The organism is Streptomyces sp. NTD107 (genome assembly GCF_059510435.1).
In genome coordinates this window covers 113,289-170,959 of the sequence record NZ_JCAJZV010000012.1, presented here as the reverse complement: position 1 = coordinate 170,959, position 57,671 = coordinate 113,289, and the positions used below count along the sequence as shown (strand labels likewise).

Genomic DNA, 57,671 nt, shown 5'->3' with positions numbered 1-57,671 from the left:
ATGAACGGCACGCTGCGGAGTTTCGCGGACGAGGTGACGCGGGCGGCCTCCGAGATCGGTACGGAGGGCCGGCTGGACGCGCAGTCACGGGTGCACGGGGTGGCCGGTACCTGGAAGGAGCTGAACGACACCGTCAATGACGCGTTCCGCAATCTGACGGCGCAGGTGCGGGACATCGCCGAGGTGACGACCTCGGTGGCGAACGGTGATCTGTCGAAGAAGGTGACCGTGGATGTCTCCGGCGAGATGCTGGAGCTGAAGACGACGGTCAACACGATGGTCGACCAGTTGTCGTCGTTCCAGTCCGAGGTGACCCGGGTGGCGCGGGAGATCGGGCACGAGGGGGCGCTGGGCGGTCAGGCGTCGGTGCTGGGGGTGGCCGGGGCGTGGAAGGACCTGACGGATTCGGTCAATACGGCGTTCCGGAATCTGACGGGGCAGGTCCGTGACATCTCGCAGGTGACGAAGGCGGTCGCCAATGGTGATCTGTCGCAGAAGGTCACGGTGGATGTCTCGGGTGAGATGGCCGAGCTGAAGAACACCGTCAACACGATGGTGGATCAGCTGTCGTCGTTCGCGGAGCAGGTGACGCGGGTGGCGACCGAGGTGGGGATCGAGGGCCGGCTGGGTGGTCAGGCGCGGGTGGACGGGGTGTCCGGCACCTGGCGGCAGCTGACGGACTCCGTCAATGAGATGGCCACCAATCTGACGGATCAGGTGCGGGGCATCGCGCAGGTGACGATGGCGGTGGCCGGGGGCGACCTGTCGCGGAAGATCACCGTGGGTGCCCGCGGTGAGATCCTCGAACTGAAGAACAGCATGAACACGATGGTGGATCAGCTGTCGATGTTCGCGGCCCAGGTGACGCGGGTGGCCCGGGACGTGGGTACGGAGGGCCGGCTGGGCGGCCAGGCGGTGGTGGCCGGGGTCGGCGGGGTGTGGCGTGATCTGACGGACTCCGTCAATGACATGGCGACCAACCTGACCATCCAGGTGCGGGGCATCTCGGAGGTGGCCAGGGCGGTGGCCCGCGGTGATCTGTCGCGGAAGATCACGGTGGACGCGCAGGGCGAGATCCTTGAGCTCAAGGACACCCTGAACCAGATGGTGGACCAGCTGTCGTCGTTCGCCGATCAGGTGACGCGGGTGGCCCAGGAGGTGGGCACCGAGGGCCGGCTGGGGGGCCAGGCCCAGGTGGACGGGGTGTCCGGCACCTGGAAGGACCTCACCCAGTCCGTCAACAGCATGGCGAACAATCTGACGGATCAGGTGCGGGGTATCGCCGGGGTGATGAAGGCGGTCGCGGACGGTGATCTGACCAAGAAGATCCTGGTGGATGCCCGGGGCGAGATCCTGGAGCTGGTCACCACGGTCAACACGATGGTCGACCAGTTGTCCTCGTTCGCCGACCAGGTGAGCGGGGTCGCGCGTGAGGTGGGTACGGAGGGCCAGCTCGGTGGCCAGGCGCGGGTGCGCGGGGTGTCGGGCACCTGGAAGGACCTGACCGACAACGTCAATGTGATGGCCAGCAATCTGACCATGCAGGTGCGCGGGATCTCGGACGTGGCCACGGCGGTGGCGAACGGCGATCTGTCGAAGAAGGTGACGATCGAGGCCAGCGGTGAGGTGGCGCAGCTCGCCGACACCGTCAACAAGATGGTGACCACGCTGTCGTCGTTCGCGGACGAGGTCACCCGGGTGGCGCGCGAGGTGGGCACCGAGGGGCAGCTGGGTGGTCAGGCCAATGTGCCGGGGGTGTCGGGGACCTGGCGCGATCTGACCGAGTCGGTGAACCAGATGGCCACCAATCTGACGCTTCAGGTGCGCAACATCGCCGAGGTGACGACGGCGATCGCGCGCGGTGATCTGACGAAGAAGATCGACATCAATGCCCAGGGCGAGATCCTGGAGCTGAAGAGCACGATCAACACGATGGTGGATCAGCTGTCGATGTTCGCCGATCAGGTGATCCGGGTGGCCCGCGAGGTGGGGACGGACGGGCAGTTGGGCGGCCAGGCCGTGGTCCGTGATGTGGACGGGTCCTGGAAGGACCTGACCGACAACGTCAATGTGATGGCCGGCAATCTGACCATGCAGGTGCGGGAGATCGCCCGGGTGGCCACGGCGGTGACCCGCGGGGATCACACGGTGAAGATCGACACCGACGCGGAGGGCGAGATCCTGGCGCTCCAGGAGAGCGTCAACACCATGATCACCAATCTGCGGGACACCACCAAGGCCAATGACGAGCAGAACTGGCTCAAGAGCAATCTGGCCCGGATCTCGGCGCTCATGCAGGGCCGTCGCGATCTGAAGGACGTGGCGGGGCTGATCATGAGCGAGCTGGCGCCGGCGGTGTCCGCGCAGCACGGCGCGTTCTTCCTGTCGATGCCGGCCGACGCGGAGTCGCCGGTGGTGGCGGGGCCCGATGACGGGGACGGGTTCGAGCTGCGGCTGATCGGCAGTTACGGGTACGCGGCGGGGGCGCATCCCACCTCGTTCCGGCCGGGTGACTCGCTGATCGGTACGGCGGCGGCGGAGCGCCGGACGATCATGTTCGGGCCGACGCCGGAGGGTTATCTGGCGATCTCCTCAGGGCTGGGGCAGGCGCCGCCGGCGCAGGTGATCGTGCTGCCGGTGGTGTTCGAGGACCGGGTGCTGGGGGTGCTGGAGCTGGCGACCTTCGGTGAGTTCACGGTCATCGAGCGGGACTTCCTGAACCAGATGGCGGAGATGATCGCCGGCAGTGTGAACACGATCAGCGTCAACACCCGTACCAAGATGCTGCTCGATCAGACGCAGGAGACCGCGGACAAGCTGCGGGCGACCCGTAACGAGCTGGAGGGGCAGCAGAAGGCGCTGAAGAACTCGAACGAGGAACTGGTGCGCAAGGCGGATCAGCTGGCGCGCACCAACCGGGACATCGAGGTGAAGAACTCGGAGATCGAGGACGCCCGGCAGGTGCTGGAGGAGCGGGCCGAGCAGCTGGCGCTGTCGATGAAGTACAAGTCGGAGTTCCTGGCGAACATGTCGCACGAGCTGCGCACCCCGCTGAACTCGCTGCTGATTCTGGCGAAGCTGCTGGCGGACAACGCGGAGGGCAATCTGTCGCGCAAGCAGGTGGAGTTCGCGGAGACGATCCACGGCGCGGGTTCGGATCTGCTCCAGCTGATCAATGACATCCTCGATCTGTCGAAGGTCGAGGCGGGCAAGATGGATGTCTCGCCGGCCCGGATCGCGCTGGTGCAGCTGGTGGACTATGTGGAAGCGTCCTTCCGGCCGTTGACGGCGGAGAAGAATCTGGAGCTGTCGGTGCGGGTCTCGCCCGAGCTGCCGGCCACGCTGCACACCGATGAGCAGCGGCTGTTGCAGGTGCTGCGGAATCTGCTGTCGAACGCGGTGAAGTTCACCGACACCGGTTCGGTGGAGCTGGTGATCCGGGCGGCCGGCGCGGAGGTGCCGTACGAGATCCGCGAGCAGATGCTGGCCAACGGCTCGATCGAGAACGCGGACGCGCAGCTGGTGGCGTTCTCCGTCTCGGACACCGGGATCGGGATCGCGGCGAGCAAGATGCGGGTGATCTTCGAGGCGTTCAAGCAGGCGGACGGCACCACCAGCCGCAAGTACGGGGGGACCGGGCTCGGGCTGTCGATCAGCCGGGAGATCGCCCGGCTGCTGGGCGGGGAGATCCACGCGGCGAGCGAGCCGGGGCGCGGGTCGACGTTCACGCTGTTCCTGCCGCTGCACCCCACCGAGCTGCCGCCGCCCGGCTACCGGCAGTTGACGGAGGGCGCGCCGGTGCTGGACAGCGCGCAGACCCGGGAGGCGATCGCCCGCAAGGCGGCGGAGCGGCGCGCCCTGGAGGCGGCGCGGTCCCCGGAGCCGGACGGTGCGGTGGCGGCGGGTGCGGTACGGCCCGGGGCCGAGCCCGTACCGGCGCCCGCGGCCGGCGTCCCGGCGGCGGCGGTGCCGGCGCTGCCGAGGGCGCGGGCGAGCGCGGACCGTCCGCGGGGCGGCCCGGAGACGCGCAAGGCGGTGTCGGCGGCGGAGCGGGCGGCGGCGACCATGACGCGACGGTTCCGGGAGCCGGCGGTGCCGGACGGCGCGGCGGCGGGTGCCCGTAGCGGTGAGTCGGCGCGGGAGGGGGAGCCGGGCAAGGACGCGGTGCGCAGGCGCCGGGAGTTCCACGACTTCCGGGGCCGCAAGGTGCTGATCGTCGACGACGATGTCCGCAATGTGTTCGCGCTGACCAGCGTGCTGGAGCAGCACGGTCTTTCGGTGCTCTACGCGGAGAACGGGCGTGAGGGCATCGAGGTGCTGGAGTCCAACGAGGATGTGGTGCTCGTGCTGATGGACATCATGATGCCGGAGATGGACGGGTACGCGACCACCGCCGCGATCCGCCGGATGCCGCAGTTCGCCGGGCTGCCGATCATCGCGCTGACCGCGAAGGCGATGCAGGGCGACCGGGAGAAGAGCATCGAGTCGGGCGCCTCGGACTATGTGACCAAGCCGGTGGACACCGACCACCTGGTGGCCGTGATGGAGGAGTGGATCGAGAGGAAGTGACCTTTCCCACGGCCGGGTTGGCGGAACCATCGGGGGCTTGCGGGCGTTGACCCAGTGCGGTTCACTCTGTTCGCCGCTCCAGTGCGCCCATGGTATGGTGACGCAGCGCAATGTGCTGATCACCGGGCGCCTTGTGTGGTCGGTTGCTGACACGGCGGGCAGGGCGATCGCCCGTGGAGCGGGGAGGTGGCCGGAGCGTTTTCGGCTTCCCGTGATGAAGCGGGCCCACCGAAGGCCGCCGCCCCCGGGCCGGTGACCGGGATCGCTGGCGGTCCCGCGCGCGTGGGTGCCAACATGTCCGGCACAGGAGTGGGCGGCGTGCACAACAGCCGTCCTGGACAGCGGCGCGCCACGGCGGCGCCGCGAGGGGCGAGGAGGACGGGCCATGGTGCAGAAGGCCAAGATCCTCCTGGTCGATGACCGACCCGAGAATCTGCTGGCGCTGGAGGCAATCCTCTCCGCGCTCGATCAGACGCTGGTCCGGGCATCGTCAGGGGAGGAAGCGCTCAAAGCGCTGCTCACAGACGATTTCGCAGTGATTTTGCTGGACGTCCAGATGCCGGGGATGGACGGCTTCGAGACCGCCGCGCACATCAAGCGGCGGGAACGCACCCGGGACATCCCCATCATCTTCCTCACCGCGATCAATCACGGCCCGCACCACACCTTCCGGGGCTATGCGGCGGGCGCGGTGGACTACATCTCCAAGCCCTTCGACCCGTGGGTGCTGCGGGCGAAGGTCTCGGTGTTCGTCGAGTTGCACATGAAGAACGTGCAACTGCGGGAGCAGGCCGCGCTGCTGCGCCGTGAGCTGGAGGGCGGCGCCGCACCGGCCGAGGGCGAGCGGAGCCCGGGCGGGCTGCTGCCGGAGCTGTCGGCGCGGCTGGCGGCCGTGGAGGAGCAGGCCGAGGCGCTGTCCAAGGAGCTCGCCGAGTCGGGCGGCTCGGCGGCGGTGTCCACGGCGGCGCACCTGGAGCGGAAGCTGTCCGGGCTGCGCAGGGCGCTGGACGCGCTGGAGCCCGGCTCCGGCGACCCCGGCCCGGTGGAGGACTCCCCCTGACGGGACCGGGCGGGCTTGACCGGACCCGGTGACGGGATGGGTGCCGGGTCCGGGGGCCGGCACCCCGGCGGGGCGCAGCATTGGGGTAACGCTCGGGAGCGGTATCCGTGCTCCGGCGTGAAGTCCCCGGTAATCTGCCCCTCATGGCTTCAGGTACGTCCGGCAGGGGTTCCAGCGGCGCAGGCGCCGGGCGCGGCGGCGGGGGAGCCGGGAAGACGGCGCCCGCCAGGAGAGCGCCCGCGAAGAAGACGGCGGCCCGCAAGCCGCCGGCCAGGAAGAAGGCCGCGCCCAAACGCAACATCGTGGTGCGCGTCGCCCGCCGGCTGTGGCTGGGCATCGCGCACTCGGTGGGTGCGGTCATGCGCGGAATACGGCGTGGCACCAAAGGACTCGACCCCGATTTGCGGCAGGACGGCCTCGCCCTGCTGCTGCTGGGCCTCGCGCTGGTGGTGATGGCCGGCACCTGGGCCAACCTCCAGGGCCCGGTCGGCGATCTCATCACCCTGGTCATCACCGGGGCGCTGGGCCGCCTCGACCTGGTGTTCCCGCTGCTGCTCGGCTTCATGGCGGTACGGCTCTTCGCCCACCCCGAAAAGCGTGAGGCGAACGGCCGGATCGTGGTCGGACTGACCGCGCTGGTGATCGGTGTGCTGGGTCTGGTGCACATCGCCACCGGGGCCCCCGGCCGCAGCGACGGCGCCCAGGCGCTGCGCGACACCGGCGGCTACCTCGGCTGGGCCGCCTCCCGTCCGCTGATTCTGACACTCGGTGAGATGCTGGCCGTGGCGCTGCTGGTGCTGCTGACCGTCTTCGGACTGCTGGTGGTGACCGCCACCCCGGTCAACGCCATCCCGCGCCGGGTGCGGCAGGCCGCCGTCCGGCTGCGGGTGTACACGGAGGACGGCGCGGACGGCGAGCCGTACCCGCCCGATGGCGGGTACGAGGGCGAGCGACGCCCGGTGCGTCCGCGCCGGCCGCGCCGTGCCGAAGGCCCGCCGGCCGACGACGCCGAGGCGCTGGAGACCGAGGCGCTGGAACGCCGCGGGGCGCCGCGTGGCCGCAAGGGGGCGCGCGAGCGGGACGGCGACCCGATCGATGTGGCCGCCGCGACCGCCGCCGCGCTGGACGGGGCGGTGCTGCACGGGGTGCAGCCCTCGCCGCTGGTCGCCGATCTGAGCAGCCGGGTGGCCACCGGCCGCTCCCGTACCGCCGCTTCCGCCGGCAGCGGTGCCGCCGCGCCGCCCGCGCAGCGTGGCACGGGCGCGGGCGGCGGGGTGCCGGATCTGACGAAGAGCGCCCCCGAACTGGTGGAGGTGCTGCCGCCGCGCGCCGAACAGCTCCAGCTGGCCGGGGACATCACCTACGCGCTGCCCTCCCTCGATCTGCTGGAACGGGGCGGCCCCGGACGGACCCGCAGCGCCGCCAATGACGCGGTGGTGGAGTCGCTGACCAATGTGTTCACCGAGTTCAAGGTGGACGCGGCCGTCACCGGCTTCACCCGGGGGCCGACCGTCACTCGCTACGAGGTGGAGCTGGGCCCTGCGGTCAAGGTGGAGAAGATCACCGCGCTGACCAAGAACATCGCGTACGCGGTGGCCAGCCCCGATGTACGGATCATCAGCCCGATCCCGGGCAAGTCCGCGGTCGGGATCGAGATTCCCAACAGCGACCGGGAGATGGTCAACCTCGGGGATGTGCTGCGTACCGCCGACTCGGTGGGCGACACCCATCCGCTGCTGGTGGGCCTCGGCAAGGACGTCGAGGGCGGCTATGTGGCGGCCAATCTGGCGAAGATGCCGCATCTGCTGGTGGCCGGCGCCACCGGCTCCGGCAAGTCCTCGTGCATCAACTGCCTGATCACCTCGGTGATGTTGCGGGCCACGCCGGAGGAGGTCCGGCTGGTGCTGGTGGACCCCAAGCGGGTGGAGCTGACCGCGTACGAGGGCATCCCGCATCTGATCACCCCGATCATCACCAACCCCAAGCGGGCCGCGGAAGCGCTCCAGTGGGTGGTGCGCGAAATGGATCTGCGGTACGACGATCTGGCCGCGTTCGGGTTCCGGCACATCGACGACTTCAACGCGGCGGTGAAGGCGGGGAAGGTCACCGTGCCGCCGGGCAGCGAGCGTGAGCCGACCCCGTACCCGTATCTGCTGGTGATCGTGGACGAGCTGGCCGACCTGATGATGGTGGCGCCGCGCGATGTGGAGGACGCGATCGTCCGCATCACGCAGCTGGCGCGGGCGGCCGGGATCCATCTGGTGCTGGCCACCCAGCGGCCGAGCGTGGATGTGGTCACCGGTCTGATCAAGGCGAATGTGCCCTCGCGGCTGGCGTTCGCGACCTCCTCGCTGGCGGACAGCCGGGTGATCCTGGACCAGGCGGGCGCGGAGAAGCTGATCGGCAAGGGGGACGGGCTCTTCCTGCCGATGGGCGACAGCAAGGCCACCCGGATGCAGGGCGCCTTCATCACCGAGGCCGAGGTGGCCGCCGTGGTGCGGCACTGCAAGGAGCAGATGGCCCCGGTCTTCCGCGACGACGTCACGGTCGGCGGCGGCGGGCGGAAGAAGGAGATCGACGAGGAGATCGGCGACGATCTGGATCTGCTGTGCCAGGCGGCGGAACTGGTGGTCACCACCCAGTTCGGCTCGACCTCGATGCTCCAGCGCAAGCTGCGGGTCGGCTTCGCCAAGGCCGGGCGGCTGATGGATCTGATGGAGTCGCGGGGTGTGGTGGGGCCGAGCGAGGGATCCAAGGCGCGGGATGTGCTGGTGAAACCGGACGAACTGGCCGGGGTACTGGCGGTGATCCGGGGTGAGCCTCACCCGTAAGGCGTAATCGGGTGCGGTGAGCGGGACGGGGCGGCGGCGCGGGCGGGACCATTCGGTTGGCGGACAAAGTTCACCGGCCCGGTTGCTCGTTCCTTCGGCCTCCCCCCTAGACTTGTGCGCACAGCACGCGGTTCACGCTCGAAAGGCCCGCCCGTGTCCAACGGCAATTCCCTCGCCAAGGACCGGCCTTCCGTCGGTCGCACTCTTCAGCAGGCCCGGATCGATGCGCGGCTGACCGTTGATGAGGTCAGTACCGCCACTCGGGTGCGGGCTCCGATCATCCATGCCATCGAAGCGGACGATTTCTCCCGCTGCGGCGGTGACGTCTACGCGCGCGGGCACATCCGGATGATCGCGCGGGCGGTCGGGCTCGACCCGGCCGAGGTGATCGCGCTGTACTCGGAGCAGGAGGGCAGCGCGCCGCTGCCCGCGCCGACCGCGCCGGTCTTCGAGGCGGAGCGCATCCGGCCCGAGCCGCGGCGCCCCAACTGGACGGCCGCCATGGTCGCCGCGATCGTCGCGGTGATCGCCTTCGTCGGCTTCACCTTCCTCAGCGGCGGCGGCACCTCGCCGGGCGGCCCGGTGGCGAAGGAGAGCCCGTCGCCCTCGCCGACCGCCGAGGGCGAGGCGGAGGGCGCGGAGCAGGGGCACGAGCCGGATCCGCCCGTCGAGCCGGAGCCGGATCCGTCCGACGAGGCGGTGGCCGGGGTGCCGGCCGACAAGGTCACGGTGATGGCCAGCGTGGAGGGCGGGTCGAGCTGGATCTCCGCGAAGGACAGCAGCGGCCGGCTGCTGTTCGAGGGGGTGCTGAACGACGGCGACTCCCAGACCTTCGTGGACGACGACCAGATCGATCTGGTGCTGGGCAACGCCGGCGCCGTGCGGCTGCATGTGAACGGCAAGCCCCTCGACAGCGTCGGGGACATGGGCCAGGTGCAGCGGCTCACGTACACCAAGGGCGACCCCGAAGAAGGCTGAGCGACCCCTCGCGCGGTCGCACGACCGTGCGGCGGGGGCTGTTGCCGGGCCGGGGGCGGGTGGCCCGGTGGGGACGAAGTAGGCTGAGGCCATGCCCGATCGCCGTACCGTTGCCCTGGTCACCCTTGGATGCGCCCGTAATGAGGTGGATTCCGAAGAGCTGGCGGGGCGGCTGGCCGCAGACGGCTGGGACCTGGTCGAGGACGCGGCGGACGCGGATGTGGCCGTGGTCAACACCTGCGGATTCGTCGAGGCCGCCAAGAAGGACTCGGTGGACGCCCTGCTGGAGGCCAGCGATCTGAAGGCGTCGGCCGGCGAGGGGCGGGGCCGTACTCAGGCGGTGGTCGCGGTCGGCTGCATGGCCGAGCGGTACGGCAAGGAACTGGCCGAGGCCCTTCCCGAGGCGGACGGGGTGCTCGGCTTCGACGACTACGCGGACATCTCCGAACGGCTGGGCTCCATCCTGTCCGGCGGCGGCCATGTGGCGCACGCCCCCCGGGACCGGCGCAAGCTGCTGCCGATCAGCCCGGTGGAGCGGCAGGGCGCCGAGGTGGCGCTGCCCGGACACGGGGAGAGCGTTCCGGCGGACCTGCCGGCGGGGGTGGCGCCGGCCTCCGGGCCGCGGGCGCCGCTGCGCCGCCGGCTGGGAGACGGCCCGGTGGCCTCGGTCAAGCTGGCCTCCGGGTGCGACCGGCGGTGCTCGTTCTGCGCGATTCCGTCCTTCCGGGGCTCGTTCATCTCCCGGCGGCCCTCCGATGTGCTCGGCGAGGCGCGCTGGCTGGCCGGGGAGGGCGTCAAGGAGATCATGCTGGTCTCCGAGAACAACACCTCCTACGGCAAGGACCTCGGTGACATCCGGCTGCTGGAGACCCTGCTGCCCGAACTCGCCGCCGTGGACGGTCTGGAGCGGATCCGGGTCAGCTATCTCCAGCCCGCCGAGATGCGGCCCGGGCTGATCGACGTGCTGACCGGCACCGAGAAGGTCGCCCCGTACTTCGATCTGTCCTTCCAGCACTCGGCGCCCGCGGTGCTGCGCGCGATGCGGCGGTTCGGGGACACCGACCGTTTCCTGGAGCTGCTGGCCACCATCCGGGGCAAGGCGCCGCTGGCCGGGGTGCGCTCGAACTTCATCGTGGGCTTCCCCGGTGAGACGGAAGCCGACCTGGCCGAGCTTGAACGCTTCCTGATCGGCGCGGATCTGGACGCGATCGGTGTCTTTGGCTATTCGGACGAGGACGGCACCGAGGCCGCCACGTACGAGCACAAGAACGCTCCGGAAGTGATCGCCGAGCGGCTGGAGCGCATCACCCAGCTGGCCGAACAGCTGACCGCGCAGCGCGCCGAGGACCGGATCGGGGAGCCGGCCCGGGTGCTGATCGAGTCGGTCGCGGCCGAGGACGGCGCCGAGGACGGGGTGATCGCGATCGGCCGCGCCGCCCACCAGGCGCCCGAGACCGATGGACAGATGCTGATCACCGGGGGCCCCCACGCCGTGGTGCCGGTGGTCGGGGAGTTCATCGACACCGAGATCACCGGCGCCGAGGGAGTGGATCTGCTGGCCGAGCCGCGTACCGCCGCCGTCGCGGCGCGGGCCGGGGCGGACAGATGACCAATGTGCCGGCCGCGGCGGCCGGCAAGGGAGGACCGGCGGGCGGGCGGGCCGCGGCCGGGGCGACGGCGGCCGGGCCCGGGCTGTGGAACATCGCCAATGTGCTGACCATGATCCGGCTGCTGCTGGTACCCGGTTTCGTGCTGCTCATGCTGGTCGACGGCGGTCACGACCCGGTCTGGCGGGCCTGGGCCTGGGCGGCGTTCACCATCGCCATGATCACCGACCTGTTCGACGGGGAGCTGGCCCGGCGGTACAACCTGGTCACCGACTTCGGCAAGATCGCCGACCCGATCGCCGACAAGGCGATCATGGGCGCCGCGCTGATCTGCCTGTCGCTGCTGGCCGAGCTGCCCTGGTGGGTGACCGCGGTGATCCTCGCCCGCGAGCTGGGCATCACCGCGCTGCGGTTCTGGGTCATCCGGCACGGAGTGATCCCCGCCAGCCGGGGCGGAAAGCTGAAAACCCTCGCCCAGGGGGTCGCGGTGGGCATGTACATCCTGGTGCTGCCCGGGCTGCTGGCCACCGCTCGCTGGTGGGTGATGGCGGCGGCGGTGCTGCTCACCGTCGGCACCGGGCTCGACTACATACGGCAGGCGATCGTGCTGCGCCGGGCCGGGCTGGCCCGGGAGCGGCGGACACGGCGGACAGCGGCAGCGGCAGCGGCGGCGGAGCGGGAGGAGAGCGAGCGGTGAGTGACGACGGCACGGCGGGGAACCCCGCGGCCCAGGTACTGACCCTGCTGGCCGCGCGCGGAGCGACCCTGGCGGTGGCCGAGTCGCTCACCGGCGGTCTGGTGGCCGCGGCCCTCACCGACATCCCCGGGGCCTCCAGGGTCTTCCGGGGTTCGGTCACCGCGTACGCGACCGACGTGAAGCGCGAGGTGCTGGGGGTGGACGGCGCGCTGCTGGCGGAGCGCGGCGCCGTGGACGCGGAGGTCGCCCGGCAGCTGGCCACCGGGGTGCGCGAGCGGCTCGGCGCCGACTGGGGCGTGGCCACTACGGGGGTGGCGGGGCCGGAGCCGCAGGACGGTCAGCCGGTGGGCACCGTCTATGTCGCGGTTTCGGCGCCCGGATCCGGGGGAGTCGTCGCTCAGCGGATCCGGCTGAGCGGGGACCGCGCCACGATCCGGGCCGGCAGCGTACGCGCGGTGCTCGCTCTGCTGCGGGAAGAACTCGTCCATACCGCCCCGAGAGCGGGGCAGAATACGGAACAGAACGGAGAGGATGGATGTTTGCAGCCCTGAGTGAACAAGACATCGCTCCCCGCACGGGTGGAGTCCGAGGCGGTACGGTGGGGCATGAAGCAAGCGAGGCCAACGGTCCGAGGAGGGAGCCACCGATGATTCTGCTCCGTCGCCTACTGGGTGACGTGCTGCGTCGGCAGCGCCAACGACAGGGCCGCACTCTGCGCGAAGTGTCCTCGTCAGCCCGGGTCTCGCTCGGATATCTCTCCGAGGTGGAGCGCGGGCAGAAGGAAGCGTCCTCGGAGCTGCTGGCCGCCATCTGCGACGCTCTTGAGCTGCGGATGTCGGAGCTGATGCGGGAGGTCAGCGACGAGCTGGCGCTCGCCGAGCTGGCCGCGTCCGCCGCGAGCGACGCGGTGCCGGCCCCGATGCGCCCGATGCTCAACCCGGTCCGCGTGACCTCGGTCACGCACCGTCCGGAGGAGCATGTGACGATCAAGGCGTCGGCCGAGGCCGTGGACGTCGTAGCGGCCTGAGCACACAGGCACCACACCGCCGGGGAGAGCCGTCAGGGCCCTTCCCGGTCGGTCTTTGCGGGCCGGAGCGCAGGGAGTACGGTCCCTGGCGATCCGCGATCCGCGATCCGCGATCCGCGATCAGCCGCGCAGCCGCAGTCCGCGCGGGGTCGCGTGGAAGCCCGCCTCCTCCAGCAGCCGCACCCATTCGGGGTCCGACAGCGCGGCCGTGCCATTGATCCGCTCCACCGTGATGGTGCCCAGCGAGCCCCGCCCGGCCGCCGCCGCCAGCGCCCCGGCCGCCGTCCGCAGCGGCTCCGTACCCGCCCCGTCCTGCCAGGCGAGCAGGCTGCGCCCGCCGCGCTCCAGGTAGCACACCAGGGCACCGTCGACCACTACCACCAGCGCCCCCGCCTTGCGGCCCGGTTTGTGGCCGGCGCCCTGGGGCGGCTCGGGCCAGGGCAGCGCCGCGCCGTACGCGTTCGCCGGATCGGCGGCGGCCAGCACCACCGCCCGGGCCGCTGCGTCCGGGCCGGTGCGCTGCTCTGCGGACGCGGCGATCGCCCGCAGCCGGTCCACGGCGCCCTCCATCGCGAACTGCGCGGCGCCCAGCCCCTCCACCACATAGCCACGCCGCGCCTGGCCGCTCTCCTCGAACACCGACAGCACCCGGTAGGCGGCGGCGAAACCGCCCGTCACCCCCTCGGCGGCGACCGCGCCCCGGGTCACCACCCCGTGCCGGTCCAGCAGCGTACGGGCCAGGGCGTGGGCGCGCACCGTCGGATCGCTCTCCGGGTGCGGCAGCAGCGACCAGCGGCCCGCCACCGTGGGCGGCCCCCCGCGGGAGGCCGGCGCCCGGCGACCGCCGGGACCCGCGGCCGGGGCCAGCGAGCCGTACCGGCCGCGCGGGGTGCCGCGCCGGGCCCGGTGCGCGGTGGACCCGGCGGTGCGGCCGGAGCCCAGCAGCGCCCGCAGCGGGGCGAGCGAGTCGTTCGTCAGCCGGCCGGACCAGGCCAGCTCCCACACGGCCTCGGCCAGCGCCGCCTCGGGTACGTCGGGCCGCTGGGCGTGCACCCGGTCGGCGATCTGCCGGAAGAACAGCCCGTAGCCGCCCTCCAGGGCCGCCAGCACCGCCTGGTGCACGGGTGTCAGCTCCAGCGGATGCGCGGGCGGCAGCAGCAGCGGGGCGCTGTCGGCCGGATACAGCGCCACCCAGCCGTCCTTGCCGGGCAGCGCCCCGGCGCCCGCCCAGAGCACCTCGCCCGAGGTGGTCAGCTCATCGAGCAGCTGCGGGCCGTACCCGGGCACCCGGGACGGCAGCACCAGCCGTTCCAGCGCGGAGGCCGGCACCGGCGCGCCCTGCAACTGCTCCACGGCGCGCAGCACTCCGTCGATGCCGCGCAGCCCGCCGCTGCCGCCGCCGGCCGGGTCGCCGACGTGCTGCCAGCGGGGCAGGAACGCGGCCAGCGCGGTGGGCGGCACCGGCTCCAGCTCCTGGCGCAGGACGGCCAGCGAGCGGCGCCGCAGCCGGCGCAGCACGCCGGCGTCGCACCACTCCTGGCCGCGGCCCTGCGGATGGAACTCGCCCTGCACCAGCCTGCCCTCGGCCGCCAGCCGGTGCAGCGCGCCGTCGGCGACCGCCGTGCCGAGCCCGAACCGTTCTGCGGCGTGCGCGGAGGTGAAGGGGCCGTGGGTACGGGCGTGCCGGGCCAGCAGATCCCCCAGCGGATCGGTCACCGGCTCGGTGAACGCCTCGGGCACCCCCACCGGCAGCGCCGCCCCCAGAGCGTCCCGCAGCCGCCCGGCGTCCTCGACCGCCACCCAGTGCTCCCGGCCGCCGATCCGCACCCGCAGGGCGCGGCGGGCGCGCTCCAACTGCTCGGCCCAGTCGGTTTCCGCGCCGCGCTCGGTCAACTCGGCGCCGGTCAGCGGGCCCAGTACGCGCAGTGCGTCGGCGACGGCCTCGGCGTCCTTCAGCCGTCGCTGCGGGGTCAGCCAGCGCAGCTCGCGCTCCAGCTCGGCCAGCACATTGGGATCGATCAGCTCGCGCAGCTCCGCCTTGCCGAGCAGTTCGGACAGCAGCCGTGAGTCCAGCGACAGGGCGGCGGCGCGGCGCTCGGCCAGCGGGGAGTCGCCCTCGTACAGATACTGCGCCACATAGCCGAACAGCAGCGAGCGGGCGAAGGGGGACGGTTCGCGGGTGGTGACCTCCACCAGCCGCACCCGGCGGCCGGCGATGTCGCGCATGAGTTCGGCGAGCCCGGGAACGTCGAACACGTCCTGGAGGCATTCCCTTACCGCTTCGAGGACGATCGGGAACGAGCCGAACTCACTGGCCACCGACAGCAGATGGGCGGCCCGCTGGCGCTGCTGCCACAGTGGGGTGCGGCGTCCCGGGTCGCGGCGCGGCAGCAGCAGCGCGCGGGCCGCGCACTCGCGGAACCGGGCGGCGAACAGCGCCGAGCCGCCGACCTGTTCGGTGACGAGGTCGTCGATCTCGCCGGCCTCGAAGAGCACATCGGCGGCGGTCACCGGCGGGGACTGGTCGTCGCCGGCGTAGCGCGCCGGGTCCAGGCCGGGGTCGGGCGCCTCGCCGGTGGGGTCGAAGCCCAGCAGGTCGATGTCGGGCAGCCGCAGCACGATGCCGTCGTCCGCGTGCAGTACCTGGGCGTCCAGGCCGAAGCGTTCGGTGAGCCGGGCACCGAGCGCGAGGGCCCAGGGGGCGTGCACCTGGGCGCCGAACGGGGAGTGCACCACCACCCGCCAGTCGCCCAGCTCGTCGCGGAACCGCTCCACCACGATGGTGCGATCGTCCGGGACGTGCCCGCAGGCGGTGCGCTGTTCGTCGAGGTAGCCGAGGAGGTTGTCCACCGCCCAGGTGTCGAGACCGGCCGCCGCCAGCCGCTCCCGGGCGGCGGGCGGCTCCAGCGCGCCGACCTCGCGGACGAACGCGCCCAGCGCCCGGCCCAGCTCCAGCGGGCGGCCCAGCTGGTCGCCCTTCCAGAACGGCAGCCGGCCCGGCACCCCGGGCGCCGGGGTGACCAGCACCCGGTCCCGGGTGATGTCCTCGATCCGCCAGGAGGTGGTGCCGAGGGTGAAGACATCGCCGACCCGCGACTCGTACACCATCTCCTCGTCCAGCTCGCCGACCCGGCCGCCGCCCTTGCGCGGATCGGAGCCGGCCAGGAACACCCCGAACAGGCCGCGGTCGGGGATGGTGCCGCCGGAGGTGACCGCGAGCCGCTGGGCGCCGGGACGGCCGGTCACGGTGTGCGCCACCCGGTCCCACACCAGGCGGGGGCGCAGCTCGGCGAAGGCGTCCGAGGGGTAGCGGCCGGCCAGCATGTCGAGCACCGCGTGGAAGGCCGATTCGGGCAGCGCGGCGAACGGGGCCGCGCCGCGCACGAGGGTCAGCAGTTCGTCCACGTCCCAGGTGTCCAGAGCGGTCATCGCCACCAACTGCTGGGCCAGTACGTCGAGCGGGTTGGCGGGGATGCGCAGCGCCTCGATGGCGCCGGCCCGCATCCGCTCGGTGACCACCGCGGATTGCAGGAGATCGCCCCGGTACTTGGGGAAGACCACGCCCGAGGAGACCGCGCCCACCTGGTGCCCGGCGCGGCCCACCCGTTGCAGACCGGAGGCCACCGAGGGCGGGGACTCCACCTGGATGACCAGGTCGACGGCGCCCATGTCGATGCCCAGCTCCAGGGAGGAGGTGGCCACCACGGCGGGCAGCCGGCCGGCCTTGAGGTCCTCCTCGATGCGGGCGCGCTGCTCCTTGGAGACCGAGCCGTGGTGCGCCCGGGCCAGCACGGCGGGTGCGCCCTTCGCGGCGCCGGAGCCGCCCATCAGGTCGGCGGGGGAGTGCTCCTCGGGGAGCGCGGTGCCGGTGTCGCGCTCGTGGGCGATCTCGTTCATCCGGTTGCACAGCCGCTCGGCCAGCCGCCGGGAGTTGGCGAAGACGATGGTGGAACGGTGCTCCCGCACCAGGTCGACGATCCGCTCCTCGACGGAGGGCCAGATGGAGGGCTTCTCGCCGGAGCCGGGGGCGTCGGGGACCGGGGAGCCGCCCAGCTCGCCCAGGTCGGGGACGGGCACCACCACGGACAGCTCGAACCGCTTGCCGCTGGGCGGCTGGACGACGGTGGCGCGGCGGCGCGGGGACAGGAAGCGGGCCACCTCGTCGACGGGGCGGACGGTGGCGGACAGGCCGATGCGGCGGGCCGGGCGGTCCAGCAGGGCGTCCAGCCGTTCCAGGGAGAGCGCGAGGTGGGCGCCGCGCTTGGTGCCGGCCACGGCGTGCACCTCGTCCAGGATCACCGTCTCCACGCCGGTGAGCGCCTCGCGGGTGGCGGAGGTGAGCATCAGGAACAGCGACTCGGGGGTGGTGATCAGGATGTCGGGCGGGCGGCGGGTCAGCGCGCGGCGTTCGGTGGCGGGGGTGTCGCCGGAGCGGATGCCGACCTTGATCTCCGGCTCGGGCAGGCCCAGACGGGCGGATTCCTGCCGGATGCCGGTCAGCGGGCTGCGCAGATTCCGCTCGACGTCGACGGCCAGGGCCTTGAGCGGGGAGATGTACAGCACCCGGCAGCGCTTGAGGGGGTCGGCGGGTGGCGGGGTGGCGGCCAGCCGGTCGAGGGAGGCGAGGAACGCGGCCAGGGTCTTGCCGGAGCCGGTGGGGGCGACCACCAGCGCGTCGGACTCCTCGGCGATCGCCCGCCAGGCTCCTTCCTGGGCGGCGGTGGGTGCGGAGAAGGCCCCGGTGAACCACGCGCGGGTGGCCGGGGAGAATCCGCGCAGGGCGCTGGAGGTGCTCACCCGACCATCGTGCACCGGGGCACTGACAAACGGCGGGGAGCGGGCCATGGGTGGGTCCGCCGGGCGGGGCGGGATACTGGAACCATGCGTTTGACGGAATTCTGGACGCGGATGCGGGAGAGCTTCGGGCCCGCCTACGCGGAGTCCTTCGCCCGGGACCATGTGATGGCCGAGCTGGGCGGGCGGACGGTGCACGAGGCACTGGACGCCGGCTGGGCGGCCAAAGATGTCTGGCGGGGGGTCTGCACGGCGGTCGAGGTGCCCGCACACCTGCGCTGAACTGCGGAAATGAGAGCTGCCCACAGGCTGGGCCAGGCGCTTGACACAAAAATCGAACATCCATTCTTATGGGGGTGCGGAGCGGTGCCCCGGCAGGTGCCGGCGCCGATTGTCAGTGGCAGGCGCTAGCGTCCGTGAGTGTGAAGCGATCGAATCAGACGGACCGGGTGGCTCCCATGGCAGGTACGGACCGCGAGAAGGCGCTCGACGCCGCTCTCGCACAGATTGAACGGCAGTTCGGCAAGGGCGCGGTGATGCGCCTGGGGGAGCGCCCTGACGAGCCCATCGAGATCATCCCCACCGGCTCCACGGCCCTGGACGTGGCCCTGGGCGTCGGCGGTCTCCCGCGCGGCCGGGTGGTGGAGGTCTACGGCCCCGAGTCGTCCGGCAAGACCACTCTTACGCTGCACGCGGTGGCCAATGCCCAGAAGGCGGGCGGCACCGTCGCCTTCGTGGACGCCGAGCACGCGCTTGACCCGGAGTACGCCAAGCGGCTCGGCGTGGATGTGGATCAGCTGATCCTCTCCCAGCCGGACAACGGCGAGCAGGCGCTGGAGATCGTGGACATGCTGATCCGCTCCGGTGCGCTGGACCTGATCGTCATCGACTCGGTGGCCGCCCTGGTGCCGCGCGCCGAGATCGAGGGTGAGATGGGTGACTCGCACGTGGGTCTCCAGGCCCGGCTGATGAGCCAGGCGCTGCGGAAGATCACCGGTGCGCTCCACCAGTCCAAGACCACCGCGATCTTCATCAACCAGCTCCGGGAGAAGGTCGGGGTGATGTTCGGCTCGCCGGAGACCACCACCGGTGGCCGGGCGCTGAAGTTCTACGCCTCGGTGCGGCTGGACATCCGGCGGATCGAGACGCTCAAGGACGGCACCGACGCGGTGGGCAACCGCACCCGCGTCAAGGTGGTCAAGAACAAGGTGGCCCCGCCGTTCAAGCAGGCCGAGTTCGACATCCTGTACGGCATGGGCATCAGCCGCGAGGGCGGGCTGCTCGACATGGGCGTGGAGCACGGCATCGTCCGCAAGTCCGGTGCCTGGTACACCTACGAGGGCGACCAGCTGGGGCAGGGCAAGGAGAACTCCCGGAACTTCCTGCGCGACAACCCCGATCTCGCCAATGAGATCGAGCGGCGGATCAAGGAGAAGCTGGGCATCGGGCCGAAGAGCGCCGCACCGGAGGGCGAGTCGGGCAAGGACGAGGCGAAGGCGGGGGCGGCGGCCGGGACGGCCACCGCCGGCACCGGCGCGGCGGCGAAGACCGTGCCCGCACCGGCAGCCAAGGCCACCAGGACGGCCAAGACCGCGGCTGCCGCGGCGCCGGCCAAGAGCTGACGGTGACCCGGCGTACCGAAGACAGCGATGCCCCCGCCTCGTCGAGGGCCGGGGCGGGGGCATCGCAAGACACCGGGGACCCGGTGGAGCGGGCGCGGGCGATCTGCCTGCGGCTGCTCACCGGGGCCCCGCGCACCCGGCAGCAGTTGGCGGACGCGCTGCGCAAGCGGGAGATCCCCGAACCGGTGATCGGCGAGGTGCTGGACCGCTTCGAGGAGCTGCGGTTCATCGACGACGCCGCGTTCGCCGGCGCCTGGGTGGAGTCCCGGCACCACGGCCGCGGCCTGGCCCGCCGGGCACTGGCCCGCGAGCTGCGCACCAAAGGGGTCGACGCGGCCGTCATCGAGGAGGCCGTGGGCACCCTGGACAGCGAACGGGAGGAAGCCACCGCCCGGGAGCTGGTGGCCCGCAAACTGCGGGCCACCCGGGGCCTGGACCGGGACAAGCGGCTGCGCCGGCTGGCCGGGATGCTGGCCCGCAAGGGCTACCCGGAGGGCATGGCCCTGCGGGTGGTGCGGCAGGCCCTGGAAGCCGAGGCCGAAGGGGAGAGCGGACCGGAGGCGGAGGAGTGGGACGCCCCCGGCCACTGGCCGCCGCCCGGCGCGGACGACTGACGGGATCGGGGCCCGAGCCGGGCCGACGCGGATCGGACCCGGCCGCGTCGGTGAGGGCCTTGGCTGTCCGAGAGCCGGCGGGCGCGTGGAACGACCCGGCGCGGGCCGGCCCCCGGGGGCCGGCGCTGGGGGTGGTGGGCCTCAGGGCGCCGTGGCGTCGGTGGGGGTTTGGGTGTCCGTGTGCCAGAGCGCTATGAAGCTCCGCAACTCCTCCCGGTCCGCGCCCGGCAGGGTCCCCGCGAGATGCCCGTCGGGGCGGATCACCAGCAGGGTGTGCGCCGCGGCGCCCGGATACCCCTCGGTGACCAGCAGTTCGGTGGGCAGCGGCAGCGCCCTGGCCGCCACGGCCAGCTGCGGCATCAGGCCCGCCGACAGCCAGTGCTTGGCGTCCCACACCCGCGAACCCGGGGCGGTCAGCATCAGCAGCAGCGGGCCACCCAGACAGTGCCGCAGCCGGGTGCGGGTGCCGTCCAGCGCGGTCACCGGCACATCGAGCACCGCCGCGCCGGGCGGGGTGGCGCTGGTGGCCCGGCGGGAGACCACGGTCAGCGGCGAGTCCGGATAGCGGCCGGGGGAGCCCAGTGCGCCATGGCCGGTGTGACCGTCGGTCAGCAGTCGCAGCCGACCCCTGCCCCGGCCGCGCACCAGCCGGGCCAGCAGACCACGCCGGCCCCGTACCAGGGGCAGCGCCTGGTCCACCGCCCGCAGCCGGTCGGCGACGGCTGTGCGACGTTCGCTCTCATAGCTGTCCAGCAGGCCCTCGGCCGACGCGCGATGACAGGCGGCGGCCAGTTTCCACGACAGATTCTCGACATCCCGCAGCCCCTCGGCGATCTGCTGGGTGCCCAGCGCACCGAGGAGATGGGCGGCGTCGCCGGCGAGAAAGACCCGGCCGGACCGCCAGCGCAGCGCCAGCCGCTGATGGCAGACCTGGACACCGGCGTCCAGCAACTCGTACGGGGGCAACTCGCCCCGGTGCCAGCCGCCGAGGGTGGAGTGCACCCGCTCCAGCATGGCGTCCGGGGTGATCAGGCCGTCCTCGTCGGGCAGCGGCCAATCCAGCCGCCAGCGGTCACCCGGCAGCGGCCGTACCGTCACCTCGCCGCCGGGACCCCCCCGGTGCAGCCCGGCCTCGCCGGGCCACGGCAGCTCGGCGCGCAGCGCGGCCACCGCGTAGCGCTCGACGGCGGTGCGGCCGGGGAAGCTGATGCCCAGCAGCTTGCGCACGGTGGAACGTGCGCCGTCGCAGCCGACCAGATAACTGCCGCGCAGCGTCTGCTCGGTCAGCTCGGTACTGCGGACGACGACCTCGGTGTCGCTCTGTTCCACCGCCGTGACCCGGGTGCTGGGCAGCACCCGGATCAGCTCCTGGCCGGCGACGGCCGCGCGCAGTGCCCCTTCCAGGGCGTGCTGCGGCACATGGAACGGCGCCTGTCCGGCGGTGAAGGGCGTCTGCCCCACCGTGCGGCCTCGCTGCCGGGTGTGCCAGCCGGTCCAGACGGCCGTCTCCCGGCGCAGACCCGGCAGCCGGGCCCAGTGGGCGAGGTCGGGGAAGAGGACACAGGTACGGGCGAGGCGTGGCGGCGGGGGGCCGTCGGCACCATCGAGGACGATGGTGGGGACACGGTGCCCGGCCAGGGCAAGCGCCAGCGCGAGCCCGATCGGGCCCGCGCCGGCAATGATCACGGGCAGCACATCATGTATGCAACCCAGCGGTTGTTCTTGCGTCAAGTCGGCCTGGAGCCAAGCCAGTCAGCCGGGGGCCGAATCAGGCGATCCGATTCCCGCCGTCCTCGGGTTCGGACTGCTTCACCCGGACGAGCGTGCCCCCGTCGCCGAACTGGGCGCCCTGGTCGACGGTGACGGTGCCCCCGGAGCTGCTGCGCTTGCCGCGCCGCAGCTTGGCCTCCAGCCAGCTCGCGAAGCTGGTGATCAGGAAGTTCACCAGGATGTAGATCAGCGCGATGACGATGAAGCTGGCGATGATGTTGCCGTAGTTGGCGCTGAGCAGGCCAACACTGCGCATGAGTTCGCTGTAGCCGAGCAGCGCGCCACCGAGCGCGGTGTCCTTGACGATGACGACGAGCTGGCTGACGATTGCCGGCAGCATCACGGTGACGGCCTGCGGCAGCAGCACGTAGCTCATGGCCTGGCTCTTGCGCATGCCGATGGCCTGAGCGGCGTCCCGTTGCCCACGGGGCAGGGACAGGATGCCGGCCCTGACGACCTCGGCCAGTACGGAGGCGTTGTAGAGCACCAGGCCGGTGACCACCGCGTACATGGGCCGGTCCGCGCGGTCCACGTTCGTCCACAGGGCGTATGCCTCGTTGGCGAACAGCATCAGCAGCAAGACCGGGATGGCGCGGAAGAACTCCACGATGACGCCGGCCGGTTTGCTGATCCACCAGTGGTCGGAGAGCCGGCCGATGCCCAGGATGGCGCCCAGCGGAAGGGCGATGACCATGGCGAGGGCGGCTGCGGTCAAGGTGGCCTGGAGGCCGGGGAGGATGTAGGTGGTCCACGCCTGGGAGCCGGTGAAGGGCGTCCACTTGGCGGACTCCAGCTCGCCGTTGTCGTCGAGCGCCCGCCACACCCACCAGGCGCCGAGGGCGAGCAGGGCGAGGAAGAGGACCGCCAGGAGAGTGTTCCGCCGGCGGGCGCGGGGGCCCGGGGCATCGTAGAGAACGGAAAGATTGGTCATCGTTTCACCGCCACGCGCTTGCTCAGCCAGCCCAGGAACAGGCCCATCGGAAGTACGAGAACGACGAACCCGAAGGCGAAGATCGCCGCGATGGGGAGCAGTTGGGCCTCGTTCTCGATCATCACCTTCATCAGGGCGGCGGCTTCGGCCACGCCGATGGCGGAGGCGATGGTGGTGTTCTTGGTCAGGGCGATCAACACATTGGCCAGCGGGGCGACCACGGAGCGGAATGCCTGGGGCAGGATGACGAGGCGCAGGACCTGGGTGAAGCTCAGTCCCAGGGCGCGGGCCGCCTCGGCCTGTCCGACGGGCACGGTGTTGATGCCGGAGCGCAGCGCTTCGCAGACGAAGGTGGCGGTGTAGGCAGTGAAGCCGAGCACGGCGAGCCGGAAGCCGAGTGGCTCGGGGTCACCGCCGGTCCCCATGTCGAACTTGAGGGTGAAGTACAGGCCCTGGGAGCACGCCAGGATGATCAGAGTCAGCGGGGTGTTGCGGAACAGGTGCACATACGCGGTGCCGAACGCACGCATGATCGGGACCGGGCTGACGCGCATCGCGGCCAGCACTGTCCCCCAGATCAAGGACCCGAGGGCTGAGCAGAAGGTGAGTTGCACCGTCACCCAGAAGGCCCCGAACAGGTCATACCGTTCGAGATCAAGGAATTCGAACACGGAAACTCGCAGTCTCGGCGGAGTCTAGGAGGGAAGAAGGTGGGGCGGTGCGCCGCCACCCTTCGCCGGTGGCGGCGCACCCTTCCGTTGGCCGTGGGCCTGTGGCCCGAGGGCTCAGTTGGTCTCCGTGATCTCCGGGGCGGCCTCGGCCTCGTAACCGGCAGGACCGAGGTTCTTCTCGATGGCCGCGTTCCAGGCGCCCTCGTCGACCATCTTCTGGATGGCGGCGTTGATGTCGTCGCGCAGTTCGGAGCCCTTCTGGACGCCGACGCCGTAGTACTCGTCGCTCAGGTTCAGGCCGGCCAGCTTGAACTTGCCGACGTTCTGCTCCTGCGCCGCGTAACCGGCCAGGATGGAGTCATCCGTGGTCAGCGCGTCGATGGTGCCGTTCTCCAGGCCGGTCAGGCACTCGGAGTAGGTGTTGAACGGGTGCAGTCGCGCGTCCGGCGCGATGCGGTCCTTGACGTTCTGTGCCGAGGTGGAGCCGGTGACCGAACACAGCGTGAGTTCGTTGATGTCCGACTCGCTGGTGACCTCTTCGTCGGACCGGATCAGCAGGTCCTGGTGGGCAACGAAGTACGGCCCGGCGAAGTCGACGGTCTCTTTGCGGGTGTCCGTGATGGAGTAGGTGGCCACGATGAAGTCGACGTCACCGCGCTTGAGCAGGTTCTCGCGCTCGGGGCTGGGAGACTCCTCGAAGACGATGTCCTCCGGCGCGTACCCGAGCTCACCCGCGATGTACGTGGCCACGTCCACGTCGAAGCCGGCGAAGGTGCCGTCCGGCGTCTTCAGGCCCAGGCCAGGCTGGTCGAACTTGATGCCGATGGTGATCTTGTCGCTCTTGCCCCCACCGCTGCCACTACCAGTGCCGCCGCTGCCGTTGTCGTCGTCGTTGGAGCCGCAGGCGGTCGCGGCGAGGGTCAGGGCGAGAACGGAGGCGGCCAGGGCGCTTGCCTTGCGGAGCTTCATGCTTGTACTTCCCTCGGTGTCGAACGTGCTGTGCGTATCAGTTGCGTGCGGGCGCCGGGCTCAGTGGGCGAGGATCTTCGACAGGAAGTCCTTGGCCCGGTCGCTGCGCGGGTTGTCGAAGAACTGGTGGGGGTCGGCCTCTTCGACGATCCGGCCGTCCGCCATGAACACCACGCGGTTGGCGGCGGAGCGGGCGAAGCCCATCTCATGGGTGACGACGACCATGGTCATGCCCTCGGCAGCCAGCTGCTGCATGACTTCGAGGACTTCGTTGATCATCTCGGGGTCCAGGGCGGAGGTGGGCTCGTCGAAGAGCATCACCTTCGGCTGCATCGCCAGGGCCCGCGCGATGGCCACGCGCTGCTGCTGGCCGCCGGAGAGCTGCGCCGGGTACTTGTCGGCCTGGTTGCCGACGCCCACCCGGTCCAGCAGGGCCCGCGCCCGGGTCTCGACCTCGGCCTTGTTCTGCTTGCGGACCTTGATCGGGCCGAGCATCACGTTCTGCAGCACGGTCTTGTGCGCGAACAGATTGAAGGACTGGAAGACCATGCCCACGTCGGCGCGCAGTCGGGCCAGGTCGCGGCCCTCCTCCGGAAGGGGGTCGCCGTCGATGGTGATCGTGCCGGCGTCGATCGTCTCCAGCCGGTTGATCGAGCGGCACAGCGTGGACTTGCCGGAACCGGAGGGACCGATGACGACGACGACCTCGCCGCGCTTGATGGTCAGGTTGATGTCCTGAAGCACATGCAGCGCGCCGAAGTGCTTGTTCACGCTGTCCAGGACGACCAGGTCTCCCGTCGCGGGCGACGTGTCCTCGGGTTCCTTGGTCAGCGACGTCTCGCTCATCGTGGGGTTGCTCCGTCCTCGTCGGTTGCAGGGACACTAGCCATCGGGGGTGGCAGCGTCAGCAGAGTTGAGCGGAAATTGAGCATCACGATCCGATCGCGTGAAATGCGTACTGTGACGCCTGGTTGCTCTCGGTATTCGTTCCCCGTTTTCCGGATAACGGAACAGTGCAGCTCTTCCCAAGGCCCTTGACTCGGAGTCCGCGCGCGTGATGGATGCAGGTAGGGGTTAAGGGCAACGGAACCGGGACAGGAGGCGGCGGAAACAGGATGAGACTCCTCCTGGTCGAGGACGACGAGCATGTCGCCGCCGCCCTCATCGCGGTGCTGGGCCGGCACGGCATCTCGGTGGCGCACGCCCGGGCCGGTGAGGACGCCCTGACCCGGCTGCGGAACGGCACCTTCGACGTCGTCCTGCTCGATCTGACCCTGCCCGACGTGGACGGCTTCGAGGTGTGCGGCCGGATCCGCCGGCTGACCTCCGTCCCCGTGATCATGGTGACCGCGCGCGCCGACGTACGCTCCCGGATCCACGGCCTCAACATCGGCGCCGACGACTACGTGGTCAAGCCGTACGACACCGGGGAACTGCTGGCCCGCATCCACGCGGTCAGCCGGCGCAAGGCCGCCGAGGAGCCCGAGCGCGTCGAGGGCCCCACGGGCGTGCTGTCCCTGGGGCCGGTCACCCTGGAGCACGCCAGCCGCCAGGTCACCGTGGACGGCGAGCGGATCGCCCTCACCCGCAAGGAGTTCGACCTGCTGGCACTGCTGGCCCACCGGCCCGGGGTGGTCTTCCGCCGGGAACAGATCATCTCCGACGTGTGGCAGACCAGCTGGGAGGGCACCGGCCGCACCCTGGAGGTGCACATCGCCTCCCTGCGCTCCAAGCTGCGCCGCCCCGAACTCGTCGAGACGGTGCGCGGCGTCGGCTACCGGCTGGCCCTGCCATCCCGCTGACCCCCACCCCCCGCCCCCCATCCCCTACCCCTCACCTCCCTCATGCGCTCGCGACTTCTGCTGCTGCTCACCGTGCTGCTGGCCACTGTGCTGCTCGCACTGGGTGTTCCGCTCGCCACCAGCCAGGCCAGCACCGAGCAGCAGCGCGTCGTCGTCGACCGGATCGATGACACCGCCCGCTTCGCCTCGCTCGCCCAGTTCGCGGCCGGCCAGGCCCCCGAGGGCGCGGCGGCGGCCGATCCGCTGGGCACCTTGCAGGAGGAGTTGCAGCGCTACCACGAGGTGTACGGGATCAAGGCCGGCGTCTTCCAGCGGGACGCGGAGCCCATGGCGGTGGCCCCGGCCGGCTGGGCGGCGCCGCGCGCGGAGGGCGACGACGACGCGTTCGCCGAGGCGCTGGCCGGCCGCCGCAGCCGCGGCCCCGGGCAGGTGTGGCCCTGGGACAGCGACCGCACCCTGGTGGTGGCCTCGCCGGTGATCCGGGACGGGGACGTCATCGCGGTGGTGGTCACCGAGTCACCGACCGGGCCGCTGCGCTCGCGGATTCTGTCCGGCTGGCTGCCCATCGGGTACGGGCTGGCCGCCGCCCTGCTGCTGGCGGTGGCCGCCGCGTACCGGCTCACCGGCTGGATCCTGCGCCCGGTGCGGGTGCTGGACCGGGCCACCCACGAGATCGCCACCGGCCGGATGACCGCCCGGGTGGCGCCCGGCGGCGGGCCGCCCGAACTCAAGCGGCTGGCGCGTTCCTTCAACGAGATGGCCGACCACGTCGAGGAGATCCTGGAACAGCAGCGGGCGTTCGTCGCCGATGCCTCTCACCAACTGCGCAATCCGCTGGCCGCGCTGCTGCTGCGGATCGAGCTGATGGGCCTGGAGCTTCCGGAGGGCAGCGCGGAGTTCGCCGCGGTCCAGGCGGAGGGCAGGCGGCTGGCGCGGGTGCTGGACGACCTGCTGGATCTGGCGCTGGCCGAGCACTCCGCCGCCGACAACCGGCTGACCGATGTGGCCGCGCTGGTCGGCGAGCGGATCGGCGCCTGGCGGCCGGTGGCGGGCCGCGCCGGGGTCGGGCTGCGGCAGGCGGGGGCCGGTGCGGTGACCGGCTGGGCGGACCCGGTGGCGCTGTCCAGCGCGCTGGACGCCGTGGTCGACAACGCGCTCAAGTTCACGCCCTTCGGCGGTGAGGTGACCATCACCGTCACCGCCGAGGGGGAGCGGGTCACCATCGAGACCGCCGACACCGGGCGCGGCCTGGCCGACGAGGAGCTGGAGCGGATCGGCGACCGATTCTGGCGGGCCGGCCGGCACCAGAACGTCTCCGGGTCCGGGCTCGGCCTGTCCATCGTGCACGCGCTGCTGGCGGCGGGCGGCGCCACCATCACCTACGCCCACCACCAGCCGCACGGTCTGCGCGTGCTGATCTCCCTCCCCCGGCACGCCCCGGACGCGTAGTGCCGGTCGGACCGGATAGGCGAGTGCGGAGCATCTCCCGGCCGCGGGCCGGGGGCGGGTCGCAGACGGCGGACCGGCCTCGCGCAAGGCCGCCTGATACGGCGGAGACGGGGCGAAGCGGGCTGTGGCCAGGCTTTCCCGGACCCGTGAGGGTCCGGGAAGCTGCCCCGGTACGAGGCCGCGCGGGCCGGCCGGGGTGCGTCAGGCGGGCACCAGCCGCAGGGTGAGGATCTCGAAGGGACGCAGGGACAGTTCCACCGCGCCGTCCTCGCCGAGCGGATGCCCGGGAGCGTCCGTGAGGGGGCGTTCCAGGAGGTCGGTGGAGGTGGCGGAGGCGAGTGCGAAGCCCGGTAGCAGCCGGCCCGTCGCCCGGCCGCCGCCCGACTCGTACAGCCGTACCACCACATCGCCGCTGCGGTCCTCGGCGAGCTTCACCGCCTCCACCACGATCGACGCGTCGGGGGTCACGGTCACCAGCGGCGCGACGGTGGCGGTGCCGGGCAGGGAGCGCTCGGGGAGGTTGAGGCCGTGCCCCTCCCGTACGGCGTCCGCCACGCTCGCGCCGGGCGCCAGCGCGTACCGCAGCCGGTGGGTGCCCTGGTCGGTCTCCGGGTCGGGGTAGCGCGGGGCGCGCAGCAGCGACAGCCGTACGGTGGTGGTCTGGCCGCCGTCCGCCCGTACCTCTCGGGTGACGTCGTGGCCGTAGGTGGAGTCGTTCAGCAGCGCGGCGCCCCAGCCGGGTTCGGCGACGTGCAGCCAGCGGTGCGCGCAGATCTCGAACTTGGCGGCCTCCCACGAGGTGTTGGTGTGGGTGGGGCGGAAGACATGCCCGAACTGGGTCTCGGCGGCTGAGTGGTCGGCCTTCACATCCAGCGGGAAGGCGGCCTTGAGGATCTTCTCGCTCTCGTGCCAGTCGATCTCGGTGTCGAGGTCGACCTGGCGGGCGCCGGCCCGCAGGGTGATCCGCTGCCGGACGGCCGAACCGGTGCCGAAGCTGCGGGTGACCAGCACGGTGGCGGCGGCGTCGTCGGCCTCGGCGAGTTCGAGGTTGTCGAAGGCGGTGAGGTCGGTGGTGTTGTGGCGGTAGAAGGCGTCGATGTCCCAGGCGTCCCAGTGGTTGGGCAGGTCGGGGTGGAGCTGGAGGAGGTTCGCGGCGTGACCTGGGGCGATGGCCTCGCGGCCGGCGCCGTCGCCGGGGCCGTCGACCTCGCGCACCGAGACCAGCAGCCCCCGGTGATCGACCTCCACCCGCAGCAGCCCGTTGGCGAGGACGAAGCCGCCGGCGTCGCGCTCGGCGACGGTAACCGGCGCGGCGGTACGGGCCGGGCGCGGCGCGGCGCCGCCCGCCGGGATGCCGCCGCGCGGGTGCGGCGCGGCGTTGAAGACCACCGTGCCCGTACCGTCGCCGGGCCCGTCCCCGGCCAGGGCGCGCTGGGCGGCGTCGGTGATCGCGGCCAGCTCCCGGTGCACCCGCTCGTACGTCTCCCTCGCCTCGCGGTGCACCCAGGCGATGGACGAGCCGGGCAGGATGTCGTGGAACTGGTGCAGCAGCACCGTCTTCCACAGCCGTTCGAGATCCTCGTACGGGTAGGCGTGGCCCGGCACCCGCAGCGCGGCGGTGGCCGACCACAGCTCCGCCTCGCGCAGCAGCGACTCGGCACGCCGGTTGCCCTGCTTGGTCTTGGCCTGCGAGGTGTACGTGCCGCGGTGCAGCTCCAGATACAGCTCGCCCACCCAGACGGGCGCGTCCTCGTACTCCTGCCGGGCGGCGGTGAAGAACGCGGAGGGATCCTCGATCCGCACCCGTGGCGAGCCCTCCAGATCGGCCAGCCGGCGGGCCCTGGCCAGCATCTGCCGGGTGGGGCCGCCGCCGCCGTCGCCGTGCCCGAACGGGGCCAGCGAGCGGCTGCCGCGGCCCTTCTCCCGGTAGTTCCGCGCGGCGTGCGCCAGCTCGGCGCCGCCGAGGTCGGAGTTGTAGGTGTCGATCGGCGGGAAGTGGGTGAAGACCCGGGTGCCGTCGATGCCCTCCCACCAGAAGGTGTGGTGCGGGAAGGCGTTGGTCTGGCTCCAGGAGATCTTCTGGGTCAGGAACCAGTGGGAGCCCGACAGCTTGACCAGCTGGGGCAGCGCCGCCGTGTAGCCGAAGGAGTCCGGCAGCCACACCCCGTCGGTCTCGATCCCGAACTCGTCCAGGAAGAACCGCTTTCCGTACAGGAACTGCCGTGCCATGGCCTCGCCACCGACCATGTTGGTGTCGGACTCCACCCACATCCCGCCGACCGGGACGAAGGTGCCGGCCGCGATCTTCTTCTTCACCCGTGCGTACAGCTCGGGGCGGTGCTCCTTGAGCCAGGCCAGCTGCTGCGCCTGGGACATCGCGAAGACGAACTCCGGGTGGTCCTCCATCAGCGCGACGACGTTGGCGGTGGTGCGGGCCACCTTCCGTACGGTCTCGCGCAGCGGCCACAGCCACGCCGAGTCGATGTGCGCGTGGCCCACGGCGCTCAGCCGGTGCGCGGAGGCGTGCGCGGGTGCGGCGAGCGCCGGCGCGAGACGGGCCCGGGCGGCGCCCGCGCTGCCCGGCACATCCGCCAGATCGAGCGCGTCCAGCGCCGACTCGATGACGCGCAGCAGCTCCCAGCGGCGCGCGCCGTCCACCGGCAGCTGCGTCATCAGGCCGCCCAGCACCTCCAGATCGGCCACCAGCTCGAAGACCTGGGGCTCGAAGACCGCCAGTTCCACGGCCGCCAGCCGGTACAGCGGCTCGGCGCTCGCGGTGCGCACATCGCCCTGGTGGGTGGGGCGCGGGTCGTTGATGATCGGGTTGGCCGCCGCCTCCACGTACAGCACCACCTCCTCCCCGCCGGCCGCCGCGTCCGCCAGCCGTACCCAGGAGTTGTCGGGGTTCAGGCCCTTCACGGCCGTGCCGTCCGGGCGGTACACCAGGCCCTCGCACTGGAAGCCCGGCATGCCCCGGTCGAAGCCCAGGTCCAGCACCGCCTCCACCGCGCGGCCCGCCCAGTGCGCCGGAATGCTGCCGGTCACCTTGAACCAGGTGGTGCCCCAGGCCGGACCCCAGCGCTCCCCGGCGCCGGCGCAGGGCGTGTACGGGGCGGCCAGCGCCTCGTCGACCGGGACGGGCTCCCCGGGGGCGTCCCAGCGCTCCACGGTCAGGGGCACCGGGTCACGGTGCACGGCGGGCCGGACGCGTTCATCGAGAACGCGCCGCAGCCGGTCTTCGACAATGGTGCGGTCGTCATGCATGGCGGGCTCCGAAGGCTCGTCGTCGAACCGGGGCTGGCGGGACTACCGGGACTACACGCCCGTCGAGGCTAGATCACTTCTGCCGCGCGCACGAGAGGGCCGAAACGCGCGGCCCGCTCAGGACTTGGCGGAGCGGTAGTACGCGGCGGCCCCCGGATGCAACGGCAGCGGCTGGGTGTAGATCGCGGTGCGCAGATCGACCCGTTGCGCCGCGTGCACCTGCGAACCGATCCGGTCCCGGCCGTTGATCACCGACCGGGTGATCTGCTCCGCCACCGCCGGGTCCACCCGGTCCGTGGTCACCAGCAGATTCGCCACCGCCACCGTGTCGATCACCTGGCTGCCCGCGATGTCCGGGTACGCGTCCGGCGGCAGCACCGCCGCCCGGTAGTAGTCGCGGTACGAACCGTCCTCGCCGCGCAGCGCCGGCACCAGATCCCCCAGTGGCACCAGCCGGATGTCGGTGTGCAGCGCCAACTGCTCCACCGCCGAGGTGGGCAGCCCGCCGGACCAGAAGAACGCGTCGATCCGGCCCGCCTCCAGCATGGTGGGCGTGGTGTTGATGCCCTGCCGCACCGCCGTGATGTCGGTGTCCATGTCCAGGCCCGCCGCCGCCAGCAGCTCGCGGGTCACCAGTTGCACCCCCGACTGGTCCTGCCCCACCCCGACCCGCAGCCCGGCCAGATCGGCGGCCCGCTGCACCGGCGAGTCGGCCCGTACCACCAGCTGCATGTAGTCGTCGTACAGCCTGGCGCAGGCCAGCAGCCGGTCCGCCCCCTCGCCGCCCGCCGCCTGGTACGAGGCCAGCGAATCGGCCGTCGCGATGGCGAAGTCGGCCTCCCCGAGGACCAGCCGCTCGATGTTCTCCACCGAGCCGGCGCTGCCGCGCAGCGTGATGTCGAGATCCGGGGCGTCCCGGGCCAGCTGCGCCTGGAGCAGCGGCCCGTACCGCGCGTACACCCCGCTCGGCACCCCGGTGCTCAGCGTCACCGAGCCGCTGAGCCGTTCCTGGCCACGGGTGGCCGGGGCCCACAGCACGGCCCCCAGGAGCAGGAGGGCGGCGGCGACGCCGATCAGGACCGGCACCGGGCGGCGGCGCAGCGGGAACGGGACGCGCGGGGAGAACATGGGCCGATCCTGCGCGCAGTGCGCCCCCGGAGGCAAGGGCGGGCCGCCGGCGGGGGCACGTAAACTGGGTGATCCGCTGTACCCAGGTCCCGGATCTTCATGGATTGAGCACTCGCATGCCGGAAGTCGCGCGCACATACGAAGTCAGAACATTTGGCTGTCAGATGAACGTTCATGACTCCGAGCGGATGTCCGGACTGCTGGAGCAGGCCGGCTACGTACGCGCCGGCAAGGACGACGAGACCGCCGACGTCGTGGTCTTCAACACCTGCGCGGTACGGGAGAACGCCGACAACCGGCTGTACGGCAACCTCGGCCAGCTGGCCCCGAAGAAGGCCGCCCGGCCCGGCATGCAGATCGCCGTCGGGGGCTGCCTGGCCCAGAAGGACCGCGACACCATCACCCGCCGCGCGCCGTGGGTCGATGTCGTCTTCGGCACCCACAACGTCGGCAAGCTCCCGGTGCTGCTGGAACGGGCCCGCGTCCAGCGCGAGGCGCAGGTGGAGATCGCCGAGTCGCTGGAGGCGTTCCCCTCCACGCTGCCCACCCGGCGCGAGAGCCCCTACGCGGCGTGGGTGTCGGTCTCGGTCGGCTGCAACAACACGTGCACCTTCTGCATCGTCCCGGCGCTGCGCGGCAAGGAGAAGGACCGCCGCCCCGGGGACGTGCTCGCGGAGGTGGAGGCGCTGGTCGGCGAGGGCGTCCTGGAGATCACCCTGCTCGGGCAGAACGTCAACGCCTACGGCTCCGACATGGGCGACCGCGAGGCGTTCTCCAAGCTGCTGCGCGCCTGCGGCCGGATCGAGGGCCTGGAGCGGGTGCGGTTCACCTCCCCGCACCCGCGCGACTTCACGGACGACGTCATCGAGGCGATGGCCACCACCCCGAATGTGATGCCGCAGCTGCACATGCCGCTCCAGTCCGGGTCCTCCCGGCTGCTGAAGGCGATGCGCCGCTCGTACCGGCAGGAGCGCTACCTGGGCATCATCGAGAAGGTGCGCGCCGCGATGCCGGACGCCGCGATCTCCACGGACATCATCGTGGGCTTCCCCGGCGAGACCGAGGAGGACTTCGAGGAGACGCTGCACGTGGTGCGCGAGGCGCGGTTCGCGCAGGCGTTCACCTTCCAGTACTCCAAGCGCCCCGGCACCCCGGCCGCCGAGATGGACGGACAGGTGCCCAAGGCGGTCGTCCAGGAGCGGTACGAGCGGCTGGTCGCGCTCCAGGAGGAGATCTCCTGGGCGGAGAACAAGCGGCAGGTCGGCCGCGTGGTGGAGGTGCTCGTCGCGGAGGGCGAGGGACGCAAGGACGACGCGACCCGCCGGCTGTCCGGGCGCGCCCCCGACAACCGGCTGGTGCACTTCGCCCGGCCCGGGCAGCCGGTGCGGCCGGGGGACATGGTCACGGTGGAGATCAGCTACGCGGCGCCGCACCACCTGCTGGCGGAGGCCCCGCCGAGCGCGGTACGGCGCACCCGGGCGGGCGACGCCTGGGAGCTGCGCAACGCCGCCCCGGCGCGGGCCGCCGAGCCGCGGGGTGTGATGCTCGGCCTCCCCACGATCGGCGCCCCGGCCCCCGCGCCCGCCCAGGAGGGGGCGACGGGCGGCGGGTGCCGTGTCTGTTGACCTGTACAAGGGCGAGAAGCCGCGCTGGTGGGGGCTGTTCGTGCAGCGGAACCGGGGCACCTGGAAAAACACGGTCTGGGGAGCCAGGCCGCTGGGTGAGCTGTACGGCGTGCGGGCCGAGGCGGACGCGGCGCTGTGGCAGCACGTCCGCACCTACCAGCCCTCGGGGCTGCGACCGGTGACCCGGCGGGTCGCCCATCGGCAGGCCGATGGATACCTGGTCTTCTTCGAGATCAGGTTCGGAGGAGAGTTCATGGCCTCCTTCACCGCCTGCGAGCTCGTGTGGGACAGCCGGCGCGGCTGACCCCCACCGCTACGCTGATCACCATGCTTGTCGCCGCCGCAGTGTGCCCCTGCCCGCCGTTGCTGGTTCCCGAGGTGGCGGGGGGTGCCGCCGGGGAGCTGGCCGGGGCCCGGGCCGCCTGCGCCGACGCGCTGGGGGTGCTCTCCGCCGCCCGGCCCGGGCGGCTGGTGGTGGTCGGGCCCGCGCTGCCCGAGGCGCGCGGGGCGTACGCCGAGGGCGCGCCCGGCTCGTTCCACGGGTTCGGGGTGGATCTCGATGTACGGCTGGGCCGGGCCGGAGTTCCCGTCCCCGGCGACGGCCGTGAGCTGCCGCCCTCGCTCGCCGTGGCCGCCTGGCTGCTGGACGGGCAGGGCTGGCACGCCGCCCCCGTCGAGGGCCTGGGCATCGGCGAGACCCTGGAGCAGCCGCACTGCGCCGCCACCGGCGCCGAACTGGCCGCCCGTACCGACCGGCTCGCGCTGCTGATCATGGGCGACGGCAGCGCGTGCCGTACCCCCAAGGCGCCCGGCGCCTTCGACGAGCGCGCCGCCGCCTTCGACGCGGACGCCGCCGCCGCGCTGGGCCGCGCCGACACCGCCGCGCTGGCCGGCCTCGACGCCGCACTGGCGGGCGAGCTGCGGGTCGCGGGCCGCTCCGGCTGGCAGCTGCTCGCCGGGGCGGGCGAGGGCGCGGGCCTCAGCGGCGCGCTGCTGTACGACGAGGCCCCGTACGGGGTGGGCTATTTCGTGGCCGCCTGGTCGTGAACGCGTCTGGAGCCGGCCGGGGCACTCACTCCGGCCGGCTCCAGACGGAAGGCCGGAGACTCAGGAGCCGCTCGTGGCGCTCCTGCCGTCGTCCTTGCCGTCCTCGTCCTTGTCCTTGTCCTTGTCCTCGGCGAGCTTGCCGAGCGCGTCCTTCGCCTTGTCCGCACCGGTGTCGATCTGGTCCGCGTACTTGCCCTTGGTGAGGGAGTTCGCGGCGTCGGCGGCCTTGTCCAGACCCATCTCGACCTTGTCGCGGTTCTGGCTGAGCGTCTGCTTCAGCTTGTCGACATTGAGCTTGTCCATGAAGCCCATCCCGGCCACCTGCTTTCTCGACGTGCTGCTGGCTACTGCTGCTGACGAGCGCCCTCGTCGGCCTCATTATCCGCTGCCTCGCCGGCCGCCGTCTGCTTCGGGATCTCCACGCTCTCCGGCGCCGCCTGTCCGGCTCCCTCCGCCGCCGCGTCCGCCTCTGCCTTCGCCGCCTCCTGGGCCGGCTTCGGCTCCGTGGCAGCCTCCGCCGCCGGCGCCTGCTCCGCCTCGTCCGCCCGGCGGCGGAACCGGCCCAACACCCTGCTGACCACACCCATGAGCTGCTCCTGACTTCCGTGTGTCCCTGGCATGCCCCCGAGGTGGAAACGACCCCGGCCCCTTCGCGTCACGTCGCTCGTTCGTGGTGCCGCCCGGTGGTCTGCGAGACTGCACCCGATGAACACCGCAGCCCCAACCCCCCAGGTCATCGCCGTGGTCGGCCCCACCGCCGCCGGAAAGTCCGACCTGGGCACCGCGCTCGCCCGGCGACTGGGCGGCGAGGTGATCAACGCCGACTCCATGCAGCTGTACCGGGGCATGGACATCGGCACCGCCAAGCTGTCCGAGGCCGAGCGCGGGGGAGTGCCCCACCGGCTGCTCGACATCTGGGACGTCACCGTCACCGCCAGCGTCGCCGAGTACCAGCGCCTCGCCCGCGCCGAGATCGACCGGCTGCTGGCGGCCGGCCGTACCCCCGTCCTGGTCGGCGGCTCGGGTCTCTATGTCCGGGGGGTGCTGGACAAGCTGGAGTTCCCGGGCACCGATCCGCTGGTACGGGCCCGGCTGGAGGCCGAGCTGGAGCAGGCGGGCACCGGTGCCCTGCACGCCCGGCTCGCCGCCGCCGACCCGGCCGCCGCCGCCGCGATCCTGCCCGGCAACGGGCGGCGGATCGTCCGCGCGCTGGAGGTCATCGAGATCACCGGACGCCCGTTCACCGCCAATCTGCCGGGCCCCGACGAGGAGAGCGGCCACTACCGGGCGCTCCAGATCGGCATCGCCACCGACCGCCGGGAACTGGACGCGCGGATCGCGGCTCGGGTGGACCGGATGTGGGCGGCTGGCCTGGTGGCGGAGGTACGGGGCCTGGAGCCGGCCGGGCTGCGGGACGGGCGCACCGCCTCCCGCGCGCTCGGCTATCAGCAGGTGCTGGCGGCGCTGGCCGGCGAGTGCACCGAGGAGGAGGCGCGCGCCGAGACGATACGCGCCACCAAACGCTTCGCACGCCGCCAGGAAACCTGGTTCCGCCGTGACGCCCGGGTGCACTGGCTGACCGGCGGCCCGGATGCCTCCGGAACCCCCCTGGAGGAGCGGGCCCGGGAGCTGCTCGAACGGACGGTCACATCCTGATCACGTGATGGCATCGGGACGCTCCAGGCGGCCGGTCCCGGCCCCTTGCCGTGCCATCATCGAGCGATGCCGCAGTCGTGAAAACCGAATCGCTAGGAGGGCACGTGGCGATGGAGGCCGGCCCTCGCGAAACAGACGGAACCACCGGAGACATCCCCCGGCAGCACCGGGGCGCGGAGCCTCCGGCGCACGTCCCCGACCCGGTGGCCCCGGCGGGCGGCATCGAGCGGGACGCGGACGTCCCGCGGGACGCCGCGGAGGAGAGCGCCGACCGGGCGGAATCGTACGGTGAACTGCGCCCGCCGCGGCGGCTGCGCGCCACCCAGATCGTGCCGATCGTGCTGCTCGGCCTGCTGGGCTCGCTCATGTTCGCCTTCCCGCTCGCGTTCACCTTCGACGACGGGGGCGCCGTCGTCGCGATGACCGGCCTGCTCATCGGATGCAGCGCGGCGGGTCTGGGCATGATGGCCGCCCTGCGGGTCGGCTACACCCTCCCCGGGCTGCCCGCCCGGGGCTCCGGGCGCCGCCCCGACTGGCGGCTGATCACGCTGTACGGGCTCGGCATCGCCGTGCTCGCCGCGCTCGCCGTCAGCCGCGTCGCGCTGCTGCGCTGAGCGGGCGCCGGGCCCGGCCGATACGATCGGGCAGATGAGCACCGCACGGCAGTCCGTACCGTTCCTCAAGGGCCACGGCACGGAGAACGACTTTGTGATCATTCCTGACCCCGACGGCCTGCTGGAGCTGACCGCCGCCGATGTCGCGTGGCTGTGCGACCGGCGGGCCGGGCTCGGAGCCGACGGGCTGTTGCGGGTGGTGCGCTCCGCCGCGCACCCCGAGGCGCGGGAGCTGGCGGACGAGGCCGAGTGGTTCATGGACTACCGCAACGCGGACGGCAGCATCGCCGAGATGTGCGGCAACGGGCTGCGGGTCTTCGTGCGCCACTTGCAGCGCGCCGGTCTGGTGAAGGACGGCGAGGTGCCGGTCGCCACCCGGGCCGGGGTGCGGCGGGTACGGGTCGCCGGGGACGGCCCGCTGACCAGTTCGATGGGCCCGGCGCGGCTGCCGGGCGGGGACGGCGACTCCGTGACCGTACGGGTCGGGGAGCGGTCGTGGCCCGCGCGCCACGTGGACATGGGCAACCCGCACGCGGTGGCGTTCGTGACGGCGCTGGCCGACGCCGGGCCGCTGCTGAGCCCCCCGCAGGTCCGGCCGGCCGAGGTGTATCCGCACGGCACGAACGTGGAGTTCGTGGTGGACCGCGGGCCGCGGCATGTGGCGCTGCGGGTGCATGAGCGCGGGTCGGGCGAGACCCGCTCGTGCGGGACCGGCGCCTGCGCGGTGATGGTGGCGGCGGCCCGCCGCGACGGCCTGAACCCGGTGGCCGACGGCGAGCCGGCCACGTACACGGTGGACGTCCCCGGCGGCACCCTGCACATCACCGAACACCCGGACGGCGACATCACGATGACGGGCCCGGCGGAGATCGTGGCCGAGGGCACGGTGACCCTTCCCGGACGCCAGTCCGGGGGCCGGCGCGGGTAGGACCGGCCAACTCCCGGGTGAGGGGCCTGGTTTCAGACAGGTTGGCCGGGACATTCGTCGCTCGAACGGGTGATCCGGGCTGGAAGGGGCAACGGGCGGCCGGGCGGAGGTGATCAGCTCGGTACCATCAAGCACCGGCGCCGCTGCGGAGATTGTCACGGGAGCCACGCGGCCCGGCGATGCAGCCGGGAGGTACCCCTTGAGTGCAGAGGCGATCGGACCCAGCAAGGCCGCCCCAGCGCGGCGCGGGCACCGGATCGACGTGCTGAGGCTGCGCCAGCTCGGCCGCGCCGCCGTCTTCGGGCCCTCCGCCCCCCGGCACCGCCTGCCGGACGCCATCGAGCACATCGCCCAGGTGCACCGCCGCCATCACCCCCGCGCCGATCTCGACGCGCTGCGCCGCGCGTACGTGCTCGCCGAGTCCGCCCACCGCGGACAGATGCGCAAGAGCGGCGAGCCGTACATCACCCACCCGCTCGCCGTCACCCTCATCCTCGCCGAACTCGGCGCCGAGACCACCACCCTGACGGCCTCCCTCCTCCACGACACCGTGGAGGACACCGAGGTGACCCTGGATCAGGTACGGGCCGGGTTCGGTGCCGAGGTGGAGCTGCTGGTCGACGGCGTCACCAAGCTGGAGAAGGTGGAGTACGGCGCCGCCGCCGAGCCGGAGACCTTCCGCAAGATGCTGGTGGCCACCGGCACCGACGTGCGGGTGATGTCGATCAAGCTCGCCGACCGGCTGCACAACATGCGCACCCTCGGGGTGATGCGCCCCGAGAAGCAGGCCCGCATCGCCCGTGTCACCGACGAGGTCCTCATCCCGCTGGCGGAGCGGCTCGGCGTCCAGGCGCTCAAGACCGAGCTGGAGGACCTGGTCTTCGCCATCCTCCAGCCCGCCGAGCACGCCCGCGCCCTGGAACTGCTGCGCGCCCACCGGGCCGGCCCGGAGCCGCTGGAGGGGGTCGCCGAGCAGGTACGCGCCATCCTGCGGGAGGCCGGCATCGCGGCCGAGGTCATCATCAGGCCCCGGCACGTGCTGTCGCTGCACCGGGCGCTGCTCAAACGCGGCGGGCTCGGCCCCGGCGGCTTCGGGCGGCTGCTGATCCTGGTCGCGGAGGACGCCGACTGCTACGGGGTGCTCGGTGAGCTGCACACCTGTTTCACCCCGGTGGTGTCGGAGTTCAAGGACTTCATCGCGGCCCCCAAGTTCAATCTCTACCGTTCCCTGCACACCGCGTTCGCCGACCGGGACGGACTGGTCGCCGAGGCACTGGTGCGGACGCACGCGATGCACCGGATCGCCGAGGCCGGGGTGATCGCGTCGGTGGCCGACGAGGACGGCGAGCGCGCCGACCCCTCCCGCCCCGGCTGGCTGTCCCGGCTGCTGGACTGGCAGCGGCAGGAGCCCGACCCGGACACCTTCTGGACCTCGCTCCGCGCCGAGCTGGCCCAGGACCGCGAGATCACCGTCTTCGCCGAGGCCGACGACGAGGGCCCGCTCCAGCTGCCTGCCGGCGCCACCTGCGTGGACGCCGCCTACGCCCGGCACGGTCAGCTCGCCCACACCTGCATCGGCGCCCGGGTCAACGGCCGGCTCGCCACACTGCGCACCGTGCTGCGCGACGGCGACTCCGTACGGCTGCTGCTCGACCCCGACCCGGGCCCGTCCGCCGGGCCGGCCGCCGAGTGGCTGGAGTACGCCACCACGCCCGCCGCCCGGATCCCGATCCGGCGCCGGCTGGAGGGCGAGCAGCCCCGTACCACCGCCGAGCGCGCCGCCGCCGTGCCGGTGCCCGCGAGCCCCGCCGCGCCGCAGGCCCCGGCCGCCCCCGCGACGCCCGGCGGGCCGGCCGCCGAGCCCGTGGCGCTGGTGCGCGGCGCGCCCGGTGCCCCGGTGCGGCTGGCACGCTGCTGCACCCCGGTGCCACCGGACCGGGTGTGCGGCTTCCTGGTGCGCGGCGGCGCCGTCACCGTGCACCGGGAGAGCTGCCCGGTCGCGGTCCGGATGACCGGCTCCGGCCGGAGCACGCTGGAGGTGGGCTGGCGCTCGCCGTCCATCGGCTGCCGGGTCACGCTGTACGCCGAGTCGCTGGGCCGCCCGCACCTGCTGGCCGATCTCACCGAGGCGCTCGCCGCGCAGGGCGCCGCCGTGCTCCAGGCCGAGGTGGAGCCGCCCCGCCAGCAGCGGGTGCGGCACACCTATACGCTGCGGCTGCCGGACGCCTCGGGGCTGCCCCGGCTGATGCGCGCGATGCGCGAGGTGCCGGGCGTGTACGACGTCTCCCGGGTGGTCAGGCCGCGCGGTTAGCCGGGCCGGCGGCAAACCTGGGTGACGCCCCGATCGGGCCGTGCCACTATGGAGATGGCGGGGAAAACGGGAATCTTCCGTTGTGCCCCGGCGTTGTTCCCCTTCCGGACGGCTCTTCCGGCCGCCTCGCCCGACGACTAAGGATCGCATTGACGTTTTCATCCCTTCCTCAGGAAAACTCACGCCCCGCCGCGAGCCGCCGGGCCGACGCCCTGATGGATGAGGACGCGGACTGGAGCACCTTCGACGAAGAGCGGGACGGCGAGCAGTACGAGCGCGACGAGCGCGCCGCGCTGCGCCGGGTCGCCGGTCTGTCCACCGAACTGGAGGACGTCACCGAGGTCGAGTACCGCCAGCTGCGCCTGGAGCGCGTGGTGCTGGTGGGCGTGTGGACCTCCGGTACGGCCCAGGACGCGGACAACTCCCTCGCGGAACTGGCCGCGCTGGCCGAGACCGCCGGCGCGCAGGTGCTGGAGGGCGTCACCCAGCGGCGTACCAAGCCCGACCCGGCCACGTACATCGGCTCCGGCAAGGCGCAGGAGCTGCGTGATCTGGTGCTGGAGACCGGCGCCGACACGGTGGTGTGCGACGGTGAGCTGAGCCCCGGCCAGCTGATCAAGCTGGAGGACGTCGTCAAGGTCAAGGTGGTCGACCGCACCGCGCTGATCCTGGACATCTTCGCCCAGCACGCCAAGTCCCGGGAGGGCAAGGCGCAGGTCTCGCTCGCTCAGATGCAGTACATGCTGCCCAGGCTGCGCGGCTGGGGCCAGTCGCTGTCCCGGCAGATGGGTGGCGGTGGTGGTGGCGGCATGGCCACCCGTGGCCCCGGTGAGACCAAGATCGAGACCGACCGGCGGCGGATTCGCGAGAAGATGGCGAAGATGCGCCGGGAGATCGCCGAGATGAAGACCGGGCGGGACATCAAGCGCGGGGAGCGGCGCCGGCACCATGTGCCCTCGGTCGCCATCGCCGGCTACACCAACGCCGGCAAGTCCTCGCTGCTGAACCGGCTGACCGGCGCCGGGGTGCTGGTGGAGAACGCCCTGTTCGCCACCCTGGACCCGACGGTGCGGCGGGCCGAGACGCCCGGCGGGCGGCTCTACACCCTGGCGGACACGGTGGGGTTCGTACGGCATCTGCCGCACCATCTGGTGGAGGCGTTCCGGTCCACCATGGAGGAGGTCGGCGAGGCCGATCTCATCCTGCATGTGGTGGACGGCGCGCATCCCGAGCCCGAGGAGCAGCTGGCGGCGGTGCGGGAGGTGATCCGCGAGGTCGGTGCCACCCAGGTCCCGGAGATCGTGGTGATCAACAAGGCCGATGCCGCCGATGAGCTGGTGGTGCAGCGGCTGCTGCGTGCGGAGCGGCGGTCGATCGCCGTGTCGGCGCACAGCGGTCTTGGCATCGAGCAGTTGCTGGCCTGGATCGACGACGAGCTGCCGCGCCCCGATGTGGAGGTGGCGGCGCTGCTGCCGTACACCGAGGGCGCGCTGGTCTCGCGGGTGCACTCGGAGGGTGAGGTGCTGCGCGAGGAGCACACCGGTGAGGGCACGCTGCTGACCGTGCGGGTGCATCCGGAGCTGGCGGCGCTGCTGACGCCGTACGAGCCGGCGACGCGGGGCTGATCCGGCGGCCGTGCCGAGTGGGGCTCCCCTGCCGGGGAGCCCCATTTCGCGTGCTGCGGCCGGGTCAGTCGGCGCGGGCCAGGGCGATGGTGGTCGAGCCGCGCTGACCGGCCTCGTAGAACATGTGCAGCCGGCCGTCCGCCTCGACGAAGGACGGTGCGGCGGCGCGCCCGTTGTCCGGCGCGGCCGACCGGGAGTCGTACAGCACGCCGAGGTGGTCCTCGCGGTCGAAGCCGGTGCCGACCCTCGCGACATGGATGCTCCCCGCGCCGGAGTGGTACACCACATGCCCGCCGCCGTTCCGCGACCAGTAGTGCGCGCCGGAGAGCTGGCCGCCCTCGCCCGCGCGCGGCGAGATCAGCGGGTCGGTCTTGACCTGCCAGCCCGAGGTCAGGTGGTGGGACCAGCCGATGTAGATCTTGCGGGTGCCGCCGTGGTTGCCCATCAGGAGCATGATGTAGATGTCCGGCTTGGTGGGGTGCGGGAAGACCCGGGCGTACGAGGTCTCGCTGACGCCCGGCAGCATGTAGGTGCCGACCACCCTGTTGTGGTACTGGAAGCTGCGGCCGTCGACCGAACTCGCCACCCGGGTGGTGTGGTTCTCGCCGTGGAAGTACAGGTAGATCTTGCGGTCCGCCGGATTCCAGAAGGCGTCCGGGCTCGATACGTGGGAGACGTCGAAGCCGGCCCAGGTGCGCGGAATGATCGGGTTGTTCGGGTACTCGTGCCAGGGGCCGGTGACGGTGTCGGCGTAGGCGAGGCAGATCCCACCGGGTGCGTCGTGCGGCGCGTAGTACATGTACCAGCGGCCCAGCGGGTTGTTGATGCGGCCGGCGACATAGCGGACGGACGGGAAGATCAGCTCATTGGTCGGGTTGTAGCGCAGCCGGCTCCTGTCGAGCGCCTGGCCGTAGTAGCCGAAGGTCGGGAAGCCCGGCACGGCCGCCTGCGCGGCCCCGCCGCCCGCGAGGGAGAGCAGTCCGCCGGCCGCCGTCGCGGTGCCGAGTGTGGCGGCGCCGCGCAGTAGTCCGCGGCGGCTCATGGGGGTGGCGGGGGAGCGACTCGCGTGGTCCGTCATGGCGACTCCGGAGTGGGGCGGTGGCCTGTCGGGCGGCTCCGCCGTCCGGGGGAGCCGATGGCAGCACAGCTTCGGGGGCGGCTCGGAGCAGCGTCAAGTGGTCATACGCATGACCATCTTGACGGCCCTCGGCCGGGAACGCGGCATGGCGGAACGCACCGGCGACTCATACGTATGAGTGCCTGGATCGCCATGCCGCTGGCCGGACCGGCGCTCGGCGCGGTGGCCATCTTCACCTTTCTGCACAGCCGGAACCTCTGCCTGGAGCCGATCGTGTTCCTGTCGACCCCGGAGAAGTTCACCCTGCCGCAGGCTCTCACCCACTTCGTGGACGCGTACGGCGGCCCCATGTGGGACGTACAGCCGGCGGCGGCCACCATGACGGCGCCGCCGGTGCCGGTCTTCTTCATCGCCCTGCAACGCCAGTTCGTCGAGGTCCTCGCCCACACCGGCCTGAAGGGCTGACCCCGGCCGGGGCGGCTGCGTAGGCTGGGGTGCCGCCGGTCCGGCTGGGGAGTGGGGGTGCTCACAGAACCCGGGGGCGCGGTGTCGTCGTAGAGTGGCACAAGAGCCCTTGACCTGCAGGAGCGCGGGCAGGGAGCCGAGCACCAGGAGTAGCTTCATGCTGCGCACCATGTTCAAGTCCAACATCTAGCATATGAGAATTTGCGCAGGTCAGAGGCATGATCGAGCCGCTCGGGTCAGCACATGGTCAGCATTGGGCGCGGAGGCGTTCTGGCTCGCTGACCTGGTAACCGCCGTAGCGGGGATCTTGGAACGACCGGCGGAACCGCCGCTCCCGAGAGACCCGCAGAGCAGGCGGATGTCCCGCCGAGCCGGCAGACGGCGTCCTGGGTCAGTCCCGTCGAGCCGCCTCCGGGGCCCGGGGAGAGGGTGAACGACTACGACCGTTTCGCCGAGGCGTACGCGGACCACAACGAGAACAGCCTGCTCAACGCCTACTACGCGCGTCCCGCGATCGTGGACCTGGCCGGCGACGTGGCGGGCCGCCGGATCCTCGACGCCGGCTGCGGCGCCGGCCCCGTGGCCGAGGACCTGCGCGAGCGCGGCGCCGTCGTCGCCGGCTTCGACTCCAGCGCCGGGATGCTGGCGCAGGCCCGGCGGCGGCTCGGCGACGGCGTGGCGCTGGAACGGGCCGAACTTGGCGGCCCACTGCCCTTCGCCGACGCCGAGTTCGACGACGTCGTCGCTTCCCTGGTCCTGCACTACCTGGAGGACTGGACGACGGCCCTGGCCGAACTGCGGCGCGTGCTGAAGCCCGGTGGCCGCCTCATCGGGTCCGTCCACCACCCCTTCGTCCAGCACCTGACGGCACCGCCCGGAACCCACTACTTCGCGATCCGCCCCACCTCCCAGTGGTGGGAAATCGACGGCACCAAGCACCTGATGACCTTCTGGGACCGGCCGCTGCACGCGATCACCGACGCGTTCACCGCCGCCGGCTTCCGGATCGACGTCATCAGTGAACCGTCCCCGGGACCCGGCACCCGCGAACGGTTCCCCGAAGTCTTCGAACAGAAGGAGTCCGGCAGGTTCCTGTGCTTCCTGTTCTTCGTCCTCACCAAGGCGTGAACGTCGCCCGTAAGGGGGTGCCGTCGGCTCAAGAGCCGGCCTCACACACGCCTGGATGAGTGAGTCCAAGGGTTTGCCCGCGGACATGGCACGAGGGTGTCCATGGTCGGTGTGTGATGACCGACCTGGACACCCTCGCAACAGCACTCTGGTCCCGGAGACGGCGGGTTGAGGGCTTCGCCGTGACAGTCCGGCTACAACCAGCGGCTGCGGGCGGCATCACCACTGATCACCCGCCTGATCTGGATACTCGCGGCGGACACCTCGCTGTGGAGCGACGATGTATGGCTGGTCGCCTCCACCCCGGTGGGCTGCGGATACTCCCGAAGAGACGGCCAACCGCTCGGACCTGCCCGCGCCTTCGCTCCGGTGAGGGCGAAGGCGACCGGCAGCCCTCCGGGCGTGCACACCAGGTGCAGCCGCAGCCCAGAAGTGCCAGGAGTAAGACGCGCAGTAGCCGTAATGGGCCCAGTACGAGCGGGAGACGCCGCGCGACATGCTCGACACCGCACCCGATATCACCACGGCCCGTCCGGGCCAGACGATCATCGCGGACAAGGGCTACTACGGCCTTGGGTTCGAACACGACCTTGCCGAGCGTCACCTGGTACTGCTGCGGCCAGCCCGCAAAGGAGAGGCCAAGCGCTCCGGAGCGCACCTGCTCAAGCCGCTGCGGCAGCCATCTGGCACAACGACAACCGCACAGCCGACCAACGGTCATGAGCCTGCCACGATCACTAACCGCAACGACACCCCTCGGACTTACTTATCCAGCTAAGTCAGCATCCGCTCAGCATTGGACGGGGACACTCCTCCGTACATGCTCCCGGTCTACAGCTTCGCGGCAGCTTGATCCGCACAGATTGCGCAGGTGAGAGACTTGTTCGTCACGGCGAACGATGTTCTGGAGAACCTTGGAGTCGAAGCTTGCCGATGTATGACGCGCCCCTGACCTGTAGAAGGCCGGCGGGGAGCCGTCTTCCCGGAGTCCGAAATGCTGCGTGCCTGTTGAAGTCCAACATCTGACATCCGGGCATCTGCGCAGGTCAGCGGCCCCGTAGGGTTGGTCAGGTCAGCAAACGGCCAGCATCGTGCGTGGAGGCGTGCCGGCTTGCCGCCCTGGTGACCGCCGGCCCCGTATCCGCTGGGCGAACCGTGCCGACATCCACCAGGCGTTCCTTGCTCTCGGCCGCGCGATCGTCTGTTGGCGGCGCCTCATAAGCAGTGCTGATCCGATCTCTCAGCTCGTACCGCCTACCAATGCCTCGCCGAGCGGGGTGCGCCGGTAGAGCACGGACCGTCCGGACCGGGCGCGGACGAGCAGCCCCGCGCCAAGCAGGATGGCGAGGTGGTCTCCTACCGCGCCGGGTGCCATGGCGAGGCTTCGGGCGAGCTGGCTGGTACTGGCCGGAGCGTCCAGCGCCAACAACAGTCGGGTTCGTGACCGGCCGATCAGTGCGGTCAGCGCGTCCTGTTGGGGGACGGTCTCCTGTTCGCCCCACAGGGCGGCGGTGCCGCGGGCGCGATAGACCAAGGTCCTGGGCCAGGGCCAGGGGTCTGCCAGGTGGGCGCCGATATTCGCGACGAAGACCGAAGGGATCAGCAGGAGTCCGTCGCCGGCGAGGCGGACCGGTTCAACTTGGGCGAAGTGGCCGATCTCGATACCGCTGGCTTGCCAGGTGATGCTCGGGTGCAGGCTCTCGATGGTCGTGACCCATCCGTGTTCGCCGATCGTACCCACCCGGTGCACGACGTCGCGCTCACAGATCGCGCGCAGTTGCGGCCAGTCCGCGGCGAGCAGCTCGTGCCAGGCCCGGTCCATCGCCTCGGCGATCCTGGAGACGGCGTCCGTCGAGTCCAGCACCGCGCGTACGCGGGGATCACGGGCGGACGGGCCGGTTGCGTGGGTGGCGATTTCGTGGCGGGCCGCTTCCAGCGGTGTGGCCCGGATCACGGCCAGGTCGTCTGCCCAGGTCTGGTTGAGGCCGCGAGGGGCCGGGGCGACGAAGCTCGGTCCGGATCGCGGGTTGTGCAGGGCGAGGGCGGCGTTCAGTTCGCTCTCGCGGCGAAGCCGTTCAAAGGCCGGGAGGAGCCGGGTGGCCCAGGCTCGCGGCAGCGGTCTGTCCTGGCCGGCGAGTGAGCGCAGCAGTTGGCAGAGGTCCAGCGCGGGCGACAGCGCGAAGCGGCTGCGCAGCAGGTCCTCGACGGAGACTTCGAAGCGGAGCACCGCGCCAGGCTACCGAGGGATGTCTGTTCCGATTCGTCCAGTGACGAATCATTGGTGGTTGGCGTGGGAGCACGGCGAGGCTGGGCGTCATGACCCCAACCGCCGAGCCCGCGCAGGGCGACCACCGTGCCACCTACCGGGAGGTGCTCGCCGAGCCGCGATTCCGGCTGCTCTTCGCAACACGCGCCGTCGCGATCACGGCGGACATTCTGCGGATCACCACGTTCTCGGTGCTGGTCTTCTCGGCCACCGGCTCCGCGCTGCTCAGCGCGGCGGCCTTCGGTATCGGCTTCATCCCGCAGCTGTTCGGCTCGCTGTTGCTGGGTTCACTGGCCGACCAACTGCCGCCCCGCGCGCTCATCACCGGCGGCTACGCCTTGACGTGCGCCGCCGCCCTGCTGCTCGCCCTGGTGCGGATGCCGGTCGCGGCAAGCCTCGGTGTCGTGGCGCTGGTCTCTCTCGCCACACCGGTGTTTCACGGCGCGTCAAGTCGGCTGGTCGCTGAGTCGCTGAAGGGTGACGCCTATGTACTGGGCCGTTCACTCAACAACATCGCCGGTGCCGGCGCGCAATTGCTCGGTCTGGCGCTAGGCGGTGCGACCGTCGCGGCACTCGGCCCACGCCGGGCGCTCGCGGCCAGCGCCGTCCTCTACCTCGGCTGCGCGCTGGCCATCCGCATCCGGCTGCCCCGGCTGCAACCGGGAGATTCCGGCGGCACACCCGGCGGCGCCGGGAGCAACAGCGGGGCCGTCCGGGCGAGCCTGCGAGGTGCGGGCCTGCTGCTGCGCCGACGCACGGTGCGACGGCTGATGCTGGCCCAGTGGCTACCCGTCGCGTTCGTAGCGGGCGCGCAAGGCCTGCTCGTCGCCTACTCGGGAGAACGCCACTTCGCGCCCGGCTGGTACGCGGTGCTGATGGGTTGTCTTCCGGTCGGCATGCTTGTCGGTGACCTGCTGGTGGGCCGACTGCTGCGGCCGCCCACTCGGGAGCGACTGGTCGTGCCGCTGATCGCGCTGACGGGACTACCGCTGGTCGGCTTCGCCGCCCAGCCCGGGGTAGGCGTCTCGTCCTGTCTGCTGCTGTTCAGTGGCTTCGGATACGCCTACCAACTCGGCCTGCAACGCCCGTTCCTCAACGCCCTGCCGCAGGATGGCCGGGGCCAGGCATTCAGCCTGCTCGGCGCCGGCAGCATCACGCTGCAGGGCGTCGGGGCGGTTTGCCTGGGCGCGGTGGCCGCAGCCATCGGAACAGGCGGCGCAATCGCCCTGGCAGGCGGCGTGGTGGCGCTCTCCGCCGGCTGGATTCTCACCTGGCACCCGCCCGCCTCCCCGGTCCCTGTCCCGACCTGCTCAACGGGATCGGAGAACAGCACCGGACAGCATGCGTGCACTCCTGCTGCGCAGCAACCGTCGCCGGTCGAGTAGGCCGCGGGCAGTCAGGCACCCCACCCCCACCCCACGTCTCTCTGACAGTCAGTCACTCCCGGTCGTTCATTGCGTAGGAGTCCTGAGCCTCGGCTCTGCCGGCCCTTGCGGACCATGTCCGGGATATTGAGACCACCAACAGCCCATGGAGGGTTCATGCCGCATGATCGATGATTTCGCGAAGGACAGGACCCTGCACGGGAGGCTGCGGCGGGACCGCGAGGCGTCAGTATCCGCTCAGCATGGGACGGGGACACTCCTCCGTGCCTGCTCCCGGTCTACGGCTTCGCGGCAGCTTGATCCGCACGGATTGCGCAGGTGAGAGACCTGCGCGTTACGGCGCACGATGTTCTGGAGAATCTTCGAGCGGAAGATATGCCGATGTACAGTGAAGGGCGCCCCTGACCTGCAGAAAGCCGGCGGGGAGCCGTCTTCTAGGAGTCCAGAATGCTGCGCACCATGTTCAAGTCCAAGATCCACCGGGCCACGGTGACCCAGGCCGATCTGCACTATGTGGGGTCGGTCACCGTGGACGCGGAGTTGATGGAGGCGGCGGATTTGCTGGCGGGGGAGCTGGTGCACATCGTCGACATCACCAATGGCAGCCGGCTGGAGACGTATGTGATCGAGGGCGAGCGCGGCTCGGGGGTCATAGGAATCAACGGGGCGGCGGCGCATCTGGTGCAGCCGGGGGATCTGGTGATCCTGATCTCCTACGCGCAGGTGGACGACGCCGAGGCGCGGTCGCTGCGGCCCACGGTGGTGCATGTCGACGCGGACAACCGGGTGGTGGCGCTGGGTGCCGATCCCTCGGAGCCGGTGCCGGGCGGGGAGGCCGTACGCGGCCCGCTGGCGGTGCCGCGCGGCTGACCGTACCCCCGGGAACAACGACCGGGCCCCGTACTCCCGGGTGAGGAGTACGGGGCCCGGTCCGTGGTGTCGGGTCAGCGGCCCTGGCCGCTGCTGACGTGCTCCAGTACGCCCTGCGCCTCGGTTTCCAGGCGCGGGCCGGCCAGCCAGGTGCTCTCCATCGGGCCGATGGAGTTGACCGAGATCAGCCGGGGCTGGTTGTTCGCGTCCCAGCGGATCCAGGGGCCGCCGGAGGAGCCGCCGGTCATGGTGCAGCCGGCCCAGTACATCCCCGGCATGGCGGAGTCCAGGGACAGCCGGGAGGGGGTGTCGGTGCAGCTGTACATCAGGTTGCCGTCGTAGGGGTCGGCGGCGGGGAAGCCGTAGAGGCTGACATCGCCGAGGCCGGAGACGGCGGGGGCGTCGAAGTCGACCTCGATGGCGTTGCCGACGGTCTCCTCCAGGGACTGGCCGGACCCGTCCTCGTTCTCGACCTCCAGGACGGCGAAGTCGCCGTGTGCGCCGCCGCCGCCCATCGCGGTGCCGTGGTCGATCCAGTACTGGGTGGTGGAGACGTAGTTCGCCCAGTAGACGCCGTAGGGGGCCATCTCGTCGTACCCGGCGCCGTACGGGTCGGGGGAGCCGTTGTTGTTGAAGGCCGGGACGAAGGCGATGTTGCGGAACCAGCCGCCCTCGGTGCCGGCGTGCACGCAGTGTCCGGCGGTGGCGACCAGATTGGACCGACCCGGCTTGTTCGGGTCCTTCACCACGGTGCCGGAGCAGACCATGGAGCCCTCGGGGGCGTCGAAGAACACCTTGCCGATCGGCGCCGCGTTGTCCGTGTAGGGGAAGGCCACGGGCACGGCCTCCACCGGCAGCGGCTCGCTGTCGGTGACGCCGCGGTCGGCCTGCGGGTCATCGCTCTGCGGCGGGTTGACGTCCTCCTCGATCTGACCGTCGTCGATCGCCTGATCGGGGTCCCGGGCCTCCTCCATGCGGTCGGAGTCCCACAGGCCCTCGATGATCGGGTTGACGAACTCACCGATGTCGCGCAGCCAGGTGTCGGTGTCCCAGTCCTCCCAGCCACCGTTGATCCACGCCTCGACGTCGACGTCGAAGGGCAGGTTGTCCAGCAGGTCCTGCATCTCGCTGCCGTCGCTGGGCTTGGCGTCGTTGCCGGAGTCGTCATCGCCGGTGCAGGCGGTGGCGGTGAGCGCGAGTGCGGCCGCCATGGCCGTGGCGGCCAGAGCGGTGCGGCGGCGTCCGAGCCGCCCGCGTATCGATGACATGGATGAACTCCCCCGGAGTTGTGCCTCGGTGCGGCTTGTCATGTGCCCCGTCATGGTGCGGGAGCGTTCCCCCACTATGCCGGTGCTCCCCAGGACGGCGGTCAGGGGGTCCCCGGTTCCGGCCACCTGGTGCGCCCGCGCGGCGCGGGCGGAACGATTCGCGCAAACGATCTTGGCGCAGGCCGTTATCCCGGGGACGCCGCGTCGTTACTCCCTATGCGGCGGGATGCCGCAGACATGACAGACACGGATGGCCGAAGGAGGAAGGCGCGGCGGCTCACCCCCGGCCCGCGCGCGCCGTACCCCGATGAACGCACGCCCCCGCCCGGAGCGCGGTCCGGCCCGCGAGCGTCAGCCGGTGCGCCAACGGCTCGCCAAGCTGATGGAGCCGGCGATCCCGGGACACCGCCCCCCACCGGCCTCCGAGAACGGCCCGGGCACCGCCGCCCGGCCCCCGTCGGCGCCCATCGCCGACCCGCTGGAGCACCCGGACCCCGAGCTGGCCGCCGACGCCGCCGGCACCGAGAATCTGCTGCGCTGCTGGGTACGGGAGACCGGCGTCGCGCGCCCCGCAGGCGGCGAACTGCGGCTGCCGCTCGCCGCCTGCGGCAGCACGCTGCGGGTGCCGGTGCGCTACTGGTCGCCCACCGGCTGGCACCGCTTCGGGCTCCCCGTGCTCGACACCGCCCCGGCCGGCGCGGCCCCGCTGGACGCCGCCACCCTCGCGGCGCTGCTGGCCCGCGAGGGAGCCGCCGGCGCACGCGGCGCGCTGGGCGTACGCGAAGCGATCGCCCTGGTCGGCCGGGTCGCCGACTCCGTACAGCGCACCGCCGTCTTCCTCGCCGAGCGCCGCGCGGAACCCGGCCCCGCCGCCCACGCAGACGCCTTCCTGGAGGGCGAACAGGCCCTGCTGCTCGGCCATCCGCTGCATCCCACCCCCAAGAGCCGCGAGGGACTGGCCGGCGCCGAGGCCCGCCGATACTCCCCGGAACTGCGCGGTTCCTTCCGGCTGCACTGGCTGGCCGTGGACCGGGCCCTGCTGGCCACCGACTCCGCCTGGCACGAGGGCGACGGAACGGTCACCGACGCGGCCGAACTGGCCGGCCGCCTCGCCGGCGCCCCGCTGCCGCTGCCGGCGGACACCGCGCCGCTGCCGCTGCATCCCTGGCAGGCCCGCGACGTGACGCACCGCCCCGCCGTCGCCGCCCTGCTGGCGGCCGGCGCGCTGCACGACCTGGGCGAGCACGGCGCGCCCTGGCACCCGACCTCATCGGTCCGTACCGTCCACCGGCCCGGCGCCCCCTTCATGCTCAAGCTCTCCCTCGGGCTGAGCATCACCAACTCCCGCCGCGAGAACCTCCGCAAGGAACTGCACCGCGGCGTGGAGGTGCACCGGCTGCTCGGCACCGGTCTCGGCGACCAGTGGCGGGCGGCGTTCCCCGACGGCCCCGGCTTCGACATCGTGCGCGACCCCGCCTACCTCGCGGTGAACGACGAGCGCGGCGCGCCCGTACCCGGCCTGGACACCCTGCTGCGGCACAATCCCTTCGTCCCGGGGGACGACCCGGTCTGCCTGGCCGGCCTCACCGCGCCGCGCCCCTGGCCAGGCGCCGGCCCGCACCGGCTGCGTTCCCGGCTCGCCGACGCCGTGGTCACCCTGGCCGAGCGCACCGGCCGCGGCACCGCGTCGATCTCCGCCGAGTGGTTCCTGCGCTATCTCCAGACGGTGGTGAGGCCCATCCTGTGGCTGGACGCGGAGGCCGGCGTCGCGCTGGAGGCCCACCAGCAGAACACCCTGGTGCTGCTGGACGCCGAGGGCTGGCCGGTGGGCGGGCGCTACCGCGACAATCAGGGCTACTACTTCCGCGAGTCAGCCAGGGAAGCCCTCGACCGGCGGCTGCCCGGCATCGGCGAGCGGTCCGACACCTTCGTCAGCGACGAGATCACCGATGAGCGCTTCGCGTACTACCTCGGCATCAACAACGTACTCGGCCTGATCGGCGCCTTCGGCTCCCAGCGGCTGGCCGACGAGGCGCTGCTGCTGGCCGCGTTCCGGCGCTTCCTCGGCGGCCTGGCCGCCACGGACACCGGGCGGCCGGTCTCCCGGCTCGCCGGACATCTCCTGGACAGCGCCACCTTGCGCTGCAAGGGCAATCTGCTCACCCGGCTGCGCGGCCTGGACGAGCTGGTGGGCCCGGTCGACGGCCAGTCCGTGTACGTCACCGTCCCCAACCCGCTCACCACCTGTTAGGAGGCGCCCCGTGTCCGTCCGCGAACCCGGCTGCGAGGACACCCTCGAACTGGAGCTGCCGCGCCCCGCCCCGTACGCCGCACCGGTCGGCGCCGTCGGCGACTGGGGCCCGGTGGCCACCGGGGGCGGGGAGTTCCGGCTGCTGCCGGTGGACCTGGAGCGCGATCTGGCGCTGCTCACCGGCTGGATGAACGACCCGGTGGTGGATCGCTACTGGGCGCTGGCCGGCCCCGCGGCCCGCACCGCCGAGCATGTCGGTGCCCAGCTGGCGGGCGACGGCCGCAGCGTGCCGTGCCTGGGGCTGCTGGACGAGCGGCCCATGAGCTACTGGGAGCTCTACCGGGCCGACCTCGACCCGCTCGCCCAGCACTACCCGGCACGACCGCAGGACACCGGGCTGCACCTGCTGATCGGCGCCGGCCGGGACCGGGGCCGCGGGCTCGGCGCGGAACTGCTGCGCGCGGTGTGCGAGCTGGTGCTGCGGCACCGCCCGCGCTGCGAGCGGATCGTGGCCGAGCCCGATGTCCGCAACGCCGCCTCCATCGCGGCCTTCCGGGGCGCCGGATTCCGCAAGGCGGCCGAGGCCGATCTGCCGGACAAGCGCGCCGCGATCATGCTCCGGGACCGCTGAGGGCGGATCCCGGCCGTCCATGTCCCCGACCGAGGAGTTCCCTTGCCCATATCCTCAGCGGCCTGGAACGACGCCGCGCGACAACTGCTCGCCAAGATGCTCGCCGAGTTCGCCTACGAGGGCGTCATCACCCCCGAGCCGGACCGCGCCGCCGGGCCCGGCGCGTACCGGCTGCCGGTCGCCCCCGGCACGGTCTACCGCTTCCGGGCCGCCCGGGGCGCGTACGGCCACTGGCGAATCGATCCTGCTTCGCTGCCCCCCGGCGCCGACCCGCTCGCCTTTGTCGCCGCCGCCCACGACACCGTGCTCGGCCTCAGCGGCGACACCCTGGGGCATCTGCTGCGCGAGCTGACCGCCACGCTCAGCGCCGACGCGGTGCTCGCCGAGGAGGCGCTGACCGCCGCCGAGCTGGCCGACCTCGACTACGCCGCGCTGGAGGGCCGCCAGACCGGCCATCCCTGGCTGGTCGCCAACAAGGGCCGGATCGGCTTCTCGGCCGCCGACACCGCCCGCTGGGCCCCCGAGGCGCGCACCCCGCGCGTACTGCCCTGGCTCGCGGTGCACCGGGATCTCGCCCGCTACCGGGGCGTGCCGGCGCTGGCCGACCCGGGCACGCTGTACGCCCAGGAGCTGTCCGAGCCGGTCCGCCGCGCCTTCACCGAGACCGTCGCCGGGGCCGGCCGGGCGCCGGAAGACTATCTGTGGCTGCCCGTCCACCCCTGGCAGTGGGACGAGACCATCGCACCGCTGTACGCCCCGCAGCTGGCCGCCGGCCGGCTGATCGAGCTGCCCGACGACGGGGAGCTGCGGTTGCCGCAGCAGTCGATCAGAACCTTCCTCAACATCAGCCGGCCGGCCGGCCGCAGCGTGAAGCTGCCGCTGTCCATCCTCAACACCCTGGTGTTCCGCGGGCTGCCCACCGAGCGGACGCTGGCCGCGCCCGCCGTCACCGGCTGGATCCACGGGCTGCGGGACGCCGACCCGTATCTGCGCGAGACCCGGGTGATCCTGCTCGGCGAGACGGCCTCGGTGACGGTGGCCCATCCGCTGTACGACCGGCTGCCCCAGGTGCCGTACCAGTTCCGGGAGCTGCTGGGCTGCATCTGGCGCGAGCCGATCGGGCCCGAGCTGGCGGCGGGGGAGAAGGCCCGCACGCTGGCGGCGCTGCTCCAGCGGGGACGGGACGGCCGGGCGCTGACGGCGGAGCTGGTGGGCCGCTCGGGGCTGCCGCCGGAGGTGTGGCTGAAGCGGCTGTTCGCGGCGCTGCTGCCGCCGTTGCTGCACTTCCTCTACCGGTACGGCACGGTCTTCTCGCCGCACGGGGAGAACGCCATCGTGGTCTTCGACGAACGGGAGGTGCCGGTACGGCTGGCGGTGAAGGACTTCGTCGACGATGTGAACCTCAGCGCCGAGCCGCTGCCGGAGTTCGACGACGTGCCGGCCGAGGTGCGTGAGGTGCTGCTGACCGAACCGGCGGACTTCCTGCCGCAGTTCATCCACTCGGGGCTGTTCGTGGGGGTGTTCCGCTATCTGGCCCCGCTGTGCGAGGAGCAGCTCGGGGTGGCCGAGGGCGAGTTCTGGTCACTCGTACGGGCGGAAATTCTGCGTTACCAGCAGCGCTTCCCGGAGCTGAAGAACCGTTTCGACTCCTTCGATCTGCTCGCCCCGCGCATCGCGCGGCTGTGCCTGAACCGTAACCGGCTGCATCTGGACGGCTACCGCGACCGGGCCGAGCGCCCGCACGCGGCGATCGACGGCACGGTGGCCAACCCGCTGCACGCCTGACCGAGGCCGATGTCGGCCGGGACTGTCAGTGGTGCCGCGTAAGGTGGCTCGCCTATGACTGTCACATCCGGGGGGCCGGCCCTCACCGACCTGCTGCACGCTGCCGTGACCGCCGTCGGCGGCAGCGAGCGGCCCGGCCAGATCGCGATGGCCCAGGCCGTCGCGGAAGCGATCGAAGGCGGCACGCATCTGCTGGCGCAGGCGGGCACCGGCACCGGGAAGTCCCTGGGCTATCTGGTGCCCGCGCTGGCCGGCGGCGACCGGGTGGTGGTGGCCACGGCCACCTTGGCGCTGCAACGGCAGCTGGTGGAGCGCGATCTGCCCCGTACGGTGGAGGCGCTGCGTCCGCAGCTGCGCCGCCGCCCGGAGTTCGCCACCCTGAAGGGGCGGGCCAACTATCTGTGTCTGCACCGGCTGCACGAGGGGGTGCCGCAGGACGAGGACCAGGGTCTGTTCGACCCCTTTGAAGCGGCTGCCGCGGCGGCCGAGCGCGGTGGCGGCGGGCCCAGCAGCAAGCTGGGCAAGGACTTGCTGCGGCTTCGGGACTGGGCGGACGAGTCGGAGACCGGTGACCGGGACGAGCTGACCCCGGGCGTGTCCGACCGGGCCTGGTCCCAGGTGTCGGTCTCCTCACGGGAGTGCCTGGGCGCGAGCAAGTGCGCCTACGGCGCGGAGTGTTTCGCCGAGGCCGCCCGGGAGCGCGCCAAGGTGGCCGATGTCATCGTGACCAATCACGCGCTGCTGGCGATCGACGCCATCGAGGGCGCGCCGGTGCTGCCGGGCCACGATGTGCTGATCGTGGACGAGGCGCACGAGCTGGTCTCCCGGGTCACCGGGGTGGCCACCGGAGAGCTGACCCCGGGCAGCGTCAGCCGGGCGGTGCGCCGGGCCGCCAAGATCGTGGACGAGAAGGCGGCGGACGCGATGCTCACCGCGTCCGAGAACTTCGAGCGGCTGATGGACACCGCGGAGCCGGGGCGGCTGACCGAGCTGCCCGAGGATCTGGAGTACGCCCTGGTGGCGCTGCGGGACGCCGCCCGTACGGTGATCACCGTGCTCGGCGCCACCCGGGACGCGGCGCTGAGCGATGAGGACGCGGTGCGCAAGCAGGCGCTGGCCTCGGTGGAGCATGTGCACGAGGTGGCCGAGCGGCTGGTCGAGCACGCGGAGTTCGATGTGATCTGGTGCGAACGGCACGACCGCTACGGTGCCTCGCTGCGGGTGGCTCCGCTGTCGGTGTCAGGGCTGCTGCGGGAGAAGCTGTTCACCGAGCGGTCGGTGGTGCTGACCTCGGCCACCCTCAAGCTGGGCGGCGACTTCAACGGGGTGGGGGCCTCGCTGGGGCTCGCGCCGGAGGGGGCGCACGGCACGGAGTATCCGGAGTGGAAGGGCCTGGATGTGGGCTCGCCCTTCGACTATCCCAAGCAGGGGATTCTGTATGTGGCCAAGCATCTGGCGACGCCCGGCCGGGAGGGCGGCCGGGCGGACATGCTGGATGAGCTGGCCGAGCTGATCGAGGCGGCCGGCGGGCGCACGCTGGGGCTGTTCTCCTCGATGCGGGCGGCGCAGGCGGCGGCCGAGGAACTGCGCGGGCGGCTGGAGATGCCGATTCTGCTCCAGGGTGAGGAGACACTGGGCGAGTTGATCCGGGCGTTCGCCGAGGACGCCCCGACGTGTCTGTTCGGCACGTTGTCGCTGTGGCAGGGCGTCGATGTGCCGGGCCCCAGCTGTCAGTTGGTCGTGATGGACCGCATTCCGTTCCCCCGGCCGGACGATCCGCTGCTCAGCGCACGGCAGAAGGCGGTGGAAGAGGCGGGGGGCAATGGGTTCATGGCGGTGGCCGCGACCCATGCGGCGCTGCTGATGGCCCAGGGGGCCGGCCGGCTGGTGCGGGCCACCGGTGACCGGGGCGTGGTGGCGGTGCTGGATCCGCGGTTGGCGAAGGCGCGGTACGGGAGTTTTCTGCGCTCCTCGATGCCGGACTTCTGGACGACCACGGACCGCAATCAGGTACGGCGCTCCCTGGCGGCGATCGACGCGGCAGCGCGGAACGCTGCCGCGTCCTGAGACGAGCCAGGGAGGGAGAAGGGTGCGGCGCGGGCTCGGGTCAGACGCGCCGCATGACGGCGACGACCTTGCCCAGGATGGTGGCTTCGTCGCCGGGGATGGGCTGGTAGGCGGTGTTGTGCGGCAGCAGCCAGACCTGGCCGTCCTCGCGCCGGAAGCGCTTGACGGTGGCCTCGCCGTCCAGCATGGCGGCCACGATGTCGCCGTTCTCGGCGACGGGCTGGCGGCGCACGGTGACCCAGTCGCCGTCGCAGATGGCGGCGTCGATCATCGAGTCGCCGACCACCTTCAGCACGAACAGCTCGCCGTCGCCGACCAGCTGGCGGGGGAGCGGGAAGACATCCTCCACGGACTCCTCGGCCAGGATCGGGCCACCTGCGGCGATCCGGCCGACCAGCGGCACATAGGAGGCGGCGGGCTTGCCCGCGGTGTCGGCGGGGGGCGGGGTGGGGGTCTCGGCGCCGCGTACCTCGTAGGCACGCGGCCGGTGCGGGTCGCGGCGCAGGAAGCCCTTGCGCTCCAGCGCCATCAGCTGATGGGCCACGGAGGAGGTGCTGGAGAGCCCGACGGCCTGGCCGATCTCGCGCATCGACGGCGGGTAGCCGCGCCGCTGCACCGAGTCACGGATCACCTCGATCACCCGCCGCTGACGGTCGGTGAGTCCGGAGCTGTCGGCCCTGATGCCGGGTGGGCGCCCCGGCAGCGAGCGGGCGGTGCCGCTCTCCGGCCGCAGTGCCGCTCCGTGCGATGCGGACAGCCGCTCCTGGCGGCGCTCAGCGGCGGTGATGGCGTCGTCTGCTGCGGTGGTCATGTCGGCCCCTTCGTGGTGGTACTCCCTAGTCAGACAACGGTAGTTGCTATCGAAAGGTTGCGCCAAACACACGTTCG

The 57,671-nt window shown here is 72.0% G+C and carries 41 protein-coding genes and 5 pseudogenes (1 of these 46 only partly in view); 31 read left to right on the top strand and 15 right to left on the bottom strand.

Annotated features, from left to right (window positions below):
* The 8 genes from AC5WRL_RS22435 to AC5WRL_RS22400 form a co-directional block, all read left to right on the top strand.
* Positions 1-4,569 carry the 3' portion of a HAMP domain-containing protein gene (locus AC5WRL_RS22435; protein WP_496090435.1) on the top strand. The gene continues 1,059 nt to the left of window position 1, outside the view, so 4,569 of the gene's 5,628 nt are visible here — the last part of the coding sequence; its start codon lies off the left edge, out of view; its stop codon occupies positions 4,567-4,569.
* A gap of 385 nt (positions 4,570-4,954) precedes the next feature.
* A complete protein-coding gene (locus AC5WRL_RS22430; RefSeq protein WP_496090434.1) occupies positions 4,955-5,629 on the top strand; it encodes a response regulator in 675 nt (224 codons plus the stop codon).
* A gap of 143 nt (positions 5,630-5,772) precedes the next feature.
* On the top strand, positions 5,773-8,460 hold the full coding sequence (locus AC5WRL_RS22425) for a DNA translocase FtsK (protein WP_496090433.1): 2,688 nt from the start codon (positions 5,773-5,775) through the stop codon (positions 8,458-8,460).
* Between the two features lie 153 nt (positions 8,461-8,613).
* Positions 8,614-9,438: a helix-turn-helix domain-containing protein gene (locus AC5WRL_RS22420; protein ID WP_496090432.1), complete on the top strand. Its 825-nt coding sequence runs from the start codon at positions 8,614-8,616 to the stop codon at positions 9,436-9,438.
* A 91-nt stretch (positions 9,439-9,529) separates the two neighbouring features.
* The gene (gene rimO / locus AC5WRL_RS22415; protein WP_496090431.1) at positions 9,530-11,047 is read left to right on the top strand and encodes a 30S ribosomal protein S12 methylthiotransferase RimO; all 1,518 of its coding nucleotides are present in this window, start codon (positions 9,530-9,532) and stop codon (positions 11,045-11,047) included.
* Positions 11,044-11,742, top strand: coding sequence for a CDP-diacylglycerol--glycerol-3-phosphate 3-phosphatidyltransferase (pgsA, locus tag AC5WRL_RS22410; protein WP_496090430.1), 699 nt, complete (start codon positions 11,044-11,046; stop codon positions 11,740-11,742). Before rimO ends, pgsA begins: the two co-directional genes overlap by 4 nt.
* Positions 11,739-12,293, top strand: coding sequence for a CinA family protein (locus AC5WRL_RS22405; protein ID WP_496090429.1), 555 nt, complete (start codon positions 11,739-11,741; stop codon positions 12,291-12,293). Before pgsA ends, AC5WRL_RS22405 begins: the two co-directional genes overlap by 4 nt.
* Before the next feature lie 95 nt (positions 12,294-12,388).
* Positions 12,389-12,769 (top strand): helix-turn-helix domain-containing protein, encoded by a 381-nt coding sequence (locus AC5WRL_RS22400; protein WP_496090428.1) that lies wholly within the window; start codon positions 12,389-12,391, stop codon positions 12,767-12,769.
* Between the two features lie 120 nt (positions 12,770-12,889).
* Here the strand turns inward: AC5WRL_RS22400 and AC5WRL_RS22395 are convergent, their stop codons facing one another.
* On the bottom strand, positions 12,890-17,614 hold the full coding sequence (locus AC5WRL_RS22395) for an ATP-dependent helicase (protein ID WP_496090427.1): 4,725 nt from the start codon (positions 17,612-17,614) through the stop codon (positions 12,890-12,892).
* Positions 17,615-17,650: 36 nt separating this feature from the next.
* Between AC5WRL_RS22395 and AC5WRL_RS22390 the strand changes: the two genes are divergently transcribed.
* From AC5WRL_RS22390 to recX, 3 genes and pseudogenes are all read left to right on the top strand, one after another.
* A complete protein-coding gene (locus AC5WRL_RS22390; protein ID WP_496090426.1) occupies positions 17,651-17,845 on the top strand; it encodes a DUF3046 domain-containing protein in 195 nt (64 codons plus the stop codon).
* A 176-nt stretch (positions 17,846-18,021) separates the two neighbouring features.
* Positions 18,022-19,185, top strand: coding sequence for a recombinase RecA (gene recA, locus AC5WRL_RS22385; RefSeq protein ID WP_496090425.1), 1,164 nt, complete (start codon positions 18,022-18,024; stop codon positions 19,183-19,185).
* Positions 19,092-19,799, top strand: a pseudogene (gene recX / locus AC5WRL_RS22380) (recombination regulator RecX); the annotation flags it as partial. The gene recA and the pseudogene recX, both read left to right, overlap by 94 nt.
* Before the next feature lie 141 nt (positions 19,800-19,940).
* Here the strand turns inward: recX and AC5WRL_RS22375 are convergent.
* The 5 genes from AC5WRL_RS22375 to AC5WRL_RS22355 form a co-directional block, all read right to left on the bottom strand.
* Entirely contained in the window at positions 19,941-21,485 is a 1,545-nt protein-coding gene (locus tag AC5WRL_RS22375; RefSeq protein ID WP_496090424.1) for an FAD-dependent monooxygenase, read from the bottom strand.
* 82 nt (positions 21,486-21,567) lie between these two features.
* Entirely contained in the window at positions 21,568-22,500 is a 933-nt protein-coding gene (locus tag AC5WRL_RS22370) for an amino acid ABC transporter permease (RefSeq protein WP_496090423.1), read from the bottom strand.
* Positions 22,497-23,171 (bottom strand): amino acid ABC transporter permease, encoded by a 675-nt coding sequence (locus AC5WRL_RS22365; protein WP_496090422.1) that lies wholly within the window; start codon positions 23,169-23,171, stop codon positions 22,497-22,499. Before AC5WRL_RS22365 ends, AC5WRL_RS22370 begins: the two co-directional genes overlap by 4 nt.
* A 114-nt stretch (positions 23,172-23,285) precedes the next feature.
* Positions 23,286-24,140: a glutamate ABC transporter substrate-binding protein gene (locus AC5WRL_RS22360; protein ID WP_496090421.1), complete on the bottom strand. Its 855-nt coding sequence runs from the start codon at positions 24,138-24,140 to the stop codon at positions 23,286-23,288.
* 60 nt (positions 24,141-24,200) lie between these two features.
* Positions 24,201-24,986, bottom strand: a complete 786-nt coding sequence (locus AC5WRL_RS22355) for an amino acid ABC transporter ATP-binding protein (protein ID WP_496090420.1) — start codon at positions 24,984-24,986, stop codon at positions 24,201-24,203.
* Positions 24,987-25,255: 269 nt separating this feature from the next.
* Here AC5WRL_RS22355 and AC5WRL_RS22350 point away from each other — a divergent pair, with 269 nt between their 5' ends.
* Both AC5WRL_RS22350 and AC5WRL_RS22345 read left to right on the top strand, forming a co-directional pair.
* Positions 25,256-25,942 (top strand): response regulator transcription factor, encoded by a 687-nt coding sequence (locus AC5WRL_RS22350; protein WP_496090419.1) that lies wholly within the window; start codon positions 25,256-25,258, stop codon positions 25,940-25,942.
* A gap of 42 nt (positions 25,943-25,984) precedes the next feature.
* On the top strand, positions 25,985-27,391 hold the full coding sequence (locus AC5WRL_RS22345) for a sensor histidine kinase (RefSeq protein ID WP_496090418.1): 1,407 nt from the start codon (positions 25,985-25,987) through the stop codon (positions 27,389-27,391).
* 201 nt (positions 27,392-27,592) lie between these two features.
* On the opposite strand, the gene AC5WRL_RS22340 is transcribed toward AC5WRL_RS22345, so the two are convergent.
* Complete coding sequence (locus tag AC5WRL_RS22340) at positions 27,593-30,655, bottom strand: alpha-mannosidase (RefSeq protein ID WP_496090417.1); 3,063 nt, start codon at positions 30,653-30,655, stop codon at positions 27,593-27,595.
* 117 nt (positions 30,656-30,772) lie between these two features.
* Positions 30,773-31,783 (bottom strand): TAXI family TRAP transporter solute-binding subunit, encoded by a 1,011-nt coding sequence (locus tag AC5WRL_RS22335; RefSeq protein WP_496090416.1) that lies wholly within the window; start codon positions 31,781-31,783, stop codon positions 30,773-30,775.
* 116 nt (positions 31,784-31,899) lie between these two features.
* Between AC5WRL_RS22335 and miaB the strand changes: the two genes are divergently transcribed.
* The 3 genes from miaB to AC5WRL_RS22320 are packed head-to-tail and all read left to right on the top strand — an operon-like array spanning position 31,900 to position 34,455.
* The gene (gene miaB / locus AC5WRL_RS22330; protein WP_496090415.1) at positions 31,900-33,408 is read left to right on the top strand and encodes a tRNA (N6-isopentenyl adenosine(37)-C2)-methylthiotransferase MiaB; all 1,509 of its coding nucleotides are present in this window, start codon (positions 31,900-31,902) and stop codon (positions 33,406-33,408) included.
* Positions 33,398-33,712 carry a hypothetical protein gene (locus AC5WRL_RS22325; RefSeq protein WP_496090414.1) on the top strand — a complete coding sequence of 105 codons (315 nt, stop codon included), beginning with the start codon at positions 33,398-33,400 and terminating at the stop codon, positions 33,710-33,712. The genes miaB and AC5WRL_RS22325 overlap by 11 nt, the downstream gene beginning before the upstream one ends.
* 23 nt (positions 33,713-33,735) lie before the next feature.
* Positions 33,736-34,455, top strand: coding sequence for a class III extradiol ring-cleavage dioxygenase family protein (locus AC5WRL_RS22320; RefSeq protein WP_496090413.1), 720 nt, complete (start codon positions 33,736-33,738; stop codon positions 34,453-34,455).
* Positions 34,456-34,515: 60 nt separating this feature from the next.
* Here the strand turns inward: AC5WRL_RS22320 and AC5WRL_RS22315 are convergent, their stop codons facing one another.
* Positions 34,516-34,758, bottom strand: coding sequence for an antitoxin (locus AC5WRL_RS22315; protein WP_496090412.1), 243 nt, complete (start codon positions 34,756-34,758; stop codon positions 34,516-34,518).
* A 41-nt stretch (positions 34,759-34,799) separates the two neighbouring features.
* Positions 34,800-35,042, bottom strand: coding sequence for a hypothetical protein (locus tag AC5WRL_RS22310; protein ID WP_496090411.1), 243 nt, complete (start codon positions 35,040-35,042; stop codon positions 34,800-34,802).
* Positions 35,043-35,160: 118 nt separating this feature from the next.
* On the opposite strand from AC5WRL_RS22310, the gene miaA reads away from it, so the two are divergent.
* From miaA to hflX, 5 genes are all read left to right on the top strand, one after another.
* Positions 35,161-36,111: a tRNA (adenosine(37)-N6)-dimethylallyltransferase MiaA gene (gene miaA / locus AC5WRL_RS22305; RefSeq protein WP_496090410.1), complete on the top strand. Its 951-nt coding sequence runs from the start codon at positions 35,161-35,163 to the stop codon at positions 36,109-36,111.
* A gap of 110 nt (positions 36,112-36,221) precedes the next feature.
* A complete protein-coding gene (locus AC5WRL_RS22300) occupies positions 36,222-36,725 on the top strand; it encodes a hypothetical protein (RefSeq protein ID WP_496090409.1) in 504 nt (167 codons plus the stop codon).
* Positions 36,726-36,759: 34 nt separating this feature from the next.
* Positions 36,760-37,653, top strand: coding sequence for a diaminopimelate epimerase (gene dapF / locus AC5WRL_RS22295; RefSeq protein ID WP_496090408.1), 894 nt, complete (start codon positions 36,760-36,762; stop codon positions 37,651-37,653).
* Positions 37,654-37,852: 199 nt separating this feature from the next.
* On the top strand, positions 37,853-39,964 hold the full coding sequence (locus tag AC5WRL_RS22290) for a RelA/SpoT family protein (protein WP_496090407.1): 2,112 nt from the start codon (positions 37,853-37,855) through the stop codon (positions 39,962-39,964).
* A gap of 149 nt (positions 39,965-40,113) precedes the next feature.
* The gene (hflX, locus tag AC5WRL_RS22285; RefSeq protein WP_496090406.1) at positions 40,114-41,589 is read left to right on the top strand and encodes a GTPase HflX; all 1,476 of its coding nucleotides are present in this window, start codon (positions 40,114-40,116) and stop codon (positions 41,587-41,589) included.
* A 64-nt stretch (positions 41,590-41,653) separates the two neighbouring features.
* On the opposite strand, the gene AC5WRL_RS22280 is transcribed toward hflX, so the two are convergent.
* Positions 41,654-42,667 (bottom strand): glycoside hydrolase family protein, encoded by a 1,014-nt coding sequence (locus AC5WRL_RS22280; RefSeq protein ID WP_496090405.1) that lies wholly within the window; start codon positions 42,665-42,667, stop codon positions 41,654-41,656.
* Between the two features lie 186 nt (positions 42,668-42,853).
* Here AC5WRL_RS22280 and AC5WRL_RS22275 point away from each other — a divergent pair.
* From AC5WRL_RS22275 to AC5WRL_RS22265, 3 genes and pseudogenes are all read left to right on the top strand, one after another.
* Positions 42,854-43,132: pseudogene (locus tag AC5WRL_RS22275) on the top strand (carbohydrate ABC transporter permease); the annotation flags it as partial.
* Positions 43,133-43,561: 429 nt separating this feature from the next.
* A complete protein-coding gene (locus AC5WRL_RS22270; RefSeq protein ID WP_496090404.1) occupies positions 43,562-44,260 on the top strand; it encodes a class I SAM-dependent methyltransferase in 699 nt (232 codons plus the stop codon).
* Positions 44,261-44,446: 186 nt separating this feature from the next.
* A pseudogene (locus AC5WRL_RS22265) lies at positions 44,447-44,619 on the top strand (IS982 family transposase); the annotation flags it as partial.
* Here the strand turns inward: AC5WRL_RS22265 and AC5WRL_RS22260 are convergent.
* Positions 44,617-44,731, bottom strand: a pseudogene (locus tag AC5WRL_RS22260) (IS982 family transposase); the annotation flags it as partial. The pseudogenes AC5WRL_RS22265 and AC5WRL_RS22260 overlap by 3 nt on opposite strands.
* A 1-nt stretch (position 44,732) precedes the next feature.
* Here AC5WRL_RS22260 and AC5WRL_RS22255 point away from each other — a divergent pair.
* Positions 44,733-44,939: pseudogene (locus AC5WRL_RS22255) on the top strand (IS982 family transposase); the annotation flags it as partial.
* A 561-nt stretch (positions 44,940-45,500) separates the two neighbouring features.
* On the opposite strand, the gene AC5WRL_RS22250 reads toward AC5WRL_RS22255, so the two are convergent.
* Positions 45,501-46,487, bottom strand: coding sequence for an ArsR family transcriptional regulator (locus AC5WRL_RS22250; protein WP_496090403.1), 987 nt, complete (start codon positions 46,485-46,487; stop codon positions 45,501-45,503).
* Between the two features lie 89 nt (positions 46,488-46,576).
* On the opposite strand from AC5WRL_RS22250, the gene AC5WRL_RS22245 reads away from it, so the two are divergent.
* Positions 46,577-47,911: an MFS transporter gene (locus AC5WRL_RS22245; RefSeq protein WP_496090402.1), complete on the top strand. Its 1,335-nt coding sequence runs from the start codon at positions 46,577-46,579 to the stop codon at positions 47,909-47,911.
* A gap of 447 nt (positions 47,912-48,358) precedes the next feature.
* Entirely contained in the window at positions 48,359-48,781 is a 423-nt protein-coding gene (gene panD / locus AC5WRL_RS22240; protein ID WP_496090401.1) for an aspartate 1-decarboxylase, read from the top strand.
* Between the two features lie 74 nt (positions 48,782-48,855).
* Here panD and AC5WRL_RS22235 read toward each other — a convergent pair whose 3' ends face one another.
* A complete protein-coding gene (locus AC5WRL_RS22235; protein ID WP_496090400.1) occupies positions 48,856-50,049 on the bottom strand; it encodes a trypsin-like serine peptidase in 1,194 nt (397 codons plus the stop codon).
* 307 nt (positions 50,050-50,356) lie between these two features.
* Here AC5WRL_RS22235 and AC5WRL_RS22230 point away from each other — a divergent pair, with 307 nt between their 5' ends.
* From AC5WRL_RS22230 to AC5WRL_RS22215, 4 genes are all read left to right on the top strand, one after another.
* Positions 50,357-52,300, top strand: coding sequence for an IucA/IucC family protein (locus AC5WRL_RS22230; protein ID WP_496090399.1), 1,944 nt, complete (start codon positions 50,357-50,359; stop codon positions 52,298-52,300).
* 10 nt (positions 52,301-52,310) lie between these two features.
* Positions 52,311-52,931, top strand: a complete 621-nt coding sequence (locus AC5WRL_RS22225; RefSeq protein WP_496090398.1) for a GNAT family N-acetyltransferase — start codon at positions 52,311-52,313, stop codon at positions 52,929-52,931.
* A 96-nt stretch (positions 52,932-53,027) separates the two neighbouring features.
* Positions 53,028-54,716, top strand: coding sequence for an IucA/IucC family protein (locus AC5WRL_RS22220; protein ID WP_496090440.1), 1,689 nt, complete (start codon positions 53,028-53,030; stop codon positions 54,714-54,716).
* Between the two features lie 54 nt (positions 54,717-54,770).
* A complete protein-coding gene (locus tag AC5WRL_RS22215) occupies positions 54,771-56,783 on the top strand; it encodes an ATP-dependent DNA helicase (RefSeq protein WP_496090397.1) in 2,013 nt (670 codons plus the stop codon).
* Between the two features lie 40 nt (positions 56,784-56,823).
* Here AC5WRL_RS22215 and lexA read toward each other — a convergent pair whose 3' ends face one another.
* Positions 56,824-57,594, bottom strand: coding sequence for a transcriptional repressor LexA (gene lexA / locus AC5WRL_RS22210; protein WP_496090396.1), 771 nt, complete (start codon positions 57,592-57,594; stop codon positions 56,824-56,826).
* Positions 57,595-57,671: the final 77 nt, after the last annotated feature.

Bases quoted from the DNA above. Each gene is read 5' to 3' on its own strand.
- AC5WRL_RS22430 (WP_496090434.1), top strand. From the start codon at position 4,955: ATGGTGCAGAAGGCCAAGATCCTCCTGGTCGATGACCGACCCGAGAAT.
- AC5WRL_RS22425 (WP_496090433.1), top strand. From the start codon at position 5,773: ATGGCTTCAGGTACGTCCGGCAGGGGTTCCAGCGGCGCAGGCGCCGGG.
- rimO (WP_496090431.1), top strand. From the start codon at position 9,530: ATGCCCGATCGCCGTACCGTTGCCCTGGTCACCCTTGGATGCGCCCGT.
- pgsA (WP_496090430.1), top strand. From the start codon at position 11,044: ATGACCAATGTGCCGGCCGCGGCGGCCGGCAAGGGAGGACCGGCGGGC.
- AC5WRL_RS22400 (WP_496090428.1), top strand. From the start codon at position 12,389: ATGATTCTGCTCCGTCGCCTACTGGGTGACGTGCTGCGTCGGCAGCGC.
- AC5WRL_RS22395 (WP_496090427.1), bottom strand. From the start codon at position 17,614: ATGGCCCGCTCCCCGCCGTTTGTCAGTGCCCCGGTGCACGATGGTCGG.
- AC5WRL_RS22390 (WP_496090426.1), top strand. From the start codon at position 17,651: ATGCGTTTGACGGAATTCTGGACGCGGATGCGGGAGAGCTTCGGGCCC.
- recA (WP_496090425.1), top strand. From the start codon at position 18,022: ATGGCAGGTACGGACCGCGAGAAGGCGCTCGACGCCGCTCTCGCACAG.
- AC5WRL_RS22370 (WP_496090423.1), bottom strand. From the start codon at position 22,500: ATGACCAATCTTTCCGTTCTCTACGATGCCCCGGGCCCCCGCGCCCGC.
- AC5WRL_RS22360 (WP_496090421.1), bottom strand. From the start codon at position 24,140: ATGAAGCTCCGCAAGGCAAGCGCCCTGGCCGCCTCCGTTCTCGCCCTG.
- AC5WRL_RS22355 (WP_496090420.1), bottom strand. From the start codon at position 24,986: ATGAGCGAGACGTCGCTGACCAAGGAACCCGAGGACACGTCGCCCGCG.
- AC5WRL_RS22350 (WP_496090419.1), top strand. From the start codon at position 25,256: ATGAGACTCCTCCTGGTCGAGGACGACGAGCATGTCGCCGCCGCCCTC.
- AC5WRL_RS22345 (WP_496090418.1), top strand. From the start codon at position 25,985: ATGCGCTCGCGACTTCTGCTGCTGCTCACCGTGCTGCTGGCCACTGTG.
- AC5WRL_RS22340 (WP_496090417.1), bottom strand. From the start codon at position 30,655: ATGCATGACGACCGCACCATTGTCGAAGACCGGCTGCGGCGCGTTCTC.
- AC5WRL_RS22335 (WP_496090416.1), bottom strand. From the start codon at position 31,783: ATGTTCTCCCCGCGCGTCCCGTTCCCGCTGCGCCGCCGCCCGGTGCCG.
- miaB (WP_496090415.1), top strand. From the start codon at position 31,900: ATGCCGGAAGTCGCGCGCACATACGAAGTCAGAACATTTGGCTGTCAG.
- AC5WRL_RS22320 (WP_496090413.1), top strand. From the start codon at position 33,736: ATGCTTGTCGCCGCCGCAGTGTGCCCCTGCCCGCCGTTGCTGGTTCCC.
- AC5WRL_RS22315 (WP_496090412.1), bottom strand. From the start codon at position 34,758: ATGGACAAGCTCAATGTCGACAAGCTGAAGCAGACGCTCAGCCAGAAC.
- AC5WRL_RS22310 (WP_496090411.1), bottom strand. From the start codon at position 35,042: ATGGGTGTGGTCAGCAGGGTGTTGGGCCGGTTCCGCCGCCGGGCGGAC.
- miaA (WP_496090410.1), top strand. From the start codon at position 35,161: ATGAACACCGCAGCCCCAACCCCCCAGGTCATCGCCGTGGTCGGCCCC.
- AC5WRL_RS22300 (WP_496090409.1), top strand. From the start codon at position 36,222: ATGGAGGCCGGCCCTCGCGAAACAGACGGAACCACCGGAGACATCCCC.
- dapF (WP_496090408.1), top strand. From the start codon at position 36,760: ATGAGCACCGCACGGCAGTCCGTACCGTTCCTCAAGGGCCACGGCACG.
- AC5WRL_RS22280 (WP_496090405.1), bottom strand. From the start codon at position 42,667: ATGACGGACCACGCGAGTCGCTCCCCCGCCACCCCCATGAGCCGCCGC.
- AC5WRL_RS22245 (WP_496090402.1), top strand. From the start codon at position 46,577: ATGACCCCAACCGCCGAGCCCGCGCAGGGCGACCACCGTGCCACCTAC.
- panD (WP_496090401.1), top strand. From the start codon at position 48,359: ATGCTGCGCACCATGTTCAAGTCCAAGATCCACCGGGCCACGGTGACC.
- AC5WRL_RS22235 (WP_496090400.1), bottom strand. From the start codon at position 50,049: ATGTCATCGATACGCGGGCGGCTCGGACGCCGCCGCACCGCTCTGGCC.
- AC5WRL_RS22230 (WP_496090399.1), top strand. From the start codon at position 50,357: ATGAACGCACGCCCCCGCCCGGAGCGCGGTCCGGCCCGCGAGCGTCAG.
- AC5WRL_RS22220 (WP_496090440.1), top strand. From the start codon at position 53,028: ATGCTCGCCGAGTTCGCCTACGAGGGCGTCATCACCCCCGAGCCGGAC.
- AC5WRL_RS22215 (WP_496090397.1), top strand. From the start codon at position 54,771: ATGACTGTCACATCCGGGGGGCCGGCCCTCACCGACCTGCTGCACGCT.
- lexA (WP_496090396.1), bottom strand. From the start codon at position 57,594: ATGACCACCGCAGCAGACGACGCCATCACCGCCGCTGAGCGCCGCCAG.